We start from the raw sequence: 56,631 nt of genomic DNA, 5'->3' as shown, positions 1-56,631 counted from the left end.
GACGAGCTCCTCCATGACGTCCACGATGCGGTCGTAGAGCGGCGAGGGTTTCATCCTGCCCGCCCCGTCGAACTCCTCGTATGCCTTAGGCACGCTGGACTGGTTTGGAATGGTGAACATCCGCATCCAGCGGCCGAGCAGACGCAGCGTGTTGACGGTGTTGAAGGACTGTGAGCCCGCCGACACCTGCATGACTGCCAGCGTCCGCCCTTGGGTAGGGCGCATTCCCCCGATGCTGAGCGGCAGGTGATCGATCTGGGTCTTCATGATGCCGGTGATCTGGCCGTGCCGCTCCGGGCTGCACCACACCATGCCGTCGGACCAGAAGGCGTGCTCGCGCAGTTCGTGGACGGCAGGATGGTCGTCACCGCCGATCTGGTCAGGCAGCGGCAGATCGGAGGGATCGAAGATGCGCGTCTCAGCGCCAAACAGCTGGAGCAGTCGCGCGGCTTCCTCGACCGCGAGACGCGAATACGAGCGCTCCCGCAGGGAGCCGTAGAGCAGCAGGATTCGCGGCGGCGGCTGGTCGGCGCCAAGACCAACGGCAGGGCGGGCATGGATGAAGGCGGGGTCGAGCGACGGGAAGGTGTCGGGATCGGTGAGTGGGCGTAAACGGGACATGAGCGAGCTCCGTAGATCAGGCCAGCGTCAGGCGAAGAGCTAGCGCGGCCAAGGTCACCAGCAGGATCGGCGTGGTCAGCGTGATGCCGACGCGGAAGTAATAGCCCCAGCCGATTTTCACACCCTTCTGTCCCAGCACATGCAGCCATAGCAGGGTCGCGAGCGAACCGATCGGGGTGATCTTCGGCCCGAGGTCGCAGCCGATTACGTTGGCGTAGATCATCGCGTCGCGAACGGGGCCGGTGGCGCCCGTAGCGTCGATCGACAGCGCGCCGACGAGGACGGTTGGCATGTTGTTCATCCCTGAGGAAAGCACGGCCGCCAGGATGCCCGTCCCGAAGGTAGCGCCCCACACACCGCCCTCTGCCGAGCGTTCGAGCAGTTCCGCTATAGCGGCGGCGAGCCCGGCGTTGCTCATGCCGTAAACGACCAGATACATGCCGAGTGAGAAGATCACGACCTGCCAGGGGGCCTCGCGGATCACCTGGCCGGTCGGAATGACTCGTCCGCGCGCGGCGATCGCGATCAGCGCCAGCGCGCCGACGGCGGCGACCGCGCTGATCGGAACGCCGAGCGGATCGAGGACGAAGAAGCCGACCAGCAGCAATGCCAGCACCACCCATCCGGCGCGGAAGGTCGCTCGGTCGCGGATCGCCTCTGCAGGAAGGCGAAGCTGGGCGACATGGTAGCTGGCGGGAATGTCCTTCCGGAAGAACAGCATCAAAGCCACTAGCGTGGCCGCGATGGCGGCAAGATCGACCGGCACCATGACCAGCGCATACTCGCCGAACCCAATGTCGAAGAAGTCGGCCGACACGATATTGACAAGGTTCGAGACGACCAACGGTAGGCTGGCAGTATCGGAGATGAATCCCGCTGCCATGACGAAGGCCAATGTCGCCTTGGCATTGTAGCCCAGCGCCCGGAGCATCGCGATCACGATGGGGGTTAGAATCAGCGCGGCCCCATCGTTGGCGAAGATGGACGCAACGCCTGCACCGAGCAGCACCACGAGCACGAACAGCATGCGCCCGTTTCCGCGGCCCCATCGTGCGACATGGAGCGCGGCCCACTCGAAGAATCCCGCCCGGTCGAGGATGAGGCTGATGAGGATGATCGCAACGAAGGCGCCGGTCGCATTCCAGATGATGTTCCACACCACTGGAATGTCGGCGAGTGAGATGACGCCGGTGGCAAGCGCCAGCAGTGCTCCGCCGATCGCGCTCCACCCGATGCCGAGCCCACGCGGCTGCCAGATCACCAGCGTGATGGTGGCAATGAAGATCGCGATCGCGAGCAGCATCAGGCGATACGCTTGAGCACGCAGGCCGACGTGATCTTCGTCGACGATGACAAGGACGTGCGCGACACGACGATCGAGAGCCTTCTGCTGGCCGGGCACGAGGTCACCGCCTTCGCCAAGGCGGAGCGCGCGCTGGAGCGCCTCTCCCGCGATTTTCGAGGCGTCATCGTATCCGATATCCGTATGCCGGGCATGGATGGCATCCAGTTCCTGCAAGCGATCCAGGAGATCGACGAGGCGCTGCCCGTGATCCTCGTCACCGGTCATGGCGACGTGCCGCTGGCGGTGGCGGCCATGCAGAAGGGCGCGTTCGACTTTCTCGAAAAGCCTTTCTCCAATCAGGCCTTGCGGGAACGCGTCGCGCGCGCCCTGCAATTTCGCAAGCTGCGGCTGGAAAACCGCGAATTGCATGGCACGCTTCACGGAAGCGGAGATGCGATCGACCGGATGTTGGTCGGATCCTCTGCGGCGATGCAGCAGGCACGCGAACGCATTAGGATGCTCGCGGCAACCGATCTGGATGTGCTGCTGACCGGAGAGACCGGGACCGGCAAGGATCTCGTGGCGCGGCTGTTGCACGACATGTCGGCGCGCGCAGGCCAGCCTTTCGTCGCGATCAATCTGGCGGTTCTTCCCGAAGAGAATATCGAGCATCTGCTGTTCGGTCACGAGGCCGACGCGTTTCCCGGTGCGAGCCGGGCACGGTTCGGCAAGCTGGAACATGCGCGCGGCGGGACCTTGTATCTCGACGAGGTCGGCTCTCTTTCCCCGGCCTTGCAGACCAAACTGCTGAGGCTGGTCGATACCCGCATGTTCGAGCGCGTGGGTTCGAACGAGTCCATCGATCTCAACGCCCGGATCATAACTTCGACCAACCGCTCGCTGACCGCTTTGGCGCAGGCCGGCGCGTTTCGGACCGACCTGATGTACCGATTTGCCGTGGCGACCGTGGAGCTGCCAGCGCTGCGAGACCATGCCGAAGACGTCCCCATCCTGTTCCAGCACCTGCTTCGTCTGACGGCGGCCCGGCACGGCATGGACGATTACCGCCGCCCATCCGCCGACTACCTCGGAACACTCGCAAAGCGCGAATGGCCCGGTAATGTGCGCGAGCTGCGCAATCTGGCCGAACTCTATCTTGTCGGCATCGAAAAACCTGACGACGACGAGGGCGTAAGCCCGCAGCGCGATAGCCTGCACGCGCGCATGGAGGCGGCAGAACGCGATGCCATCGTGGACACGCTGATCCGCCATCGCGGGAACCTGAAGGCCAGTTACGAGGAGCTCGGGATCTCCCGGAAAACGCTTTACGAGAAGATGATTCGCCACAAGCTCAACCGGGTCGATTTCACCGATGAGGCTGAGTGAGCGGGCAGCGTTACGTTTTTCGCCCCTGTCGATGCGCGGCATGGGAAGCTGTCGACACATCGCGACGATAATCGACGAAAATATCGTGCTTGAGGTGCACTGCGCCGATTGCCCGAACGGTTCCACGGTTCTTGATGAGCGCACGCATTACGATGCGAGAAGATAAAGCGACTGGGAGAATCTGAAATGCGCAAAATCCTTTCCATGCCGATGGTCGGCCTCGCCGCGCTCGCGCTTGCCGCGTGCAGCGCCTCGTCGAACGAGCCCGCGGCCTCCGAAACCGCCGGTGGAGAACAGCTCGCCACCAATACCGGATGCGATGCTGGCGAGCAGGTCATCAAGTTCAGCCATGTCACCAACACTGACAAGCATCCCAAGGGCATTGCCGCAAACCTGCTTCAGGAGCGGATCAATACCGAGATGAACGGGCGGATGTGCATGGAAGTCTATCCGAACTCCATGCTGTATGACGACGACAAGGTGCTCGAAGCGATGCTGCTGGGCGACGTCCAGATGGCGGCACCGTCCCTGTCGAAGTTCGAAAACTACACGACCAAGCTTCGTCTGTTCAACTTCCCGTTCCTGTTCGACGACATCGACGCCGTCGACCGCTTCCAGGCTTCCCCTTCCGGCCAGGCCTTGCTGAGTTCGATGACCGGCAAGGGCCTGCAGGGACTGGCGTTCTGGCATTCGGGGATGAAGCAGCTTTCGGCCGACCGCCCGCTGCTCGTTCCGGCCGATGCGCGCGGCCTGAAGTTCCGCGTGGAAAACTCGGACGTGCTCGTCGCGGTCTTCGACCAGCTCGGCGCCAATCCCCAGAAGATGTCCTTCAGCGAAGTCTACGGCGCGTTGCAGACCGGCGTCGTGGATGGGCAGGAAAACAGCTGGTCCAACATCTACGGCCAGAAGTTCTACGAAGTGCAGGACGGGATCACCAATACCGACCACGGCGTGCTCGACTACATGGTGGTCACCAGTTCGCGGTGGTGGGACGGCCTGAAGGAAGAAGATCGCCGCGATCTGACCCGGATCCTGAGCGAGGTCACGGCCGAGCGTAACCAGGCCGTGAACCAGCTGGAGCAGGAAGCCCGCGAGGCCATCGCCGCTACCGGTGCCGAAATTCGCGAACTGACGCCCGAACAGCGAGAGCAATGGGTCAACGCCCTGCGCCCTGTGTGGCAGAAGTTCACACCGGATGTCGGTGCCGAAACGCTGAAGGCGGCGCAGGCAGCGAACCAGAAATAAGCAACCGCCGGCTTTCGCCAGCGCGCAATCTGCCAGGGCGGCGATCGATCGCCGCCCTGGTCCGCCGCCAGCTCGCGTCCCGACAAGAGGATAATCCGCTATGTTTTACGAGATGGGTGAATCACCCAGCCTGATTGGACGCATCGAGCGTCTCTTCATCGCTGTGGTCCTCGGCCTGATGACGATCATTACCTTCGTCAACGTGATCGCCAGGTATGTATTCAATTCCAACGTCCTGTGGGCGGTGGAAGGTACGGTCTACCTCTTCGCCTGGTTGGTGCTGATCGGCGCCTCCCACTGCGTCGCGATCACCGCTCATCTCGGCGTCGACGCGGCTGTGAACCTTCTGGGCCCGGTCACCAAGCGCATCGCCGCTCTGTTGGCCGTGGGAGCGTGCCTCGCCTATTCGATCCTGCTGCTGATCGGATCATGGGATTACTGGTATCCCTTCGCCTCTGACCTGTCGTTCCTGACGACGGAGGACGTGCCGATGGTGCCCGGTTTCGGCTGGCTGGCATTCATGAATGGCGGCGAACCCTATGACAAGCTGCCGCGCTTCGTCCCCTATTTCGTGCTTCCCCTGTCGATGCTGCTGCTGACCATCCGCTGGTCGATCTCGGCGATCGAGATCCTGAAGGGCAAGCGCGATTCCATCATCGCAAGTCACGAAGTCGTCGAGGAACTCGAAGACCGCGACGCGCATGTCGAAAAGGCCGCAACTCCGGCCAAGGAGGCCACCCATGGCTGAAGTCCTCATCCTGTTTGTCATGGTCATCGCTTTGCTGATGATCGGCGCGCCGGTCGGTGTCTCGATCGGCCTGAGCTCGATCGTCTTCCTGCTGATCTATTCCGACGGTTCGCTGATTTCGGTGGCCAATACGCTCTTCAATGCCTTTCACGGGCACTACACGCTTCTCGCCATCCCGTTCTTCATCCTGGCAGCAGCCTTCATGTCGACCGGGGGTGTGGCGCAGAGGATCATCCGCTTCGCGGTCGCCTGCGTCGGACATTTGCCCGGCGGCCTCGCTATCGCGGGCGTCTTCGCCTGTATGCTGTTCGCCGCCCTCTCCGGCTCCTCTCCCGCAACCGTGGTCGCCGTCGGGTCGATCGTGATCGCGGGCATGACGCAGGTCGGCTATCCGAAGGAATTCGGCGCCGGTGTCGTCTGCAACGCGGGCACGCTGGGCATCCTGCTGCCGCCCTCCATCGTGATGGTCGTCTATGCCGCCACGGTCGACGTTTCGGTGGGCCGCATGTTCCTGGCGGGTGTCATCCCCGGCATCATCGCGGGACTGATGCTGATGATCGCCATCTACGGCTATGCCCGCTGGAAGAAGCTCGCGCGCGGGGAATGGGCCGGCTGGCGCGAGATTGCTCGGTCGGGCGCGGATGCGTTCTGGGGGCTGATGCTGGTCGTCGTCGTGCTCGGCGGTATCTGGGGCGGCGTGTTCACCCCGACCGAAGCTGCCGCCATGGCTGCGGTCTACGCCTTCGTCGTGGCCAATTTCATCTATCGCGACATGGGGCCGCTCAAGGCGCGCAATCGGGAAGGCCAGCCGGTCATGCTGACCGAGAAGACGGCCGAAACCGACATCCTCGCCATGAACGGCGGTGCAGCGGTCCTTGGCGGAAACGGCCCGGTCGCGGGTTCGGCTCCTGATCGCGCCGACGACCCGTCGCGTCCGACTTCGCTCCTTCGCAAGCCGCAGGCGCTCCTTACCGCGTGGTTCCACAAGGACACGCAGGAAGTGCTCTACGATGCCGGGAAGATCACCATCACCCTGATGTTCATCATCGCTAACGCGCTGATCCTGAAGCATGTGCTGACCGAAGAACAGCTTCCCCAGCACATCACGCAGGCGATGCTCAGCTGGGGCCTCGGCCCGGTGATGTTCCTGGTGGTGGTCAACCTTATCCTGCTGATCGGCGGACAGTTCATGGAGCCTTCGGGACTGATCGTCATCGTCGCCCCGCTGGTGTTCCCGATCGCCATGGAACTGGGCATCGATCCCATCCACCTCGGCATCATCATGGTCGTGAACATGGAGATCGGGATGATCACACCCCCGGTCGGGCTGAATCTGTTCGTCACCTCCGGGGTCGCGAACATGTCGATGCTGGCGGTGGTCCGGGCTTCGCTGCCCTGGCTGGGCGTGCTGGTGATCTTCCTGATCATGGTCACCTACATCCCGATCCTGTCGACATGGCTGCCGACCCTTATGATGGGACCGGAAACCGTCATACGGTGACGCCGCCATAGGTCCCGACGACTGGCCGGGGGCGGCGTTCTCCATCCGACCGCCCCCGGTCCCTTTGTTTGCAATTTGGATGACGGGTCTATGAAGCAGCCGAGGCAAAACGGTATCGGATCGGACGCCAAGGCGATCCTGTCCGATCCCCTGCGCAACAAGGGCACCGCCTTCACCGAGGAGGAGCGCGACCGGCTGGGACTTCACGGCCTGCTGCCGAACCATGTCTCGACCATGGACGGCCAGATAAAGCGGCGCATCGCCGTGCTTCGCGCGTTCTCGACTCCGTTCGAGAAATACGCCTTCCTGCGCGACCTGCAGGACACGAACGAAACGCTCTTCTACGCGCTGCTCGCGCGCCACCGCTCCGAACTCCTGCCGCTCGTCTACACGCCCACCGTCGGCGAGGCCTGCGTGCGGTTCAGCGAAATCTACCGCAGGGCCCGCGGCCTGTTCCTGTCCTATCCCTTGAAGGGACGCCTTTTCGAAATTCTCGCCGCTCTGCCGAATGACGATGTCGAGGTCATCTGCGTGACCGATGGAGAGCGCATTCTGGGTCTCGGCGACCAGGGTGCGGGCGGCATGGGCATCCCGATCGGCAAGCTATCCCTCTACACCGATTGCGCGGGCATCGATCCCGCGCGAACCATGCCGATCCTGCTGGACACCGGCACCGACAACGAAGAACTGCTCGACAATCCGCTCTATGTGGGATGGCGGCACCACCGCGTGCGCGGGGCCGAATACGATGCTTTCGTCGAAGAATTCGTCGAAGCGGTCCGCAAGCGCTGGCCCAGGGCGTTGCTGCAATGGGAAGACTTCGCCGGCCCAAATGCCGTCACGCTGCTGGGGCGCTATCGCTGTCGCCTGCCTACGTTCAATGACGACATACAAGGCACCGCCGCCACCGCCCTCGCGGCCATCCTCGCGGCCGAGCGATTGGCCGGGATCGACCTGATCGAGCGCAATATAGTGGTGTTCGGCGCCGGGGCCGCGGGCTGCGGGATCGCCGAGCTCATACTGGGCGAACTGGTAAGCCGAGGCCTGACCCGCGAGGCTGCGCTCGCTCGCATCCATGCAGTGGATCGCGATGGCCTTCTCATCGAACACGTCAATGTGGTCACTGCGAGCCAGGCGCGGATCGCGAGACCGCATACGGAGGCAGATGCCTGGCTGACGCAGCAGCAGGCTCCGTCGTTGATCGAAACGATCGAGCGGGCCCGACCTGCCGTTCTGATCGGCACGTCCGGCCAGTTCGAAGCCTTTGACAAGCCGGTCATCGAAGCCATGACGCGACATAACGACCGTCCCATCATCCTGCCCCTGTCGAACCCGGCAATCCGGGCCGAAGCAAGCGCGGCGGACGTGCAGACATGGTCGAACGGGCGCGCGATCATCGGCACCGGCAGTCCCTCGCACGGGAGCAACGGCGCGGTAACGCAGGTCAATAACGTCTACATCTTCCCCGGCATCGGATTGGGAGCAGTCGTCTCAGGGGCGGAAACCATCACCGAAGCGATGTTCGCTGAAGCTGCGAAATGCCTGGCATCGCTGGTTCCGGACGAGGATGGGGACCGCCTTTTCCCATCGACGGATCACCTTGCCGAAATCGCCGACAGCATCGCGCTCGCCGTTTGCCGCGTCGCGGAACGCGACCTCGGCGCAATTCCGCCCGCGGGCGGTTGGGAAGACGCGATCGCCGGGCACCGCTGGGCTCCGGTCTATCGCGATCCCGTGTCCCCCTGACATCGACAAAGGAAAGACCATGCCTCTCGTAAAGATCGACATGATAAAAGGCCGCTCGGACGAAGAGATCCGGACGTTTCTCGGCACCGTGCAGGACACCATCGTTGATGCCTTCGGTGTGCCGGAAAGCGATCGCTATCAGATCGTGACGGAGCACAAACCGGGCCGGATGATCATGCTCGACACCGGCCTCGGGCTGGATCGCAGCGACAAGGTCGTCGCGATCCACATTTTCACTTCGCCCCGCACGCCGGACATGCTGAAGGCCCTCTACAAAGGCTTGGCGACGAACCTGAAGGACACATGCGGCCTCGATCCGCAGGACCTGTTCATCGCAGTCACCCCCAACGGCGTATCGGATTGGAGCTTCGGCTGCGGCGAGGCGCAATATATGACGGGTGCGCTTTGACGATGCGATCTCGGCGCTGACGAATATAATTGAATATGCGCGCGGGAACCAGTCGGGGTGATAGCCCCGGTCGGCGAGCAGCGCATTGGCCTTGGAGAATGCATCGCGCGTAGTCTCCACGCCCGATCGGCGTCAGAAGCCGATCCCGATCCTCAGGCCCAACCGCGCGTCCGGCGCGTCGCCGGACACGCCTGCACGCGCATCCGCGCCCAGCCGCAGGCGGGGGGAGAGATCCGTTTCAAGGCCCAGTCCTATCGATTGCTGGTTGGCGAGCGCGGCGCTCGCCGCTTCTTCATAGGCGTAGCTGACCGTCACCGAACTCGCATCGCTCACCAGCAGCTGCGTGCCGATATTCCCGGCCAGCGTGTTGCGGACATCGAAGCCGTCGGGTTCGCCGATCACGGTGTAGGTTGCGGATGCGAAGGGGATGGCGCGCCCGAACTGGCGCGAGACCTGTCCGGTCACGCCGTAATCGAATTCGCCCGTGCCCAGCGCCTTTTCGCGTGATGCGGTGGGCACTTTGACAGTACCCGCGACGAAGGCGTTCACGCTCCCGATCGGCACCGAATATCCCGCCTGGACCACGACATCGCCTATCCCGTCGCGGGTCACCTCACGGCGCTCGGTCGATGGGCGCGCGAGGAGCGGCAGGCCGAGCACGCCGCCATTGCCGACGATCAGATCCTCGGGCGCCGTCGTGGAGACGTAGGGTACCGAAGCAGTCAGCGAGAACCGCCCGGAGCGGACGGAGAGACCCGCGCTGGCAGCGTAGGTCTCGTAGTTTCGGTCGTCCAAATCGCCCGAGATATAATCCGCCCCTGCGAGGAGCGAGACAGAGGTATCAGAACCGTTGTCCTGTTGAGGGGTACCATCCGCCTCCTGAGCCATCGCTGGCGCGCCGGTGACGAGCAGCAGGGCGGTTAGTGTCGCGATCCGCATGATGAATTCCCTGTATCTGGCCCGCCGAAACGTCGAGATCGATCGGGTAAAGGCCGGGCCGCCCCTTCGAGCGGCCCGGCCACCTTAGAGTCGGTCAGTCAGACAGACGGCTTATTCGCCCGTCGCGGCGCCCGAGGCCGAGCCTTCCGCTGCGATCAGGACCGAACCGCTGCCCGAAAGGCTGCCCGAGGGGATGGTCGCGAGGCCGTCCCGGGTCTGGACGACCAGCTGGCGGATCTCGCCGGCGCGTGTCGCCACGATATCGCGGACCGTCCCGAGCTGCTCGCCCGAGGGAAGCTCAACCGGCATTCCCGGAGCGACGGCAAAGGCGCCCTGGCCCTCGGCTGCGCCGCTGCCAGCAAGAGCGAGCATCCCGCCACCGATCATGCCGCTCCCATTCGCCGCGCCGCTGGCCGCACCATTGGCCGACCCGGCAACGTTGCCAATCTGGCCTGCGGTCCCGGACAGACGGTCACGCGCGGCGCCGACCGCCGGGGTGGCGACATTGCGAACGGTGGAGGTGGCTCCACGAACCGCTCCGGTCACGGCATCGGTCCCGATCAGCTGCGCATTGGCGCTGCCCGATCCCGAGGCACTGGCCGAACCCGCGCCATTGGCCGAGGCGTTGCCCGCCTGGCTGCCCAGCACTTGGCTGGTCGCGCCTTCTACGCTGGTATCAACGCTGCGATCGACGGCGACACTGCCGCTGCGGCGGTCGACCGACTGGTTGCCGCGGGTCGAGGCTTCGCCGCGCAGCGTACCGCGCGTGCTCGAACGCAGCGTCTCGGTCGAACCGCGCAGGGTCGAGTTGACCGAACCGCCGAGCGTACCGGTGACGGACTGGCCGACACCACCCAGAAGCTGGGCGTGAGCAGGCGCGGTGAACATTGCGAGGGCCGATGCGGCAAGCAAGAGGGTCTTCATGATGATTTCCTTTCGTCTGCGGATGCGCAAGGAGGGGGATGCATCCGCTTGAAAGGAAAACGGGTGGGCCAACGCGCTTAATCCATCGCTGCCGAAATTTTTTTCCGCGCGCCCGCTCAGCGCCCTAAGTCAGCGTCCCGTGCAGGTCGCGCAGACGAGGCCGCGACCGAAGACATCGTCCGGCCCCTTGCGCCCCAGATCGATCGCTTCCCGGTCGAGCGCGCTGCGCCAGTCGCCGCCCTGCCCCATCGCTCTCGCCACCCGCGCGGCGACGAGCGGCGTGGCGAAGGAGGTTCCGCGCAGCTTGATCCGATTGCCCTTCGCATTGCGCCCGTAAATATCCGCTCCCGGCGCCGCATAGTCGAGATTGAGAGCCCGCCCCGCCTCGATCAGGGCGCGACGCTTGCCATCGACGGCGGTGACCGCGACGACGCCGGGATAGGATGCGGGATAGGCCGGTGGGGCGGCGGGGCCGTCATTGCCGACCGCCGCCACGACGACCACGCCCCGGCGCTGCGCGGCGCGCACCGCTCTTTCGAGCAAGGCGTTGCGCGGCCCGACCAGGCTGATCGTGACAACCTTGCTGCCCCGCTCCACCAGCCAGCCGAGGCCCTTCGCCATGGCGAGCGCATTCCCGCCCGCTTTGTCGGTCCCGTAAACATCGGCGACCCGGATCGTGCCCGCGCCTGCATGGGAGAGCAGGAAGGCGACCGAGCTGCCGTGATGGCTGGGATAGGGCGCCCCCTTGGCGAAACCGCGCGTTTCCGCGACCGCGATCGAAGGCCCGGTCGCGCCGTCGATCATGCCGACCGGCGCGGACCGCCCCGTCGAGGCCGAGGAGGCGGCGGATGCGAGCGCACTGTCGGCGACCCCGGCCTGGAAATGGAGATTGTCGGCCACGATCTCGGCATCGGGCAGGAGGAGCGCCAGCGCGCTCTGCGCTTCGGCGAGGGACAGACCGGCAGGGACGCGCACGCGCACTAGCGAAATACCGAGTCCTTCGACCTCCTCGCGCGAAAGCACGGTGAAACCGGCCTGGAGCGCGGGAGCCAAAGCAGCGGCGGGCACATCCATGACGATCAGTTCGCCGCGGCGCGCGGGCGCGCCGAGAGCGTCCAGTTCGATGATGTCGGGATTGGACCGCACCAATCGTTCGACCGTGCGAAGGCGGTCGCGGGCGAGTTTCTCGACCGTCCGCTGCAAATCCGCGCCCGTTTCTCCCAGCGCGCCGAGACTGTCCCCCACCACGCTCCCGACCGGCGGCAGGGGCAGGCGCGGCAGGGCGATCTGCGCGGCGAGAGGGGCCGCGATAAGAGCCAGAGCGGCACACAGAAGAGGGAAAATTCGCATCAGGGCCTCAATATTCGAATAAAACGCATTAAGCATGGATGAAACGAGCGTCCCCGTCCGTTTAATCCGTGGAAGGCAGAGACACTGAACACCGCTTTCGAGACAGACTTGCTGGCCCTGCTGCCCCGATTGCGTCGGTTCGCGATCGGGCTGTCCGGCAATCCGTCCGACGGTGACGATCTCTGCCAGATGACGATCGAGCGCGCGCTGGCCAATCGCTCCCGCTGGGAGGAAGGCACGCGGCTCGACAGCTGGATGTATCGGATCATGCGCAATATCTGGATCGACGAGGGCCGCCGGACGACCCGCAGCCTGCAAACCTTCGTGGACGAGGAAGCGGGCACCGCCATCGGCGGCGACGGGGCGCAGGAAGCCGTGGTCGAACTCGGCAATGTGGATCGCGCGATGCAGTCGCTGCCGCCCGACCAGCGCGAGGCCGTCCTGCTCGTGATGGTCGAAGGCTATGCCTACAAGGAAGCCGCGGAGATCGTGGGCTGTCCGGTCGGTACGCTCAACTCGCGGCTCGTTAGGGGCCGCGATGCCCTGATGCAGATGCTGGGAGACGAAGCATGAGCAGCCGCGTGACGCCCGAAGAGATCGCCGCCTTCGCGGATGGCGAATTGCCGGCCGAGCGGCAGGCCGCGATGCAGGACGCGATAGCCGCCGATCCCGAACTGGCGAAGCAGGTGGAGCGGCATCGCGCCCTCGCAGCGCGATTGTCGAAGCATTATGCGCCGGTGCTGGACGAACGCGTGCCGGATCGCCTGGCGGATCTGCTGACAGCGCGCAGCGACGAAACGGTGGTCGATTTCGCCGCCGCCCGCCAGAAGCAGGAGGCCCGGAAACAACAGGCCGAACAACGCGAGGTCTCGTCGAGGCGACCGCATTGGGGGTGGTTCGCGGGACCCGCGCTGGCCGCATCGCTCGCTATTGCCGTCATTCTGGGTGATACCAATTCCACGCCGGGTGCCGGATATGCCGGTCCTCAGCTTGCCGCCGTGTTGGACGACCAGCTCGTTGCCGAGCAGCCTCCGGCGGCTGAAACCCGCGTGTTGCTGTCGTTCGAGGATGAAACCGGCCAATTCTGCCGCGCCTTTAGCGGCGTCTCAGGTGGCGGCATCGCCTGCCGCGACCAGGACGGCTGGAAGATCGAACGCCAATCCGAGGGAGCCGAAGCAGCCTCGACCGATTTCCGCATGGCGGGCGCCGATGACGGCGCGATCCTGGCGGAAGCGCAGGAGATGGCGGCGGGTCCCGCTCTCGACGCAGGGGCCGAGCAGGCCGCTCGCGAACGCGGGTGGCGCTGAGCCGCGCACGCTTCCCTTTCCAATTGTCGCTTACCGCCCGGCCTCTGCCCTGTCCTGAACGCGAAAAAGGAAGGATCGGGGGCTGGTCCGATCCTTCCTTCAGGGGTGGCCGCATCCGATCAGGGATGCGGCCGGGGGGCTTGTAAACTCGTTTCGCGGTTCCAGTGTCAGTCGACGATGATGACCCGGCCCATGCGATAGCCACGCTCGGCCATTTCCTCGATATAGTGGACACGCTCGTGCTTCAGTTCGTGCGCATATTCTTCCCAGGCATCGCGACGGTCTTCCAGGTCGCTCGCGCGGCGCAGATCACTCGACAGTTCCTTCTGCGCTTCGGTCACGTCGATGCGGTAATCGAACCAGAACCGGTTCTCGATACCCGCGATCGGAGAGGTGATGATCAGGGCCTCTTCCGCACGCGCCATCTGCTCTTCGTAAAGCATCGGGATGGCGGCGCTCACGGCAGTCGCCCCGATCGCTCCGGACAGGGCAAGGGCGAGGAACGGGATTGCAGCGGGTTTGGTCATCGATCGTTTTCCTTTCATGTGCGGCCGGATCGATCCGGTCGTCTGAGAGGGAAACGAACCGTCTGACGGTTTTAATCCACGCGGTTTCCGATCTTCGGCGAGACGACCCAAGGTTCTCAATCCTGGGAGAGGGAATTCCCGATAGATCGATAAGACGGTCGCCAGTCGATCGCGTGGCTCTCCAGCCAGTCGTCGTCGTAATAGGTGCAGCTGTACCGCTCTCCTCCATCGCACAGGACGGTGACGATCGAGCCTTTCGCACCGGCCGCCTCCATCTCGGCGATCAGTTTCGCGCAGGCGACGAGGTTGGTCCCCGTGGACCCGCCGACGCGGCGGCCCAAGCGGTCCGATAGAGCGCGCATGGCGCCGATGCTGTCGGCATCCTCCACCGGGATCATCCGGTCGATCACCGAGGGCACGAAGCTCGGCTCCAGCCGGGGGCGGCCGATCCCCTCGATCCGGCTCGCGCAGCCCGGCGGCAGCGATGTCGCCGTCCGGTCGTGATAATGCCGGTGGAAGATCGAATGCACCGGGTCGGCCACGCAGAGCCGCGTCGCGTGGCGCTGATAGGCGATGTAGCGCCCGATCGTGGCCGACGTGCCGCCGGTGCCCGCCCCGCACACGACCCATTCGGGCACCGGATATTCTTCCTCCGCCATCTGCGCGAAGATGCTTTCGGCGATGTTGTTGTTGCCGCGCCAGTCGGTCGCGCGCTCGGCGAAGGTGAACTGGTCGAGATAATGGCCGCCCGTCTCGTCCGCGAGGCGCTGCGAGACCTCGTAGACGGTACGCGGATCGTCCACCGGATGAATCTCGCCGCCATGGAAGCGGATCGCATCGAGCTTGGGCGCGGCGGTGCTGGCGGGCACGACAGCGATGAAGCGCAGCCCCAGCATCCGCGCGAAATAGGCCTCGCTCACCGCCGTCGAACCGGAGGAGGATTCGATCACGCAGGTGTCCGGCCCGATCCAGCCATTGCACAGCGCATAGAGGAACAGCGAGCGCGCCAGGCGGTGCTTCAGGCTGCCGGTGGGATGGCTGCTCTCGTCCTTGAGGTAGAGCGTGATGCCGGGATGGCGCGGCAGATCGACGCGGATCAGGTGGGTGTCGGCCGAGCGGTTGTAATCGGCCTCGATCCGGCGGATCGCTTCGGCGCGCCATGTCCGCACGACGCTGTTTGCGGGATCAGTGGGCATCGGCGGTCAGTCCATGGCGAACGAGCATCGCGGCAGGGTCGGCATCGCGCCCGCGAAAGGCGCGGAAGCTGTCGGCGGCGGGGCGGCTGGCACCGCGCGCCAGCACCTCGTCGCGGAATTTGCCCGCGACCGACCGGTCGATCAGCCCCGCTTCGGCGAAATGCTGGAAGCCGTCGGCGGCCAGCACCTCGGCCCAGAGATAGCTGTAATAGCCCGAGGCATAGCCGCCCGCGAAGATGTGGCTGAATGCGTGCGGGAAGCGGTGCCATGATGGCGGACGGATCACGGCGACCTCGTCGCGCACCGCCTCGATCACCTCCATCGGGTCGCTGCCCATCGTGCCCATATGCAGGAGCAGATCGAACAGCGCGAATTCGACCTGGCGCACGATGAAGAGGCCCGACAGGAAATGCCGCGCGGCGATCAGCTTGTCGTACAATGCGTCCGGCAACGCCGCGCCCGTCTCGTGATGGCCCGACATCGCCTGCAAGACCCCCCGGTCCCAGGCGAAGTCCTCCATCAGCTGGCTGGGCAGTTCGATCGCATCCCATTCGAACCCGTTGGTCCCCGCGATATTGGGCCGGTCGACCCGCGTGAACAGGTGATGCAGGCAATGGCCGGTCTCGTGCAGGAAGGTCACCACCTCGCGATGGCTGAGCAGCGAGGGATGGTCTTGCGTCTTCGGTGCGAAATTGCAGACGAGATAGGCGACGGGCACGCGGTGGATGGTATCGTCGTTGAGCCGGGACCGCGCCTGCGCCATCCACGCCCCGCTGCGCTTGCCCGAGCGCGCGTGAAGATCGAGATAGACGCCCGCGAAGATCTCGCCCGCTTCGTCCGCCACGTCGTAATAGCAGGCGTCGGGATGATAGACGGCGACATCGGGCCGCGCGATCAGCTGGATGCCGAACAGGCGGTCCAGCAGGCTCTGCCATCCGGCCAGCACGCGCTCGACCGGGAAATAGGCGCGCACCTCCTGCTCGTCGACTTCATAGCGCGCCTGGCGCAGCCGCTCCGAGACATAGGTTACGTCCCACGGCTGAAACTCGGCAATCCCGAGATGCTCGGCCGCATACTCGGCGAGCGTCTCTATCTCCTGCTGCGCCGCGGGCTTCGCGCGGGCGGCGAGATCGCGCAGGAACGCCAGCACCTCCGCTCCGTCAGGCGCCATCTTGCTGGCCAGCGACCATTCGACCGGATCGGCAAAGCCCAGCAGATGCGCCGCTTCGCGCCGCCGATCGAGAATGTCGGCGATGCGGCCCGAATTGTCGAACCGGCCCGCATCGGGTCCCTGATCCGAAGCGCGCGTGCCCGACGCGGTGTAGACGCGTTCGCGCAAACCACGGTCCTTGGCGAAGGTCAGCACCGCATTGACGCTGGGCATCTGAAGCGTGACGAGGCAGCCGGACAGCCCCTTCGCCTTCGCATAATCCGCCAGCATCGCCTTGTCCGCATCGGACAGTCCGGCGAGCAGGGTTTCGTCCTCGACATGTTCGGACCAGGCATCGGTCGCGTCGAGCACCGCGTTGCCGAACGCGGTGGACAGCTGCGACAGCTCGACCGAGATCTGCGCGAAGCGTTCGCGGGGCGCATCCTCCAGCCCTACGCCCGCCAGCGTGAAATCGCGCAGCACATGCTCCACCGCCGCACGATCCGCTTCCGGCAGGCGTGCGAATTCCGCCGTTCCGGTCAGCGCGACCAGCACTTCGTAGAGCGCGCGGTTCTGCATCACCTGGAGATCGTTCTCGACCAGCCGCTTCTGCCCGGCGGTATAGGCTTCGCGCAGTTCGGGCGTATCGGCCACGCCGTGGAGGTGGGACACGGTGGACCAGACCGCCGCGATGGCAGTCTCCGCCCGCTCCAGCGGCATCCAGCTCTGCGCAAAGGATGTGGGCCGATCCTCCACGATCCGGGCCACGACCGCCCGGTGATCGCCGATCACACGGTCGAGTGCGGGAGCGATATGTTCGGGCCGGATCTCGCCAAAGCGCGGCAGTGCCAGCGTATCGAGCAAGGGATTGGTCATCTCTGTTTCCATTCAAATCAGCAGAGCGATAGCGGCGCCCACGACAGCGACCGGTGCGAAAGCGCCCTATTTTCCCCGCGGCCATGCAACCCATTCCGGCAGAAGTCACGACCCATGGGAAAATCTTGTCCGGCTCCGATCATCGTCGCCCAGCGGTGGTCGTCGGAGCGCAGGATCCCGCAGCCTAAGCCCGCCGCATCACCGCTGTCAGACATCGGCGCGGCGATCGTCCAATCCCGATTCGACGAAACGGTCCAACAACCACGATGTCGCCGGTCCGGGTGTCGCATCGGAGCGGTGGATCGCCGAAAACCGATACACGCCGCCGGTATCCTCGGGCATGTCCAGCTGAACGAGGCTGCCTGAAACGAGATCGGGCTCGATCATCCCTAAGGGCATATTGCCCCACCCGATCCCTTCGCGCAGCAGCGCGTGTTTCGCGCCGAGATCGGCGAGCCGCCATGTGTGCGGGGACTGAACCGCGAAATCCCGGCCCTGCGTCAGCGGGGAGCGGTCGGTCAGCACCAGCTGGATGTGATCCCGCGCCGAGCCCGGCTTGAGACGATCTGCCTGCGCCAGCGGGTGATCCGGCGCGGCGACCGGGACCAGCGTGACCGCCCCCGCCTCGATCCGATCGAGCCCGTCGATCTCCGAGGCGACAGGACCCGCAATCCCGAGGCCCGCCTGTCCGTCCAGCACCAGGGCGGCAACCGCCCCCATCGCCTCGATATGGAGACGCAAGGGGACGGTCGGGAACTCGCTGGCGAAGGCGCGCAATATGCCCGACAGCCTCTCAGCGGGCAGCATCACGTCGACCACCAGGCTCACCTCCGCCTCCAGCCCCTCGATCAGGCCCTTCGCGCGGGCGTTCAGCGCCGCGATACCCGAGGCCACCACGCGCACATCGGCAAGGATCGCCTCGCCCTCGGTGGTCAGCACGGGCCGCTTCGTCCCCTCGCGTTCGAACAGGGTGAGGCCGAGCTGCGCCTCGAGATTGCCGATCCCGTAGCTGATCGCCGAGACGGCCCGCCCCAATCTGCGTCCAGCGCCTGCGAAGCTGCCTTCCTCGACCACCGCGAGGAAGATGCGCAACTGGTCGATCGTGGGGGATCGGGGATCAGACATTTCTAATATCCTGAATAGTTCGATCGAAACTATCTCACTTATCAGCATGGAGGCGCAAGCCTATTTCGATGGTGCGAGACGGGGCCGGCGATCGTGTCGGACCGTCAAGAAACAGGAGTTTGTCGATGATCGAATTGCGCCCCTTCGAAAGTCTGGGTGGAGCCAATCACGGCTGGCTGGACGCCAAACACCATTTCTCCTTCGCCAGCTATCACGACCCCGCGCGCACCCATTGGGGCGCTCTCAGGGTCTGGAACGACGATACGATCCAGCCCCATACCGGCTTCCCGCCCCACCCCCATCGCGACATGGAGATCGTGACCTATGTCCGTTCCGGCGCGATCACGCACGAGGACAGCCTGGGCAATAAGGGCCGGACCGAGGCGGGCGACGTGCAGGTGATGAGCGCTGGCACCGGCATCCGCCATTCGGAATATAATCGCGAAGACGAGGAAACCCGGATCTTTCAGATCTGGATCATTCCGACCAGCCAGGGCGATGCCCCGCAATGGGGTGCCAAGCCTTTCCCGAAGGGCGAGCGGTCGGGCCAGTTCGTGGTTCTCGCCAGCGGTCACGAGCAGGACGGGGACGCCTTGCCCATTCGAGCCGATGCGCGTGTGGTCGGAGCGACGATCCGGGCGGGCGAGACGGTCGAATACGCGCTTGGCAGCGATCGCAAGGCCTATCTCGTGCCCGCTACCGGCGCGGTCACCGTGGATGGACAGCGCGTCAATGCCCGCGACGGTGCCGCGATCAGCGACCTCGAAACACTCAGCGTAACCGCGATCGAAGACAGCGAGATCGTCCTCGTCGACATCGCCTGACCTCTTTTTTCTACAAGGACCAAGACATGACCAACATCCTCCACGTCACAGCCAGCATCCGCAGCGATGAATCGGTTTCGCGCAAGCTCGGAAACCGGCTGGTCGAACGCTTGCGCGACCGCACCGGCGCGAACGTGACGCTCCGCGATCTGGCCAATAACGACCTCCCCCTGATCGATACGGATCGGTTCGCCGCCAATCTCACGCCCGTCGCGGAGCGTGGCGAGCAGGCGCGGCAGCTTGCAGCGATCGGCGACGATCTGATCGCCGAATTGCACGCCGCCGACACGCTCGTGTTGAGCCTTCCGGTGTATAATTTCACCATGCCCTCCACCCTCAAGGCCTGGGCCGATCTGGTCGCGCGGGCGGGCACCACGTTCCGCTACACCGAAAGCGGTCCGCAGGGTCTCCTGACCGGCAAGAAGGCCTATGCCCTGATCGCCAGCGGCGGAACGCCGATCGGGAGCGAGATCGACTTTCTCACCCCCTGGCTGCGCCATTTCCTAAAGTTTATCGGCATCACCGATCTCGAAATCATCGCCGCGGACGGGATTTCAGGTGTCGATGGCGAGGAGAAGATCGCGGCTGCTTTGAACGCCGTCGACGCGCTCGAACCGCGAGCCGTCGCGGCGTAAACTCGCCGGGTCCGTGTGACGATACAGATTTCCGGTTGCGGTGCTTTGATTGCCCGCACCGGACCCTCGATCCAAACCCGGACCGTCGCGCTCAGGCCACAAGCTTCGCGATCTGCTGGACGGCGAGCACGATGAACAGGATCGCGGACCCGGCGAGCGTCACATTCGCCACCACGCCGTTCCTCGCTTCTGCCGGAAGCCGCTCCGAATTGTTCAGCATCATCAGTGTGATCGCGAGGAAGGGCATGAACAGTGCCCCGAACGCCCCGTAGATGATGACGAGCAGGAAAGGCCTGTCCGCGAACAAGAGCAGCATGGGCGGGAAGGTCAGCCAGGCGAGATAGAAGCGGTAGGCCTTGCTGTTTTCATGCCCGCCTTCCCCGCGCCCCTTGAGCTGATACCACCAGTCGGAAAAGAACAGGCTCATCCCCTGCCACACACCGAGCAGCGAGGAGACCGATGTCGCGGCAAAGCCGATCAGGAACAGCACCGCGATGGTTGGTCCGAAACGCTCAGACAGCACGTCCGACAGGCCGAGCAGCCCCTTGTCGCTATCCTCTAAAGCGATGCCCGCCGAATAGAGCAGTTCCGCCCCGACGATCAGCATCGCGACGACGAATATCCCGGTCACCGCATAGGCCACCGTGTTGTCCACCCGCATCATCGGGAACCAGGGCAACCCCTTCCAGCCCTTTGCCTGGGTCCAGTACCCGTATGCCGCGGTGGTGATCGTGCCGCCGACGCCGCCGATGAGGCCGAGCGTGTAGAGCAGCGAATCCTCCGGCAGCGTGAAGGTCATACCGCCTGCGAGGTCGGGCAGGCTGGGTGCGACCAGGATCGCGAGGCCGACCATGATGACGAACATCGTGCCGACGAGCACTTTCATGACCAGCTCGAAGGTTTCGTATCGGTTGAACCAGACGAACAGGAATCCGAATATCCCGGCAAGAACCGCCCAGACGCGTAGCGAAATCTCGGGGAACAGCGCGGTAAGGGGCAGCGCCGTCGCGCTCATCGCGGTGGCCCCATAGATGAAGCCCCAGATGATGACGTAGACCCCGAAATACCAGCTGGTCCAGCGGCCGAGCGAGCGCCATCCGGCGAGGATCGTCGATCCCGTGGCGAGATGGTAACGGGCCGAGCCTTCCGAAAGCGCGATCTTGACGATGCAACCGACCACCGCCGCCCATAACAGCGCATAGCCGAAACGCGATCCCGCGATCAGCGTCGCGACGAGATCGCCCGCCCCCACGCCCGTCGCCGCGACGACGATTCCGGGGCCGAGATGGCGCCACATTTTCCCGCGAGGCGGCGGCGTCTGTCCGGCATCGGGACCTTCCGGGTCAGTCGGGCTTCCCTGAACAGGGCGCGGCGCACCCGTGTCGTCGTTACTGCTCACGAAATCGTTCTCCCACGCTGTCCCTTGTTTGCGGCACGATGTCAGAAGCGCAAGCCTGAGCGCAAGCGCTATGGCGTCGATTTGCTAATTCCTGCGATCCGCGTATCCTGAGCGGCGATATTCCCGGCCTTTTTCGAAGGCTTCCAGCCCTCAGATCACCGGAGCACACCATGCCCTCCCCCTCCGACAAGCGGATTTCTCCGCCTCTCGTCGACCTGCCCATTCGCACCGCAAGCAAGGGGTTCTACGACGGTTTCAGCCGCGAGGTGACGATCCCCGCCAAGGTCATCGTCTCGCTGCTGATCATGTGGGCGATCTTCTTTCCCGTCAGCGCCAACGAAACGCTGACCGCCGCCAATTCGACCATCATCTCGACGTTTTCCGGGTGGTACGTCTATCTCGTCGCTTTCCTGATGAGTGCCTGCGTCGTGCTCGCCGTGATCCCGCAATCGGGGCGGCTGCGGATCGGCATGGCTGACGAGAAACCGGAATTCGGCCGCCTGTCATGGTTTGCCATGCTGTTCGGGGCGGGGATCGGCATCGGCGTGCTGACCTACTCGACCGGCGAGCCGCTGGCGCATTTCAGCAACAACCCGGATATCATCAGAGGACTCGTCGCGTCGCAATCCGCCGAAGCGGTGCGATCGGCCTATATCTATACCTTCCTCCACTGGGGCTTCGCGGCATGGGGCACCTATGCTCTGGTCGGCCTGTCGATCGGCTATGTCGCCTATCGACGGGGGCTTCCGCTCACCATCCGCTCGGCGCTGGCGCCTTTGTTCGGAAAGGCGATGTCGGGCCCGTTCGGCCATCTCGTCGACATCGTCGCGGTCGTGGCTACGATCCTCGGCGTGGCCGTCACCATGGGCCTCGGCGTCGAACAGTTCGTGGCCGGTCTCGCACGCCTTGGGCTGGGTGACTGGCTGCTCGATCCCGATGGCTCCTCGTCCCTTCCGGCGGTGGTTCTGGCCCTCGTGATCCTGGTCGGCGCCTCGACGCTCAGCGCGCTGTCGGGTGTGGGCAAGGGCCTCAAGTGGCTGTCCAATCTCAATCTCGGCCTGTCCGCGCTTCTCCTGCTGATCTTCGCTATCTTCGGGTCGCTGATTTTCGGCCTGAAGACGCTGGGCCTGGGAATTTTCGATTATATCCGCACGCTCGTCCCCAACACGCTGACGCTGTTTTCGAAAGACGCGCCCTTCGGCGCCGAACTCGTCAAGTGGCAGCTCGACTGGTCGGTCTTCTACTGGGCCTGGTGGATCGCCTTCGCGCCCTTTGTCGGCATGTTCATCGCACGGATTTCGCGCGGACGCACGATCCGCGAATATATCTTCGGCGTGATGCTGGTGCCCTCGCTGGTCTGTTTCGTGTGGATGGCCCTTGTCGGCGGAACCGCGATCGATCTCGAACTGAGCGGCGCGGCTGGCGGCAGCATCGTCAATGCCGAGATGTCCGACCAATTGTTCGCGACCCTGGCGGTGCTCCTGTCCCCCGCCTTCGCCCAGATCGCGGCCGGGCTGATCGTGATCCTGCTGCTGACCTATCTGGTCACCTCCGCCGACAGCGCGATCCTGATCGTCAACACCATCAACGGCGCGGGCGAGACCGAGGGCGACCGCCGTCATCACATCATCTTCTGGGGCGCGGCCCTGGCCTTCGTCGTCGGCAGTATGCTGGTCCTCGGCGGGATCGATGCGATCCGCATCACGATGATCATCGGCGCCCTGCCCTTCTCCTTCGTTCTCGCGGCGATGGGCGTGGGTGTTGTGAAAGCGGTTATGTTCGACCTGATCCGCAAGAAACAGGGGGTTCCGACCACCTCCGCCGCAGTCGCCGATGACGTTACGGCACCGCAGGATACAGCGCGTTAAGCGAGCCACAGCTTGTGACAAAATTGCAACGCGCTTGATTTTGTTCCGGTTTTTGCGCCCGCTGGCTGTGGTCCCAGCAGGATCGGTTTGTTACCCCTAGAGACCTAGCAAAAATCACAATTGACAACCGGCTGACACCCGTCGCGCCGGATTGCGTCAACTCGTCCGCAGAAGACGGCCCGGGAAACCGGGCAGAAACAGAAAGGGGCCAAACCCATGAAAAACCACGCCACCGGCGCGTCGATCGGCGCGCTCGCCATCGCACTCGCCGCGCCAGCCGCTGCGCAGCAGTCCGCCACTCCGCAGACATCCTCCGCTCCATCTCAGGCAGGGGCGCAGACAGGAACTCAGGCTGCGACGCAGCCAGCCGCCCAGCGCCAGGGCGGGCTCCAGACCATCGTCGTGACCGCCCAGCGCCGCAGCGAAAACCTTCAGGACGTGCCGATCTCGGTCCAGGCGCTGGGCGAGGAACAGCTCGACCAGCTGAACATCTCCACCTTCGACGATTATCTCGAGGAACTGCCCACGGTGACCGCCGGGGGCGGCAGCCCGGGCCAGAGCACGATCTACATTCGCGGCCTTGCCTCCACCACGCCGAACCTGACCACGGCGGGCGTGGCGGGTCTCGCACCCAACGTCTCGCTCTATCTCGACGAACAGCCGCTGTCCCAGCCGGGCCGCAATCTCGATGTCTACGCCGCCGATCTCGAACGGATCGAGGTTCTGTCCGGTCCGCAGGGCACGCTGTTCGGCGCGAGTTCGCAGGCGGGCGTCGTGCGCCTCATCACCAACAAGCCCGAACTCGGCGCCTTCGATGCGAAGGTCACGCTGGGCACGGCCTTCACCAAGGGCGGCGAGACCAGCTACAACGCCGAAGCCATGCTGAACGTGCCGATCTTCGACAGCTTGGCGCTGCGCGGTGTGGTCTATCTCGACGATCAGGGCGGCTATGTCGACAATGTCGCCGGTATCCGCACAGCCCGCGAAAGCGCGCGCTTCCGTCCTGCGGGCACGGTGCGTCGCAACGGTGTTCCGGTGGCCCCCAACCGCGCGGGCTTCCAGGCCGGGGCCGATTTCTCCAACGTCACCTTCCTCGAAGCCAACAATGCCGGGCTGGTCGAGGAGGATTTCAACGACACGCAATATTCGGGTTTCCGCGTCACCGCGCTCTACGAAGTCTCGCCCGACTGGCAAATCACGCTGGCGCATAGCCGCCAGAGCCTGGAGAGCGACGGCGTCTTTTTCTCCGACCCCGAACTCGACCTCGACGATCTGGAAATCCAGCGTTTCGAGGACGACCGGCTGGAGGACGATTTCTCCAACACCGCCTGGAGCGTCGAAGGCCGTCTCGGAATGCTCGACGTGATCTACAACGGCGCCTACACCGACCGCGAGACCGAGCAGCGGATCGATTATTCCGATTACCTGTTCGCGGGCCAGTATCTTCCCTATTACATCTGCGACGGTTCGGTCAGCTATCCGGGCGATGCCGCGCCGAGCGGGACCTGCCAACCGCCCAACGCCTTCGTGACGTCGGACACCGATCTGACAAAGTTCACCCAGGAATTGCGCGTCAACACCCCGGAAGAGAACCGCTTCCGCGTCAGCGCCGGGGGCTTCTATTCGCGCCTCGTCCTGAAAGAGCGCAACGATTACAATTATCCGGGTAACATCGCCGCGGCGCCCTTCGGTGCGTTCGCGCCCAATTTCCCGTTCCCCGGCGCGTTCCAGTCCGATCCCGGCCCGCTTCCGGCCACCGCGATCTTCCGCAACGACGTGAAGCGCACCGACGAGCAGATCGGCCTCTTCGGCCAGGCGAGCTTCGACATCGTGCCCGACCTGATCTCGATTACCGGCGGGGCGCGGTATTACGACGTGGCGGTCGATTTCGAAGGCACCGCGAACAGCAGCTTCTGCAATTCGGGCGCGGCACAGGACGCCGACGCCTTCGGCACGAACATCTCCGACCTTTACGATGGCGATGGCCAGTACACCTTCATCGGCTCGTGCAACGCGGATCTCCGCCAGACCTTCGACTTGAACGACAGCCTCGCCGACATTCAGGCAGCCGGGCTCAGTGCGGCGCAGGCGCAGCAGGTGTTCAACGCGGTGCGCGCGCCGGACGAGGCGCGCACCAAGGGCGTGATCTTCAAGGGCACGGTGAACTTCACCCCGACCGAAGATCTTCTGTTCTACGCCACCTATTCCGAAGGCTTCCGTCCGGGCCTGCTCAACCGCCCCGGCGGCGCGCAGGGACCCGGCGGCTTCACCGTTCCCTTCGAGCTGGAATCGGACGAGGTACAGAATTACGAGGTCGGCGCGAAAACGCAGCTCTTCGACCGGCAGCTGCGCATCAATGGCAGCCTGTTCTATGTCGATATCAGCAATCTGCAGACGACGATCTTCGATCCCAGCATCACCAATCTGTTCTTCAGTGACAATGCGGCCAATGCGGAGATCAAGGGGTTAGAGGCGGACTTCACCTTCGCGCCCTATGCGATGCCGGGCCTGACCCTGTCGGGCGCCATCTCGCTGCTCGATACCGAGATCACCGAAGTGCTGACTCCGACCGACGATGTGCAGGAAGGCTCCGACCTCGCTTATGCGCCGTCTTTCCAGGGCAATCTGCGCGTACGCTACGAATGGGATCTGTCGGACCGGCTCGAAGCCTTCGTGCAGCCATCGGTGTCGCATTCGGCGTCGAAGTTCACCGACATCGTCGCAATCAACCGGCTCGAGCTAGACAGCTACACGCTGGTGAACCTGTCGGCCGGCGTTTCCTACGATCAGTGGAAGTTCGAAGTGTACGGGGCGAACCTGTTCGACGAACGCGCCCAGATCGCGGGCGACTTCTACTACGATCGTCCGCGCATCGTCACCAACCGACCGCTGACGGTGGGGCTGAAGGCCAGCTTCAGCTACTGATCGCGATCCTGATCACGCACACACGGCGGGGGCGAACCTTCTTGAAGGTTTGCCCCCGTCCGCCATTTTTGCGAGGTGCCCTGGCATGAGCGATCACAGCGAAAGTCTCGGTCGGGCCCGCTTGGCGTTGCAGCAAGGCGATTTCGCTGCCGGGCTGGCGGAGGCCGAAAAGCTTCTGGCGCGCGAGGCTGCGGATGCGGATGCGCTGTACATGGCAGCCGTCGCGGCCCGCTATCTCGATCGCCATGGCGAGGCCGCAGCCTATCTGGCGCGGCTCCACGCCGAAATGCCCGAATACGGCCGCGCCTGGCAGGAAGCCGGTCATCTCGCCCGCGCGCAGGGACGCGATGCGGAGGCGCTGACCGCCTATGCGCGGGCGGTTCGGTTCAATCCCGCCCTCAGCGCCAGCTGGACCGCCCAGACTGAGCTGTTCGCGGCAGCGGGCCGTGCGGATCAGGCCGCCGCCGCGCGCGAACAGGCGCAGCGCATCGCCGCGCTCCCGCGCGAGCTGGTGGCCGTCACCCATCACCTTCACGAAGGCCGCCCCCTGCGCGCGGAGGAAATCTGCCGCCATTTCCTGCGCCGCAATCCGCGCCATGTCGAAGCGATGCGCCTGCTCGCGCAGATCGGGATGCGGCTCGGCATTCTCGACGATGCGGAATTCCTGCTGAACAGCGCCGTCGCTTTCGAACCCGACAATATCCAGGTCAGGCTCGATTATATCGACGTGCTGCGCAAGCGGCAGAAATTCGAACGCTCGCGCGAGGAGGCGGAGGCGCTGTATGATCGCGATCCCGCCAGCCCCCTGTTCCAGTCGCATCTCGCGATCGAAAGTATGCAGACCGGGGATTACGAGCGGGCCTTCGCCCTGTTCGATACCGTCCTTGAGAGGCTGCCGAGCGATGCGGCGACGCTGACCTCGCGCGGCCATGCGCTCAAGACCACCGGACAGCAGGACGATGCCGTCGCGTCCTATCGCGCCGCCATCGCCGCCAAGCCGGATCATGGCGATGCCTATTACGCGCTCGCCAATCTCAAGACCTACCGCTTCACCGAAGCGGAAATCGCCGCGATGCACGCGCAGCTCCAACGGCCCGAAATCGCCTTCATGGACCGCGTCCACCTTAGCTTCGCGCTCGGCAAGGCGCATGAGGATCGCGAGGAATACGAGGCGTCGTTCGGTTTCTACGAGGCTGGCAATGCGCTGAAACGACGCCAGACCCGCTACGATGCGGACCGGATGAGCGAGGAATTCGCGGCCCAGAAAGAGACCTGCACACGCGACCTGTTCGACGGCAGGCAAGGCGCGGGCGATCCGGCGCGCGATCCGATCTTCATTCTCGGCCTGCCGCGTGCGGGCTCCACCCTGCTCGAACAGATCCTTGCCAGCCATTCGCAGATCGACGGGACGCTGGAACTGCCGAACGTGCTCGCGCTGGCGCACCGCCTGCGGGGTCGCAAAGCGGGTCAGTCACGCTATCCGCAAGTGCTCCACGATCTGACCGACGAACAGCTCACCGGATTCGGCCGGGATTTCCTCATCAACACCCGCATCCATCGCCAGGGCGCGCCGTTCTTCATCGACAAGATGCCGAACAATTTCCGGCATATCGGCCTGATCCAGCTGATCCTGCCGAATGCGACGATCATCGACGCCCGGCGCGATCCGATGGATTGCTGTTTCTCCGGCTTCAAGCAGCTCTTCGCCGAAGGGCAGGACTTCACCTACGGCCTGACCGAGATCGGGCGCTATTATGCGGATTACGTCGACCTGATGGCGCATTGGGACGAGGTTCTGCCCGGCAAGGTCCTGCGCGTTAGGCACGAGGATGTCCTCGATGATCTCGAAGGCCAGACCCGCCGGATGCTCGACCATATCGGCCTGCCGTTCGAGGAGGAGTGCCTGCACTTCCACCGCACCGCCCGCGCCGTCCGCACGGCGAGTTCCGAACAGGTGCGCCGCCCCATAAATCGCTCCGGCCAGGGCGCCTGGAAGCCCTACGAGCCCTGGCTCGGAGACCTGAAGAGCGCGCTCGGCCCGCTCGCCGGTTAGCGCGTGGTGCCGCGGTCGCGGTCGAGCAGGAGCTGGAACAGGATCGCGCGCACCTCGCCATCGATGATCCCGTCGATCCGGCGCGGGCGCCAGCGGCGCTGGAAGGCCTCGACCGCCTTGTGCCCGTCGGTGATATCGTAGCCGAAGCGTTCGAGCGCGAGATAGAACGAGGCGTCATTGTCGAACGGATCGCCGCGTTCGAGCTTTTCGGGGATCGGCAGGCAAAGCCCGTATTCGGCCAGCCGCTCCCACGGAAACAGCTCGCCCGGATCGATCTTGCGCTGCGGCGCGACGTCCGAATGGCCGACCACGTTGGCGCGCGGAATGTCGAACCGCTTGACCATGCGCGCGACCAAGGGGACGAGCGCTTCGAACTGCGCATCGTTGAATCCGCGATAGCCGTATTTGTGGCCCGGATGGTCGAGCTCGATCCCGATACTCGCCGAATTGACGTCCTTGATCCCGCGCCAATAGGACACGCCCGCGTGCCAGGCGCGCTTTTCCTCGGGCACCAGCCGGACGACCTCGCCCTGCTCGCCGATCAGATAGTGGGCCGAAACCTTGGCTTCGGGATCGCACAACCGCTCGATCGCGAAGCCCTTGTCCTCCATTTCGGTGTAATGGATGACGACCATGGTAATCGGCAGGGCACGCTCGTCATGGTTGGGCGAGAGCACTTCGCGATGGACCAGCTCGTCACGGCTGGAGGGCAAACCCTCTCCCGCAGATCCGAAATCCGATCCTTCCGATTGCCCGCTCACCCGATCATGCCTTCGGGTTCGGGAAGAACCGCACCCAGGACCAGCGCATCGTCGCCGCGCGCATATTGCAGGCCGCCGCCACATTCCTGCGCCAGAAGATGGATCATATGGGCAGGCGCGGTGCGACTGGTCAGCTCGTCGCTCGCCAGCTTGCCGTCGAGCGCGCGGCCCAGAACCTCGTCGAAGGCGATCTTGGTGCCCGCGGCGCGGATCACGATCTCGCAGGCGCCGTCCCTGACCTCAGCGCCCACATCGAGCGTACCGCCACGCACCAGCGCATCCAAGGCGATCTGGGCGAAATTCAGCAGCACCTTGACCGCAGGCTTCGCCAGCGTGCCGCTTGCAAGGGCCCAGTTCACCTCGATCCGACCCTTGTCGGCGGCGAGCGACTGGATCAGGTCCTTCGGCTCCTCGATCCCGACCCGGTCCCCGAAACCGCCTGCCGCCCCATAGGCAAGGCGGAAATATTTCAATTTGTTGGTGCTGATCGTCGCGCTCTGTTCGAGCAGTTCCATGCAATTCTGCCGCATCTCGGGGTCGGTTTCGCTGGCGAGCAGTTCCAGCCCGTTCGACATGGCGCCGACCGGCGACAGCATGTCGTGGCAAAGGCGCGAACACAGCAATGCGGCGAGATCGGTGGCAGAGGTGGCGGTCATCGTATTCCTATTCCGGGCATGGCGCGAGCGGCCACACAGCCGCCCTTCGCATCGCAATCACATTCGGCATCCCAATCGCGTCGGCAAGACAGGGCATTCGCGCGGCGTAGGGAGGAACGCCTGCGCGAACAGGCCGATGGCAGGATGCGCGGACCCGTCTAGCCATGGTGGACGCTGTAGGAAAGTGGTTCGAAACCATCTTTCGCATCGCGCCAGATCGCGATTTTCCCTTCGCCGACGATCGCCCACACTCTGCCGTCCCCCGTGCCCTGCGCGCGGTCGGTCGCCGAAGGTTCGGGCGGACCGAGGGGATGCGAGTGGTAGTAGCCGACGAGGACCGGGCCTCCCGACCGTGCATCCCGGTGCGCGTCGATCAGGGTCTGCGGGTCGATCTCGAAGAACCGCGCCGGGTCGGGATGGACGTTGGCCGCAGGTCGCGCTTCGTGGATATGATCGTCCTCGCCCAGCAGCAATCCGCAGCATTCCAGGGGGTGCGAGGCTTCGGCCTCTGCAAACATGCGGTCGATCGCCTGCCTTGTCACCACGAGAGCCATGGCGCATGGCTATAACGATGTCCGGCCCCGAATGCATCACTGGCACGCTTCCCGCCGCGAACCGCCTCGACAAGGCCATCGCCGAGGCAACGGACCTTTCGCGCGAACGGATCAAGGGGCTGATCGCGGACGGGGCCGTCACCTTGGGGGGCGCGGTTGCAACCTCCGCCAGCGCCAGAGTGGCAGAGGGCGTGACTTTCACCGTCGCGCTCCCCCCGCTCGCTCCCCTCGACCTCGAGCCGCAGGACATTCCGCTCGAAATCGTGTTCGAGGACGAGCATCTGATCGTCGTCAACAAGCCTGCGGGGATGGTGGTCCACCCGGCGGCGGGAAACCGCGACGGTACGCTGGTCAATGCGCTGCTCCACCATTGCCGGGGCCGGTTGTCGGGGATCAACGGGGTGGAGCGGCCCGGTATCGTCCATCGGATCGACAAGGACACGTCCGGGCTGCTGGTGGTCGCCAAGACCGATGCGGCGCATGAGGGGCTGGCGCGCCAATTCGCCGACCATTCGATCCATCGCCGCTATCTGGCGGTTTGCGCGGGCCATCCGAACCCGCCTGTCGGGACGATCGACGCGCGCCTCGGACGCTCGGATCGGGACCGCAAGAAAATGGCCGTGCTCGCGAAGGATTCCTCACGCGGGAAACATGCGGTCACGCATTATACGCTCGTCCAGCGACTCGCCCATGCCGCGCTGATCGAATGCCGGCTGGAAACGGGCCGCACCCACCAGGTGCGCGTTCACTGCGCATCAATCGGTCATCCGCTATTGGGAGACCCAGTCTATGGACGCACGCCGAAACCGCTTCGCAGCCTTCTCGACAGCCTCGCTTTCAGGCGTCAGGCACTTCACGCGGCGGAGCTGGGCTTCATCCATCCGGCGACCGGCAAAACGGTGGAATTCCGCGCCGAACTGCCCCGCGACATGCGGGAACTTATCGACGAAACCGCACGTTGAAATCGATGAAGAGCGCTTCACGCGCACCGATCCGAAGACTATATATCCAACCAGCGGCCCACAGCCGCGGATGCCCATCAGGGGTCCGCGCACAGAGGCTGGCTAGAGAAAGGTCAGGGTACCATGAGCAAGTCCAAATCCTTGAGCGTTCCGGCGCTCGGCGGCGAAAAGAGCCTCAATCGCTATCTCGCCGAAATCAAGAAATTCCCCATCCTCACCGCCGAGCAGGAATATATGCTCGCCAAGCGGTATGAAGAGCACGAGGACAGCGAGGCCGCGGCCCAGCTCGTCACCTCGCACCTGCGCCTCGTGGCGAAGATCGCCATGGGCTATCGCGGCTACGGCCTGCCGGTGTCGGACCTGATCTCGGAAGGCAATGTCGGCCTGATGCAGGGCGTCAAGAAGTTCGAGGCCGATCGCGGCTTCCGTCTGGCGACCTATGCGATGTGGTGGATCAAGGCTTCGATCCAGGAATTCATCCTGCGCAGCTGGAGCCTCGTGAAGATGGGCACCACCGCCGCGCAGAAGAAACTGTTCTTCAACCTGCGCCGGATGAAGAAGCAGCTCGAAGCCTACGAGGACAGCGATCTCCATCCCGATGACGTGACCAAGATCGCGACCGATCTCGGCGTGCCCGAGCAGGAAGTCATCAACATGAACCGCCGCATGATGATGGGGGGCGACGGATCGCTCAACGTCTCCATGCGCAATGGCGAGGAAGGCTCGGGCGAATGGCTCGACTGGCTGACCGACGATCGCCCCTTGCAGGACGAGACCGTCGCCGACGCCGAAGAGGCCGAGGTGCGGCATGACATGCTGCTGGAAGCGATGGACAGCCTGAACGATCGCGAAAAGCACATCCTCACCGAACGGCGCCTGACGGAAAACCCGCAGACGCTGGAGGAATTGAGCCAGGTCTACGACGTCAGCCGCGAACGCATCCGCCAGATCGAGGTGCGGGCGTTCGAGAAATTGCAGAAGTCGATGAAGACGATCGCGGGTGACCGGCTGCTGCCGGGTATGGCCTGATCCCTCGCCGGCGGATCACGCGCGTCCAATGACACGAAAGGGGCGTTGGCTGCTATATGCGGCCATCGCCCTTTTCGCTTTCTGGCCGCGTTTGATCGATCTGAGTGCCTGGCCAGACGACCCGCTCGCCCGCGCCTACGAGGCCGAGGCACGTGATACGCTCGCCCTGATGCGCGACAATCCCATCCAGCAGGCGTTCGACGCGATCTTCTTGCAGCAATGGCGTTTCTCCGACTGGCGCGAAGTGCCGGGAAGCGGCGAAGGCAGCACCTCGCTACCGAGCCTGATGGATGTGCAGGTCACGGCGACCGCGCTTGGCCCTTGGGGCATCCCCTATGCGCGCTACACCATCGGATGCGGGGGCGCCTGCTCGCAATTGCGGTAAAGCGCCTCAGCGTTTAGACGCCTGCTCCATGCTGTGGCTGATGAAATTCCTCGCCAAGATCGTGTTCGGCTTCGTCGCGCTGAGCCTGTTTTTCGTCGTCCTCTACAAATTCGTGCCCGTGCCCGTCACCGCGACCATGCTGATGGACGAGAACGGCATCACCAAGGATTGGGAGCCGCTCTCCGATATCGACCGCAATCTGGTGCGCGCGGCGATCGCTGCGGAGGATGGCAAATTCTGTTCGCATAACGGCTTCGACCAGGAAGCGATCGAGAACGCGATCCGGCGGAACCGGGAAGGCGGGCGCATCCGCGGCGGCTCCACGATCAGCCAGCAGACCGCAAAGAATGTGTTTCTCTGGCAGGGCGGCGGCTATTTCAGGAAGGGGCTGGAAGCCTGGTTCACCTTCCTGATCGAGAATATCTGGGGCAAGCGCCGGACCATGGAGGTCTATCTCAACGTCGCGGAGACCGGGATCGGGACTTACGGAGCGGAGGCAGGCGCACAGCGCTATTTCAACAAATCCGCCGCCAGCCTCGCGCCGATCGAGGCGGCGCGCATGGCCGCCGCGCTGCCCCTGCCCAAGGAACGTTCGGTGGTGAATCCGGGCGGCTGGCTGCGCCGTCACGGCAATACGATTTCCGCCCGGATCGGCGTGGTGGGGCGTGACGGGTTGGACGCCTGCGTCTACGAATAAAGGATGGGGTCGCATCACGAACATTCGCATGAGCGCGGGCACGGGCACGACCATGCTCACGGACACGACCATGCTCACGGACACGGACACTCCCATGCCCCGAAGGATTTCGGCCGCGCCTTCCTGATCGGCATCGTGCTCAACACCGGCTTCGTCGTGGTCGAGGCGGTGTATGGCTGGCTGTCGGGCTCGATGGCGCTGATCGCGGATGCGGGCCATAATCTGTCCGACGTGCTGGCCCTGCTGCTCGCCTGGGGCGCCAGCGCGGCGGCCAAGCGACCGGCGACCCAACGTTTCACCTACGGGTTCAAATCCTCGACCATCCTTGCCGCGCTCGCCAATGCAGGCCTTTTGCTGATCGCGATCGGCGCGATCCTGTTCGAGACGCTGCGCCGCGTCGCCGAACCTGCGCCTGTACAGGGCGAGACGATGGCGGTGGTGGCGGGCATCGGCATCCTCGTGAATGCGGGCACCGCCGCACTGTTCCTGAAAGGTCAGGACGACATCAACATTCGCGGCGCCTTCCTCCACATGGCGGCGGACGCGCTGGTGAGCCTCGGTGTGGTAATTGCGGGACTGGCGATCCTGTGGACCGGCGAACGCTGGATCGACCCTGCCGTCAGCATCGCGATCGTGCTGGTGATCGCCTGGGGCACCTGGGGCCTTCTGAAGGACAGCGTCGCGATGAGCCTTCTGGCCGTGCCCAAGACCGTTTCGCAAAGCGGTGTGCGCGCCTATCTCGCCGGATTACCGGGCGTCGAGGTGGTGCACGATCTTCATATCTGGCCGATGAGCACCACCGAAACCGCCCTCACCGCACATCTGGTGATGCCGGGCGGCCATCCGGGCGACGATTTCCTGCGCGAGGTGGCGGAAGAACTCGCGCACCATCACCGGATCGGCCACACGACGATCCAGATCGAGCGCGACCGGGTCTGCGTCGGAGGCTGCTGAGGGGGTTAAACCGCTCGACAAGGCGGAATTGTCGGACGCGAAAAAGAGAAACCCCTCCCCTGCAAACGCAAGGGAGGGGTCAATCCTGTTTCTTTTCCAAGAGAGCGTTAAGCCGCCTCTTCCTTATCCTTCTTGCCGCCATGGACCTGGATCGGTTCCTTGCGGCCTTCGACCACGTCCTTGTCGACCACGATCTCGCTCACCCCGTCCATGTCCGGCAGGTCGAACATCGTGTCGAGCAGGATGCCTTCCACGATCGAGCGCAGGCCGCGCGCGCCGGTCTTGCGGGCGATGGCGCGGTCGGCGATGGCCTTCAGCGCATCGTCCTTGAAGGTCAGCTCGACATCCTCGAGCTCGAACATCTTGGCGTATTGCTTGACCAGCGCGTTGCGCGGTTCGGTGAGGATCGTCACCAGCGCATCGACGTCGAGATCGCGCAGAGTGGCGATCACCGGCAGACGACCGACGAATTCGGGGATCAGGCCGAATTTGAGCAGATCTTCCGGTTCGCTCTTTTCGAGCAGTTCGCCCACGCGGCGCTTGTCCGGGTCGGCGACATGGGCGCCGAAGCCGATCGAACGCTTCTGCAAGCGGTCCGCGATGATCTTGTCGAGCCCCGCGAACGCACCCCCGCAGATGAACAGGATGTTGGTCGTATCGACCTGGAGGAATTCCTGCTGCGGATGCTTGCGCCCGCCCTGCGGCGGAACCGAGGCGGTGGTGCCTTCCATTAGCTTCAACAGCGCCTGCTGCACGCCCTCGCCCGACACGTCGCGCGTGATCGAGGGATTTTCCGCCTTGCGCGTGATCTTGTCGATCTCGTCGATATAGACGATGCCGTGCTGGGCCTTCTCGACATTGTAGTCGGAGGCCTGGAGCAGCTTCAGGATGATGTTCTCGACATCCTCGCCGACATAGCCCGCTTCGGTCAGCGTGGTCGCATCGGCCATGGTGAAGGGCACGTCGAAAGTGCGCGCCAGCGTCTGGGCGAGCAGCGTCTTGCCGCAGCCGGTCGGGCCGACGAGCAGGATGTTCGACTTGGCGAGTTCGACGTCGCCCGCCTTGCCCGCATGCTTCAGCCGCTTGTAGTGATTATGCACCGCGACCGAGAGCACGCGCTTGGCGCGATCCTGCCCGATCACGTAATCATTGAGCGTCGCAAAGATTTCCGAAGGCGTGGGGATGTCCCCTTCCTTCTTGCCGGCGATGCCAGCCTTGGTCTCTTCGCGGATGATGTCGTTGCACAGTTCGACGCATTCGTCACAGATGAATACGGTCGGCCCGGCGATGAGCTTCCTCACCTCGTGCTGGGACTTGCCGCAGAAGCTGCAATACAGCGTCGATTTGCTATCGGTTCCGGTCAACTCGGTCATATCCTGTCTTCGCCCCGCTACGCCTTCGGCGAACAGCCGTTTGTAGGCGCCAGCGGAGCAGGGTCAACACTGTAGCGGAGACACGGCGCCCGCTCCGGGATGGGCCGTGCCTTTCCAGCGCCATAGAAATCCTGCCACAGCCGGTCGGGTATACGCCCAACCGGCTGTCCAAAGCGTTAATCGCTTGTCGGGCAAATGCTTATCCGGCGCGTTCGCTCGGGGTCTTACTCGGGCGCGCCGCCCGACCCTTCGCCTTCGCCGCCTTCGCTCTCGGGCCGGGTCTCGAACACCTTGTCGACGATTCCGAATTCCATCGCTTCCTCGGCTTCGAGGAAGGTGTCACGGTCCATCGCCTTCTCGATCGCGGTCAGGCTCTGGCCGGTATATTTGACGTAGAGATCGTTCATCCGCTTGCGGATGCGCAGAATCTCGCGGGCCTGGATCTCGATGTCGCTCGCCATGCCGCGCGCGCCGCCCGAAGGCTGGTGGACCATGATTCGCGCGTTCGGCAGTGCGATTCGCATCCCCGGCTCGCCTGCCGCGAGGAGGAAGCTGCCCATCGAGGCGGCCTGCCCCATGCAGACGGTCGACACGCGCGGCTTGATATACTGCATCGTGTCGTGGATCGCCATGCCGGCCGTCACGACGCCGCCGGGCGAGTTGATGTACATGCTGATCGGCTTCGAGGGATTTTCGCTTTCGAGGAACAGCAGCTGCGCGGTGATGAGCGAGGCCATCCCGTCTTCCACCTGCCCGGTCACGAACACGATGCGTTCGCGCAGCAGGCGGCTGAAGATATCGAAGCTGCGCTCGCCCCGGCTGGTCTGTTCGACGACCACGGGCACGAGTGCGCCGGTGTTGGGATCGCGAGTGAACTGGCCCTGCGTTCCGTAAGTGTCGCCGAGTGCTGCGCTGAGATCGATCATAGTGATGGAGTGTCCTTGCCGTCCGTTTCGCCCCGCTATGTCGCTATCATAGGGGCGTTTTCAAGGGTGTTTACCCTATCGCGCAACACGGTGTGCGGTTCGACGCGCCACATCGGCGTCGGCAGACCGTTCATCGGGCGAGGATTGCACCCGGTCGATGGCGGATATTCGCGCCGACAAAAGCGATTACAGCTGTGGGCAATGAGGGAGGATATCTTCGCCAGTTACCGTTTCTGTCCGGCGTTGCGCTGGTGCGCCGCACTGCTGCTCGCAGGGACGGCCACCGCAGGGATAGCCCAGGATGGCGAGCCGCTTCAGGGCGAAGGCGCGCCGACCGCGAATGTCGCGGATGGCACCGAGAAGGGCCGGGGCACCGTCTACGAACCGGCGTATTTCGCCCAGTTCGCGCCGCGCAATGCGCTCGACATGGTCACGCGCATCCCCGGTTTCGTGATTACGGAACAGCGCGGTTCGGCACGCGGCCTCGGCCAGGCGAGCCAGAACGTCCTGATCAATGGCGAGCGGCTATCGAGCAAATCCGACGGCGCGCGCGACCAGTTGCAGCGCATCCCCGCAAGCGACGTGGTCCGGATCGAGATCGTGGATGGAACGGTCCTCGACATCCCCGGCCTCACCGGGCAGGTCGCCAATGTGGTCATCGCGCGCAGCGGCAGTTCGGGCCAGTTCCGCTACACGGCGGGCTTTCGCGCCTATAACGCGCAGCCGCAATTATACGGCGGTCAAATCTCGTTGACCGGCAAGAGCGGCGCGCTCGAATACACCGTCGCGCTCAGCAACGGCAATCAGCGCTTCGGCGCGGATGGCGACATCATCATCACCGATGGTCGCGGCGATCTCATCGAGACACAGGCGACCAAATTTTCCGGCGGGTTCGACAATCCTGAGCTTTCGACCCGCTTCACCTACAAATTCTCCGACAGCGTGCTTGCCAATCTGAATCTCAAATATGGCGAGGATTTCTTTTTCGAGGAGACGCCTGAAACCGCCACATCGCTGCTCCGCCCCCGGCGCGATCGCATCGCCGATGCGCGCGAGCGCGGGCCGGAATACGAGATCGGCGGCGATATAGAATTTCCCCTCGGCCCCGGCCGGATGAAACTGATCGGCTTGGAACGCTACGAGCGCGACGAGTTCGAAAGCCGCGTCATCGACAGCTTCGACGACGGCTCGCTGCCGCGCGGCAACCGCTTTACCCAGACCAACCGTATTGGCGAACGCATCGGACGATTCGAATATGGCTGGCGGATGCTCTCCGCCGACTGGCAGCTGGCTGGCGAGGCCGCGTTCAATCGCCTCGACCGCGCGTCAGGTCTGTTCCGCCTGTCTCCCGAAGGAGAGTTCGTCGCCATCCCCTTCCCCGCCGGGACGGGCGGCGTGACCGAGGATCGCTATGAGGCGATCCTGTCCTTCAGCAAGCAGGTCACGCGGACCATCGCCGTGCAGGCGACGGCGGGCGGTGAATATTCGCGCATCGAACAGACCGGCTCGGCGGCCAATTCGCGCAGCTTCCAGCGGCCCAAGGGATCGCTCTCGCTCGCCTGGACACCGGGCGGGAATTTCGACGCTTCGGTCAAGGTGACGCGCAAGGTCGGCCAGTTGTCGTTCGGCGATTTTCTCGCCAGCGTGGCGCTCGACGACGACAATCAGAACGCGGGCAACAATGCGCTGCGCCCGGTGCAGAGCTGGGATTTCAATATCGAGGCCAATCGCCGCTTCGGTCCGTGGGGGTCGCTCAAGCTCGAATATTCCTACCGCCGATTCGAGGATTTCATCGATTTCTTCCCGCTCGACAATGGCGGCGAGGCGCGGGGGAATATCGGCGATGCGCGATCCAGCCGGATCACCGCAACTGGTACGCTCAAGCTCGATCCGATCGGCGCGAAGGGCGTGCGTTTCGACGTCACCGCGGCGAGCGCGTCGCAGAACGTCACTGATCCGTTCACCGGGCTGGAGCGTCCGTTCTCCAACAGCACCATCGACTATATCGAGGCGAATTTTCGCCACGACATCGCGGAGTCCGATTGGGCCTATGGCGCCGGATTGTTCAGCAACGACAATGCGCCCTATTCGCGCCGCTTCGAGATCGGGCGCGGCGGCGAAGGCCCGACCTTCGTGGATGTGTTCGTGGAGAACAAGGATGTGTTCGGCCTGACGTTCAACGCCTCGGCGTCGAACATCCTTGGCGCGACGCAGAATTTCGAGCGCACGGTCTTCGCCGCGCCGCGTCCGACCGACGAGATCCTGTTCCGCGAGACCTCGCGCCGCCGGATCGGTCCGATCTTCCGCCTGACCGTCAGCGGGAATTTCTGATTTAGGCTTTGCTGCAAGGGCTTGGCGGTGGCAGTGCTGCCGCATGACCCGTCGCATCCTGCCCCTGCTCGCTCTCGCCTCGTCGCTTACCGCATGTGCCACCCAGGCTCAGGAGACCCCGCCTCCGATCGTTCGGATCGACATTCCACGCGTGGAGCTTCCTGCTGGCGTCGATCCCCTCGGTCCGAACAGCGGCATTCGCGAGGGAGAGGCAGTAGGCCAGGCAGTCAGGACGCTGAAATATGATGATGGTCCGAATGGTCTCAACGCCATCATCGCACTCGCGCCAGACATAACCGCACAGGTCCGCGCAGCACGGCGCCTTCCGCTCGCCGGGCGAACGGTGCTTGTGAAGGACAATATCGAAACCCGCGAATTGCCGACCACCGCCGGATCGCTCGCTCTCGCCAACAATCGCACCGGGCGCGACGCGCCGATGATCGCCAATCTGCGCCGCGCAGGCGGCGTGGTGATGGGCAAGACCAATCTCAGCGAATGGGCCAATATCCGCGACAGCAACTCGACCAGCGGGTGGAGCGCGGTGGGTGGGCTCGTCCGCAATCCTCACGCGATCGATCGCAACAGCTGCGGCTCGTCCTCGGGCAGCGGCGCGGCGGTGGCGGCGGGCTTCGCCTGGGCTGCGATCGGAACGGAGACCAACGGATCGATCACCTGCCCCGCCTCGATCAACGGCGTGGTCGGCTTCAAGCCCAGCGTCGGCGTGGTCAGCCGCACGCATGTCGTGCCCATTTCCAGCACGCAGGACACGGCCGGGCCGATGGCGCGCAGCGTCAAGGATGCCGCCATGCTCCTGACCGCCATTGCGGGTGCGGACCCGGCGGATGCCGTGACGACCACGGTGCCGAACCGTCCCGCCGATTACGCCGCCGGGCTGGCCGAGGCCTCGCTCGCGGGCGTGCGTATCGGCGTGATGCGCGGCCAGGTCGGCGATCGACAGGATTTGACCGCGACCTTCGATGCCGCGCTGGCCGATATGGAGCGGGCGGGCGCCGAGCTGGTCGAGATCGAGTTCGAACCCGACACCGCGATGTATCGCGACAGCTTCCAGGTGCTGATGTTCGAACTGCGCGAGGAGATGGGAAAATACCTGTCCTCCCTACCGGGGGAGGATATGCCCCGCAGCCTGGCCGACCTGATCGCCTTCAACGAAGCCAATAAAGAGACCGAAATGCGCTGGTTCGGGCAGGACCTGTTCGTCCAGGCGGAAGGCACCACCGACCGCGAGGCGTATGAAAAGGCGCGCGCCAATGCGGTGCGGATCGCGGGCGTGGAGACGATCGACAAGCTTCTGGCCGACAACAGGGTCAGATTCCTCGTCGCGCCGACGCGCGGCCCCGCCTGGGTCAGCGATCTCGTCAACGGGGACAATTTCAACGGCTCGATCGGCTTCGGCGCCCCCGCCGCGATCGCGGGCTATCCCCACCTGACCGTGCCGATGGGCGCGGTCGAGGGCCTGCCGGTCGGGATTTCGATCATCGGCGCGAAGTGGGACGATCACGCCGTTCTGAAGGCGGGCGCGGCCTATGAACGCGCACGCAGCGCCGTGTTGCCGCAGCCGCGTTTCGAACGCTGGAGCCCTCCCCTGCGCCCGTCCGCCCCCAGAATCGCCGACTAGGCGACCGCACGGGATGGAATTCGATCCGCGCATCTTCCTGTTCGTGATCTTCGGCCTCGGGCTGATGCTCGCGGTCAGCCTCGAAAAGCACCTCTCGCGCTTCTGGCTGTCGCTGCCGATCGTCTATGTCGCGGCGGGCTTCGCGATCTTCTCGCTGCCGATCGGCCTGCCGCATTTCAATCCGGCGCGCGATGGGTTCGATGCGCTGACATTGGAATACGTCACCGAATTCATCGTCATCGCCAGCCTCGCGGCGGCGGGTATCGCGATCGATCGCCCGGTGAGCTGGAAGAATTGGCGCCAGATCTGGCCGCTGCTCGTGATCGCCATGCCGCTGACCGTGGCGGCGGTCGCGCTGCTCGGCTGGTGGGCGCTCGGCCTCGCGCCCGCTAGCGCGATCCTTCTCGGCGCGGCGATGGCACCGACCGATCCGGTGCTCGCACGCAGCGTCCAGGTCGGCCCTCCCGGCGAGGCGAAGCGCCATGACGTGCGCTTCAGCCTGACGGTCGAAGCGGGGCTGAATGACGGGCTGGCCTTTCCCTTCACCTATCTCGCGATCGCTGCCGTCGGCATGACCTCGCTCGGCTGGTGGACCGCCGAATGGGCGGCTTTCGATCTCGTCTTCCGCATCGCGATGGGTTGCCTCGTCGGCTGGGGGATAGGCCGCGCAGGCGCGTGGTACGTGTTCGAGCGCGAGGCCGATGCCCCGCTCGACGATGTCGACAGCGATCGCCCCCGCTATTCCACCAGCGAAGGGCTGGTCGTTCTGGGCACGCTGCTGTTGGCCTATGGCTGCGCCGAAATGGTCGAGGGCTATGGCTTCCTCGCCGTATTCGTCGCCGCGGTGACGGCCCGCCAGCGTGAGAATGCCAGCCGCTATCACAAGATCAGCCACCATTTCATCGACCAGATCGAGCAGATCGTCCTCGTCGCGGTGCTGTTCGGGTTCGGGGCGATGCTGGCGAGCGGCGTGCTGTCGAGCCTCACCTGGGCAGGGGCGGCGGTCGGCCTGGCGCTGGTGTTCGTGATCCGGCCGATCTCGGGCCTGATCGCCGAATCCTTTTGCGGCCTCCCTCTGCCCGGAAAGCTCGCAGTCGCGTTCCTCGGCGTGCGCGGGATGGGATCGATCTATTACCTCTCCTACGGCCAGAACAATGCGGCCTTCGGCCAGCTCGACGTGCTGTGGGCGACGACGAGCTTCGCCATCCTGCTCTCGATCCTCGTCCATGGCATCTTCGCCGGGCCGGCGGTCGGCTTCGTCGAGAAACGCCGTGCGCATATCCATGTCGGCGAGGAGGACAGCATGGCTTCGCTCGTTCCGCCCGACCATGAGGACCGCGAGGAATTGCACGCGGAGCTGAAAGAGGCCGAAGCCGAGCAGATGCGCGCCGAGGAAGAAGAAGATCGGGCGGATTTGGGCGGAGGTAGAGACCCTCACGAGAGGTAAAGCGCCCGCAATCGCGCATTCTTGGAGACCGCGACGCGGCCTCACCTTAGCGTCCACATGCAACCACGCAAAAGCAAACCCCGCCATGCAAAACGCATGACGGGGTCTGAAAGACGGCGGGCGCAGGCCTGATGCCCTCGCCCGCCTGAACTAGGCTTACTTCTTAGCGGCTTTCTTGGCCGGAGCCTTCTTGGCCGCAGGCTTCTTGGCGGCAGGCTTGTCGTCGGCCTTAGCCTCATCCTTCTTGGCTGTGGCTTTCTTCGCCGGGGCCTTCTTGGCGGCAGGCTTCTTGGCGGGCGCCTTGTCGTCGGCGTCGTCCTTCTTCGCAGCGGCCTTCTTGGCGGGCGCCTTCTTCTTGGCCGGAGCCTTTTCGCCTGCTTCGTCATCAGAATCCTTGGCGCCATCCTTGGCGGCAGTCTTCTTCTTCGGCGCGGCCTTCTTCTTGGCCGGGGCCTTCGCCTTGGCGGCTTCTTCGCCCTCATCCGCCTCGATCGCGGCTTCCAGCTCCTCGCGCGTCACTTCGCGGTCGGTGATGTCGGCCTTGTCGAAGAGGAAATCGACGACCTTGTCCTCATAGAGCGGCGCGCGCAGCTGGGCGGCGGCCATCGGCTCCTGCTGGATATACTGCATGAACCGTTCGCGGTCCTCGGCGCGATATTGCTGGGCGGCCTGCTGGATCAGCATGGACATTTCCTGCCCGGTCACCTCGACGCCATTGGCCTGGCCGATCTCGGAGAGCAGCAGGCCCAGACGCACGCGGCGCTCGGCGATGCGGCGATAATCCTCGCGCTCGTCCTCGACTTCCTTCATCGCGGCTTCGGGATCGTCGGCCTGCGCGGCTTCCTGCTGAAGCTGGGCCCAGATCTGTTCGAACTCAGCCTCCACCATGGTCTGGGGAACGGCGAAATCGTGGCCCGCGGCGAGCTGGTCGAGCAGCTGGCGCTTCATCTGGGTGCGCGTGAGGCCATTGGTCTCCTGCTCGATCTGGGCGCGCAGCAGTTCCTTCAACTTGTCCAGCCCGTCGAGGCCGAAATTCTTGGCGAAATCGTCGTCGATCTCGGTTTCCGTCTCGACCTTGACCTGCTGGACGGTGATGTCGAATTCCGCGTCCTTGCCGGCGAGATGCGCGGCCTGGTAATCTTCGGGGAAGGTGACGGTGATGGTCTTCTCGTCACCCGTCTTCACGCCCGTAAGCTGTTCTTCGAAGCCGGGGATGAACTGGCCCGAACCAAGGACCAGCGGCGTGTTCTGCGCCGCGCCGCCTTCGAATTCCTCGCCATCGACACGGCCGACGAAATCGATGATCAGCTGGTCGCCGTCGCTCGCCTTCTTGCTCTTCGCCGCGTCCTTGTAGCTCTTATTGTTGCCAGCGAGCTGACCCAGCATCTCGTCGACCTGCTCGTCCGCCACCGGAACCGTCAGGCGCTCCAGCTTCAGGCCTTCGACATCGGGCGCGTCGACCTTGGGGAGGACTTCCAGTTCCACCGACAATTCGGCGTCCTTGCCCTGATCGTAGCCCTGGTTGAGCTCGATCTTCGGCTGCATCGCCGGGCGCAATTCCTTGTCCTTCATCAGCGTGTCGACCGATTCGCGGATCATATCGTTGATCGCCTGGGCGTGGAGCTGTTCGCCATGCATCTTGCGCACCAGATTGGCGGGCACCTTGCCGGGGCGGAAACCGGGCATGCGGATCTGCGGGGCGAGCTTCTTGATCTCGCCACCGATGCGCGCATCGATGTCCTTGGCAGGGATCGTCAGCGTGTAAGCGCGCTTGAGGCCTTCATTGGTCGTCTCGGTAATCTGCATGGGAACGGATACTCTCGAATCTTGTCTATCGGGCTGCGCGAGGGATGGCCGGTTGGCGGCGGCTGGTGCGGGCGAAGGGACTCGAACCCCCACATCTTTCGATACTGGTACCTAAAACCAGCGCGTCTACCAATTCCGCCACGCCCGCAATCCGCCCGCATTACGAACGAAGCCGCGCGCCAGCAGCCGCCAGCGCGCGTGTAGCCGCGTGCCTCTAATGCGCTGCGCCGAAAAGGGCAAGCGCGGCGGTGAAGCGCCGATGACGCGAGGAACGGGGCAGACCCGTCATCGGTTGATGCTGGTGAAAGGATCCCCTCGATGACCGACACGCCCGATCCCGACTACGAAACCCCGCGCACGCCGCCAGCGACCCCGCCGACCATCGATCCCAACGTGAATCCCTAGACCGCCGCCGAGATGGAGGATGAGGGCGAAACGGAGGGCGAGGTGCTCGGCCATCGAAGCGATCCCGACGAGATCGATACCGAACTGTCCGACAAATTGGTGGAGCGCGACAAGCGCGATGGGATCGGGGAGCCGACCATCAACCTTCCGCCCGACTGATCGTTTTCCCCATTTACCGCGTAAGGAGCCTCAATCATGGCCACGCAGCCCGATCCCAATGCCGACACTATCGATCCCGGCGCGCCCAGCGAGGTCCCGGCCGAAAGCCCGCCTTCGGAAACCCCGTTCGACGAACCGGACGAGATCGAGCCGGTCCAGCCCGATTACGACCAGCCCGATCGTGCGCCGCTGGAAACGCCACCGCCGCCTGATTGATCTCGGCGAGCTGGCTGAAGTCGTGTAATGCGCGGACGCAAATGATCTTGCCGCCCGAACCCTTGGGAATTAGGGGCGCGGCATGACCGACGAAACCGAGAACACGCCAACCGATACGATTGGCGCCGAAACCACCTCCGACACCGGCACCGCCGCAAAGGCCACCGACGCCAGCGACGTTCCGCCCGATCGCCTGTCCGTCAATCCGCGCAACGCCCATTTCAATCAGGAGGTCTTGCAGCGCGGAGTCGGGATTCGTTTCAAGGGCAATCAGCGCCGCGATATCGAGGAATATTCGATTTCCGAAGGCTGGGTGCGCGTCCAGGCGGGCAAGACCATGGATCGCAAGGGCAATCCGCTGACCATCAAGCTGAACGGCCCGGTCGAAGCCTGGTACGAGGATCTGGGTGACGACGCGCCGGTCGCGAAGGCCTGATCTTCAGCCGCGCCTGACAATCAATCGAGATTGCTGAACGCGGCGAGGAACTGGCGCGAGCTCTTGAGCCGCGTCGGCCCGCTCGGAATGGCGGGCGCCTCTGCCACTCGCGTCGGTGCTGCAGCCGGACTGGCGGCGCGGCCCGGATAGATGAATCCTTCTACCGGCCATTCGGTGGTACCGAGCGCGCCCAGCGGGTGATACCACACGCGCACCGCGCTCCAGTCATTGGCGGGGGACACGTCGACCGCCATGACGTCGCGCTCGATCTGCCCGCGCCGCCCGTCGATCGGTGACCAGTTCGCATGGTCGAGCAACACGGTGCGGCTGTCGATTACACGGCTGACCGCCGCGACATGGCCCAGTTCCATCGAGCGATGCGGGCGGAAGGTCATCACCGCGCCCTTCTTCGGCACGGTGCCGGTGGCGTATCGGCCCTGCGCCTGATCCCACCATGTGCGGGCATCGCCATAGATTTGGATGCCCGACACCTGACGGGCATAGGGCACGCATTGGAGATAGGGCGCCAGTTCATCCTGAGCGCCGATCGCTGGCGACACGGTGCGCGCTTCGAAACCAGGCGCATCGCGCGCGGCGAGCGACGGAGCGAAGGCGGTGGAACCGGCGAGGAGCGCGATGGCGAGCGAGCGGTGAGAAGGCTTGTACATGCCTACCGTAATGGCGGCAAAAATTTGCCGCACCCCTGTCAGTCAGGGTAAACAGAATTTAACCGTAAGGCTGCCGGGCGCGGATCGCGTGCTTGCCAAAAGCCGCCCCAGGGGCCACCTGCCCGCGCGAAACGAAAGCCGCTTTTCATGAAACCCACCGTCATCATCATCGGACGTCCGAATGTGGGCAAGTCCACTCTGTTCAACCGGCTGATCGGCAAGAAGCTGGCGCTGGTGGACGATCAGCCCGGCGTCACGCGCGACCGGCGGATGGGCGATGCCGAGATCGCGGGCCTGCAATTCACCGTGGTCGACACCGCCGGATGGGAGGATGAAGACGCGGACACGCTCCCCGGGCGGATGCGCGCCCAGACCGAAGTCAGCATCGAAGGCGCCGATGCGGCCCTGTTCGTGATCGATGCACGAGCGGGGCTGACCCCGCTCGACGAGGAGATCGGGCGCTGGCTGCGGCAGCAGAGCGTTCCGGTCGTGCTCGTTGCCAACAAGGCCGAAGGGCGCGCGGGCGAAGCGGGCGTGTTCGAAAGCTATGGCCTCGGCCTCGGCGAGCCGGTGCCGCTGTCCGCCGAACATGGCGAAGGCGTGGCGGATCTCTTCGGCGCCTTGTGGCCGGTGATCGGCGAGAAGGCGGAGGCTGCTGACGAGGGCGAACCGGTCGAGGATGACGACGAGGACGGGGAGCGCCCGCGCGGCCCCCTCAAGCTCGCCATCGTGGGGCGCCCAAATGCGGGCAAGTCCACGCTGATCAACCGGCTTCTAGGCGAGAATCGCCTGCTGACCGGCCCCGAAGCCGGGATCACCCGCGATTCGATCGCTGTCGACTGGAGCTGGACCAATCCACGCGATGGGGAGACACGCGAAATCCGCCTGATCGACACGGCGGGGATGCGCAAGAAGGCGCGCGTGGTCGAAAAGCTCGAGAAACTGTCGGTCGCCGATGCGCGCCGCGCGGTGGATTTCGCCGAGGTCGTCGTCCTGCTGCTCGATGCCACCAAGGGCCTCGAACATCAGGACCTCAAGATCGCCGACATGGTCCTGCAGGAAGGTCGCGCGCTGATGATCGCGATCAACAAATGGGACGTTGCCGGACAGGAACCGGGCGGCAATGCCAGCGCGTTGTTCAACGGGATCAAGGGCGCGCTCGACGATGGGCTGGCGCAAGTACGCGGCCTCCCCGTGCTCGCAGTCAGCGCGAAGACCGGCAAGGGTCTCGACACCATGCTGAACGCCGCCTTCGAATTGCGCGAGACCTGGTCGAAGCGCGTCTCCACCGCCGCGCTCAACCGCTGGTTCGACGATGCGCTGGAAGCCAATCCCCCACCCGCCCCCGGCGGCAAGCGGATCAAGCTGCGCTACATCACCCAGGCCGGAACCCGCCCGCCGCGATTCGTCGTGTTCGGCACCCGATTGGATATGTTGCCCAAAAGCTACGAACGCTATCTCGTCAACGGGATCCGCGCGAAGCTCGGCTTCGACGCCGTGCCCGTGCGCGTCGTGCTCAAGAGCGCCAAGAACCCCTACGCGTCCGAATGATCGTCGACCTCTTAAGCTCCGCCGTCCCGGTTGCGTCCGATATCCTCCAGCGCACGGCAAGCACGCCGCGCGTGCAGCAGATCGTTTCGCTAAGCCTCGCGCCCGCCTTCCTGCTGGCCGCGATCGGGGCGATCATGAATGTGCTGGTCAGCCGCATGATCTGGATCGCGAACCGGATCGAGCGCATCGACGACCGAATCGAGGATGGAAGGACCGACCCGCAGGACGAGGAACGCGTCTGGCTAGAAAAAAGGCGCGCGCTGGCGCAGGTCGCGGTCATGTTCGGCACCGGCGCCGCATCGGTCATCAGCCTGGTGATCGCGTTGCTGTTCATCAGCGCATGGATCGAGGCGCAGATCGGCACGCTGATCGCGACCTGCTGGATCCTGACCATGGTGCTGCTGATTATCGGCCTGATCTATTTCTTCCGCGAGACCCGCCTCGCCGCGGTCGGGATCAAACCCCCGCGCTCGTCCCGCAAGCGTCTTTGGCGACGCCGCGAGCGCAATCGCGACTGACCCGGCATATTCGCAAGGGGCACGTAAAATCACTTTTGCGCCAAGACGTTATGGATTTGCGGGCGGACGAGCGGTCGCTCCAGTTTCCGTTCAGAAGCGCAGCCCCATATCTCTTTCCGCCACACGCGAAGGAGAGGAATGTGGGCAGAGTTCAGATCGTGATCCGGCCCCTCGACAACGCGGGCGCGCACTCGAACGGCAGCGATACCGAGCTGGACAGCGACAGCATCGAATCCGCCCTGCTCGTTTCCGATATCAACCTCGTACACGGAACCGCCGAACTGTTCGCCGACGGCAAACGGATCGCGCGCCTCATCAAGCGCGGTACCGGCCATGCCCCCTTCTGGGAGCTAGGCTGACCACCTAGGCTGACAAAACGGTGCGGCGAGTGGGGGCCCGACGCATGTCAGGCCGCAAACTCAATTGCCGTTGCCGTCTCCGCCCCCGAGGCCCCAGGCGCCGCCTTCATTGCCGTCTTCCCCGGCAGCCGCGCTCTGAAGCTGGATGTAGTTCTGCTCGCCCATGCGCACGATCATGTCGAACTGCTTTTCGAGGAAATCGACATGCTCTTCCTCGTTGCGCAGGATCTTCTCGAACAGCTGGCCGGAGGTGAAATCCTTGACTTGCTGGCAGTATTCGGCAGCTTCGCGCAGCAGCGGGATGGCCTCCATCTCCAGCGCGAGATCGGCTTCCAGCACTTCCTTGACCGATTCGCCGACCTTCAATTTGTGCAGCGCCTGGAAATTGGGCAGCCCGTCGAGAAACAGGATGCGGTCCGCCAGCCAGTCGGCGTGCTCCATCTCCTCGATCGATTCCTTGCGCTCGTAAGCGGCGAGCTTGAACACGCCCCAATTGTCCAGCACGCGGTAATGCAGCCAATACTGGTTGATCGCGGTCAGCTCGTTGGTGAGCGCCTTGTTGAGATATTCGATGACCTTTTCGTCGCCCTTCACCGGGGGTCTCCTACACGAGGGAAGTTACCGCTGCGGTATGGGGGACAGGGCATCGGCTGACAAGCCCGCTAGCCCTTAAAAATGGCGGAATTCCGCCATTGCGAGCGCGTTTCAATAGCGCGGGATCAGGCCGCGACGTGTTCGGGAACGAAGGCCATTTCGCGTTCCTCGTCCACGATCTCGTCCGCTTCGCACAGGCACGCGCCGCAATTGGGCGTTTTGCCGAGGGCGGCATAGCAGGCCTCCGCATCGCCCGGACAATGGCGGGCCATGCGGCGCAGATCGTTTTCGCGGATGGCGTTGCAGATACAGACGTACACGCGCGCTACTCTCCCGTTGCGATCGATTCGCATTCACAGGAATAGTGAGAGTTATTCGCAATAGCAAGGGTTGCAGAGCTATTTTAACGCCGGAGCGCGAAGATGCGGCCATAAGTGAGGCACCGCCAGAGCCATTCGAGCGGGCCGTAGCGATACCGGTCCAGCCACGGTTTCGACCAGAGCAGCATCACGCCCCAGGCGATCACCACGACTCCATACAGCGCGCCGCGCGTCAACTCGCCGAACAGGCCCCCCGCCCAGCCATGGAAGACGAGCATCATCACGATCGAGGTCCCGAGATAATTGGTGAAGGCCGCCCGGCCCGCCGCCGATACGCGCACCGCCAGCCAGCCGCGCGCGGTTTCGCCCCACAGCGCTAGCAGCGCGAGCAGGCCCAGCCCCATGAACAGACGCGGGAAATGCGACCAGCCGATGAAGGCGGCCAGCGTGTCCCAATACCCGAATCCACTGGCGCGAACCGCGAGTGCGATCCAGAGCGTCAGCGCCCCGCCGACCAGCACGCCGGCCCAGCCCCAGAGCTTCTGCTTGCGGCGATCCACCGCGCCCGAGAACAATCCCTTGCGATACAGCGCCATGCCCATCAGCATTAGCGGAAGGGTTTCGAGCCAGAACAGCAGCAGCATGGATAGCGGCTCGGTCGCGTTGACAGTGACATTGCGCGCGACCAGCCCGCCATAATCGCCGCTCGCGATCAGATCGGCGTCGATCATGTCCTCGGCGATCGCCTCGTCCTGCGCGTCGACCATAACGCCCTGGACTTCGGCCCGCGTCTCGGCATTGCCGGGAATGGTCCCGTTTGCGCTCATCACCATCGAGGCTGCCATCGCGGCATAGACCACCCCGCCGACACAATATCCCAGCACGCCGAGGATGAACTGGTTGCGGCGCGCCATCTTCGCGAAGGGCAGCACGGCGAGACCGGAGACCGCGTAAAGGAACAGGATGTCGCCGGTCCAGATCAGGAAGAAATGGAGGAGGCCGAACAGGCCCAGCCACAACAGGCGGCGCACCTGAAGCCAGCGGCCCTGCCCGCGCGCCCAAGCCTTTTCGAGAAACAGATAGAGCCCCGCACCGAACAGGAGCGAGAACAGCGCGCGCATCTTGCCGTCGACGAGGACGAACTGCGCCACCCACATCCAGTTCTCCGCCTCGCCATGCGGCGTCAGGAAGGCGTCGGGATACATATAGGCGGCGAACGGCTGGCCGAAGGCGACGATATTCGCCGCGAGGATGCCCATCACCGCGATGCCGCGGATGAAATCGAGGCTGGCGATCCGATCGGGCGAGGCGCCGAGCGGTGCTGCACGCGCTTGCGGCTGGTCGGGTGATGCGGCAGCTATTGCGTGCGTTTCAGTCATTTTGTCCCCCAATCGTCCCAGCAAGGCGTCCGTCCCTTGCGCCCGATACGTTATCTATCGTCGTACAGTTTGACCGCCAAGCTGCCCAGCGCGCCCACCAGCATCAGCACCGACCCGACGATGAAGAGCCAAACGGCAAGTTTCTGCAAATTGTCGAATTGCGGGAGAAAGAGGACGCTTCCGACCACGAATGTGGCATTGCCGGTCACGCCGAGCGAGGTGTGTATCCAGCCGTAATCCTTGACCAGCGTCTTCAGCATATTCGCCATGCCATCATCCCCCTTCGCGCGTCCCTAGACGATCAGGGCGGGCTCCGTAACCGACGAGTTTTATGGGGGTTCTCTCCAGATGCGAGCGCCGCTGCATGGGACGTGCGCTCGCGATCGGGCGACGCGGCTCGATTGAGCAGGCGTTACGCGATCAGCGGGTAACGAGGCAGTCCTGTCCGCCGCGTTTCAGCGCCGAACACGCAGCCTCGGCAGCATCGCGGCTGGGATAGCCGACCGCCATCACTTTGGTGAGGCGCCCGGCGGCTTCCTGCTCGACACGCGCACCGCCGAGAGCGGCATTGCCTGTCAGACGGCTTGTCAGGCGATCGGCATTGCCGGAATTGCCGAAAGCGCCGAGCTGCAATTTCCATTCGCCCGACATCCGCGCGCTCGCACTTGCCGGAATGCTTGCGGTGACAGGGGCGGCCTGCGCTGCGGGCTTGCCTGGAACCGGCGTCGCTCGCGTGGCGGCGGGGACCGGTTGGCCACGACCTTCGGGCAGCGTGTAATCGGCCCCGGCACTATCCGCCCGCGCCACTTCGACCGGGCGCGTTGCAGCAGGAACAGGAGCGGCAGCGCGCGCCGGGGCGGTCGCGGTCGGCACTGCCACCGGCGCGCCGCCGAGATCGATCGCGGCGAGCTGACGCGCACGATTGGCGTCAGCCTCGCTCTTGATCTGCTGGGCGAGGACCTGCGCCTGCTGGCGATCGGCGAGAGGCACGAATTCGTCCATCTGCGCCATCGCCGCGCGGGCCTGCGGCAGGCCGCTATTATTGGCGAGCGTCAACAGCGCATAGGCGCGCGGCCAGTCCTTTTCCGCCAGATCGCCGTTGAAATGCGCCACACCGAGGAGATATTGCGCGCGCGGATCGCCCCGGCCGGCAGCCGCCTCGATATAGGGCATGGCCGCCTCGCGCCGCCCATCCTCGAACAGCATAAGCCCGTAATTGTCCGATGCCTGGACATGGCCCTGCGCGGCGGCGGCGGCATAGAGCGCTTCGGCCTGCGCCTTGTCCGCATCCACCCCGCGCCCCAGCCTGTAGGCCTGCGCCAGATTGAACTGCGCATCGGCATCGCCCGCCTGCGCGGGCCCCGACCATTCGCGCACCGCCGTGGCGTAGTCGCCCGCCGACCAGGCATCGACCCCGGCCTTCACATCCGCGAGCGCGGGTGCGCCCATGGCAAGGAGGCAGGCGGCCATGGCGCTGCCGCCAAGAGTGCGAATAAGGGAAGAAGATGCCATCGTAAGTCTCCGCCGATCCATGGCCCCGTATCGATCCTGCGTCGATCCAGCGGGGCGCTTTCCCCCACTCTATAGTAAACCGGGCGTTAGCAAAACGTTGCCGCGCCTGTTTCGATTAAGCTCGGGTCGAAAGCGATCGAAAGCGGTCGAAACGGCGCCCCGCCTTAACTTAAAATTTAGGGTAGTCTGCGATTCCCCGGATCGAACGTTCGCGCATCGCGGACGAGATCGATCGGACGACATGGTCCGTGCGATCGAGGAATTTTCGGGGGACCAGGCTTTGCGTGTACTGGCATTGGCATCGCAAAAGGGCGGATCGGGCAAGACGACCCTGTCCGGCCACCTAGCCGTGCAGGCGCAGCGTGCGGGCGCGGGGCCCGTGGTGCTGATCGACATCGACCCGCAGGGCTCGCTGGCCGATTGGTGGAACGAGCGCGAGGCGGAATATCCCGCCTTCGCCCAGACCACCGTGGCCCGGCTCGCCGGCGATCTCGTGATGCTGCGCCAGCAGGGCTTCAAGCTCGCCGTGATCGACACGCCGCCCGCCATCACCATGGCCATCCAGTCCGTGATCTCGGTCGCCGAACTGATCGTCGTGCCCACCCGGCCTTCTCCCCACGATCTGCGCGCCGTGGGCGCGACGGTCGATCTGTGCGAACGCGCAGGCAAGCCGCTGGTCTTCGTGGTCAACGGCGCGACGCCCAAGGCGCGCATCACCTCCGAAGCCGCTGTCGCTCTGTCGCAGCACGGGACGGTCGCACCGATCACGCTCCACCATCGCACCGATTTCGCGGCCTCGATGATCGACGGGCGCACGGTCATGGAAGTCGACCCCGAAAGCCGCAGCGCCGCCGAAGTCACCGCGCTGTGGAAATATGTCTCCGACCGGCTCGAAAAGAATTTCCGCCGCACCGTCTTCGCCGCGCCGAACATGCAGAGCGCGATGCCCAGCGCTCATCGCCCCCAGGGTGGCTTCGGCCGCCGGGTGGCGCAGTAAGGAAGGGGCCCGGACGGGATCAGGATCATGAGCGACGCCAGCTTCGCCTCCCTTTCGCCGACGCTGCTAGCCCGCAAGGGCGGCGCGCGCCCGGCCATGCGCCCGCAGCACGGCATGGCGGGCAAGATCGATCCCGCCGATGCCGCCGCCGAACTGGAAGATCTCGGCTGGAACGACATGGGCGATCACGACCCCATCCCCGGTGCGCGGATCGTGCGCTTCGGCGGCGAATCGGATGCGCGTGCTTCCGATGTCGGCCAAGCCGAAGCCGCGCCCGACATCGAGCCCGTCATCGAGCCCAGGCCTGCCCCCAGCCCCGTGCGCGAGACCATCGAGCGGATCGCGAGAAAGCTCGACGAGAATCGCCAGGACGCCGTCGAGGCTGCGATCAAGCCCGCTGCGAAGCTGGTCGCCAAGGCCGCATCGTCGGGCAATCGCCGCGCCGCCTTCACCTTGCGGCTCGACCCCGAACGCCATCTGCGCCTCCGCCTCGCCTCCACGATCAGCGGGTCGAGCGCCCAGGTCCTGGTGACGCAGGCGCTCGACGCGATGCTCGCCAGAATGCCCGAAATCGAAACTCTGGCCACGCAGGTGAAACGCCCGTGACGAGGTTCGCAGAATCGAATGCCCGACCGCTGAGGGAGAGGGAAATGCGCCGCATGACTATCGATCGGACCGCCCGCATGGTGGGCCTGACGCTGACCACCGCACTTGCAAGCGCCACGCTGATGGGATGCAGCGCCAAGGTCGCGCCGCCCGCTTCCGTTTCGGCGGTCAAGGCCGAAGACGCGCTCGCCAAGGGCAAGAGCGACAAGGCGGTCAGCTTCGCGGAAAGCGCCGTGCTGGCATCGCCACGCGATGCAGGTCTGCGCGAATTGCTCGGCGCCGCCTATATCGAGGCCGGACGGTTCGAATCGGCCGCCGCGACGCTCGACGAAGCGCTGCAACTGGGCGCGGCATCCCCGCGCACGATCGTCTCGCTCGCCCTCGCCCAGATCGCCAGCGGACAGCAGGCCGCCGCCCTCGCCACGCTGGATACGCACGAGACGGATCTCGATCCGGCGGATTTCGGCCTCGCCATCGCTTTGGCGGGCCAGCCGCAGCGCGGCGTCCTCGTGCTCGCCAACCAGCTTCGCTTCGGCGAAAACTCCGCCAAGGTGCGCCAGAACCTCGCTTACGCCTATGCGCTACAGGGCGATTGGCGCGCGGCGCGGCTGATGGCGGCAGAAGACGTCCCCGCCGACAAGGTGGGCGAACGCATGGCGCATTGGGGCCAGATGGCGAACCCCGTCTATTTCCGCCATCGCGTCGCCGACCTGCTCGGCGTCGACATGGTGCAGGACCCCGGCCAGCCGGCGCGCCTCGCCCTCGCCAACCATCCCAGCGTCAACCAGCTGGCAGCGGAATCTGCCACGTCTGCTCCGGCGCCGAAGCCAGCTTTTGCCGCGAACGGTGAATTGCCGCCGCTGAATGCGGCTGAGGCGGTGCCCGCTGCGCCGAAGTCCGCACCCAAAGCCGCACCCGGCACGATCGCGCGCCCCGTCGCGCATTCGGTGGCCGCGGCCTTCGAAGCCCCGCAAGCCCGCCCGGTCGAGCGCGTTTCCGCGCCCGCTCCGGCGCGCGTCGCAACGTCGGCCCCGGCCGTCGCTCGCACCGCTGCGCCGAGCGCTCCGAGCACCGGCTTCGTGGCCGAGCGCGGCGATTATCGCGTCCAACTCGGCAGCTATTTCTCGATGTCGGATGCGCAGCAGGCCTGGAAGATCTTCCAGCAGCGCCATCCCGAACTGGCAGGCGCGGAGAAGGTCATCACCAAGGCCAAGGTCAAGGGTAAGATGTATTACCGCGTCGCCGCCTCGGGCTATGCCGAAGCGAGCGCGCGCAACCTGTGTTCGCTGGTCAAGAAGGGTGGCGGCGGCTGCATCGCCTATGCGGCCAACAATCCGCTGCCCGGCGCACTCGAAACCAATGTGCGGATGGCGTCCCGGTAACGCCACCACGCGGATGGCGTTGTTTTAAGGCCAAAATGCGGTTGGCCGCGCGCTAGAGCTTTACCGCGACACCGCCTTTGAACAGAGCGGTCACCCGGCCCTGCGTCGGCTGACCGTCGAAGGGCGTGTTGCCCGCGCTCGCTTCCATCTTGCGCCGATCGACGATCCAGGGCTTCTCGGGATCGATCAGCGCGATATCCGCCTCGTATCCCTGGGCCAGCACCCCGGCCTCGACACCCAGCAGGCGCGCGGGCGCAGTGGCGCAGAGGTCGAAGACGCGCGCCATGTCGATCCGTCCGTCCCGCTCCAGCGTCAAAAGCATGGCGAGCAGGGTCTCGGCCCCCGCCATCCCCGGTTCGGCGTCGGCGAAGGGGAGGCGCTTGTCCTCCGCGCCGCGTGGATCGTGGCCGCTGGAGACGATATCGATCGTCCCGTCCGCAATCCCCTCGATCACCGCCTCGCGATCGTCCTCGGGCCTCAGCGGCGGAGACAGGCGCATGAAGCTGCGGAAATCCGCGATGGCGAGATCGGACAGCATGAAATGGGCGGGCGTCACCCCCGCGGTCACCTTCGCGCCGCGCGCCTTCGCTTCGCGGATCAGGGCGATCCCCGCGCGCGTCGTCACCTGGCGGAAATGGATGCGCGCGCCCGCGATCTCGGCGAGCGCCAGATCGCGCGCGATCGCCAGAGTCTCGGCTTCGGCAGGCGCGCTCGGCAATCCCAGTCGGGTCGCCATCTCGCCTGCGGTCGCCACCGCATCAGCGGCCAGCGCGCCGTCTTCGGCATGGGCCACCACGGGCAGGTCCAGCATGGCGGCATAGCGCAGGAGCCGCAGCATCACGCCCGAATCGCCGATCCAGCGCCGCCCGGTCGCAATCCCGCGCGCGCCCGCCGCGCGCATCAGCGCCGCTTCGGCGAGCGATTCCCCTTCGAGCCCGCGCGTCGCGGCGGCAAGCGGGTGGACCCAGAAATCGGGCTTCCCGCTTTTCGAGATATGGGCCACCCGGCTCGGCAGATCGAGCGGCGGGGACTGGTCGGGCATCAGCGCGGCGCGCGTGATCCCGCCGAAATGGAAGGCCGGCTTGTCGACCGCGAACACGCCGTAATCGACCAGACCCGGCGCGACGAGACTTCCGCGCGCCTGCACCACCTCGTAACCGTCCTGCGGCGCGACATCGCCCAGCGCCGCGATCCGCCCGTCGACCAGCCTGATCGTGCCTTCGCGGAGCCCATCGGGCAGGACCAGCCTGCCGCCCGCGATCGTGATCGGCTTGGCCTGCTTCACGCCCATCCCTCCACGCCGCGCGCCTTTCGGGTCAGCACGTCGAGACAGGCCATGCGGATCGCCACGCCCATTTCGACCTGCCGGGTGATGATCGAACGATCGAGCATATCGGCGACGTCGCTGTCGATCTCGACCCCGCGATTCATCGGGCCGGGATGCATGACCAACGCTTCGGGCGCGGCATTGTCGAGCCGCTGCTTCGTCAGCCCGTAAAGGTGATGATATTCGCGCGCGGAGGGGATGAACTGGCCGCTCATCCGCTCGGTCTGGAGGCGCAGCATCATCACCACGTCGGCGCCTTTCAGCGCCCGGTCGAAATCGTGGAATACTTCCGCCCCCATCCGTTCGATCCCCTGCGGCATCAGCGCGGGCGGCGCGCACAGCCGCACGCTCGCGCCCAGAGCCTGAAGGCACAGAAGGTTCGAGCGCGCGACGCGGCTGTGCAGGATGTCGCCGCAGATCGTCACGGTCAGCCCGGTGAAATCCTCGCTCGGCTCGCCCCGGTCGGCCAGCGCCTCGCGCAGGGCCAGAGCGTCGAGCAGGGCCTGGGTCGGATGCTCGTGCTGCCCGTCGCCCGCATTGAGGACCGGACAATCGACCAGCCCCGCGATCAGCTGGGTCGCCCCGCTCGATCCGTGGCGGATCACGATCCCGTCGGCGCGCATGGCGTTAAGCGTGATCGCGGTAT

The 56,631-nt window shown here is 64.8% G+C and carries 54 protein-coding genes and 1 tRNA gene (2 of these 55 running past the window's edge); 30 read left to right on the top strand and 25 right to left on the bottom strand.

All coding sequences use genetic code 11. From position 1 onward, the window contains the following. Both arsH and GRI47_RS01085 read right to left on the bottom strand, forming a co-directional pair. Positions 1-621, bottom strand: partial view of an arsenical resistance protein ArsH gene (gene arsH / locus GRI47_RS01090; RefSeq protein WP_119593915.1) — the 5' portion only. It extends 129 nt beyond the left edge of the window; the window shows 621 of its 750 coding nt (coding positions 1-621); its start codon is at positions 619-621; the stop codon falls past the left edge of the window. Positions 622-637: 16 nt separating this feature from the next. Continuing rightward, positions 638-1,924: an arsenic transporter gene (locus GRI47_RS01085; protein WP_103024576.1), complete on the bottom strand. Its 1,287-nt coding sequence runs from the start codon at positions 1,922-1,924 to the stop codon at positions 638-640. Positions 1,925-1,936: 12 nt separating this feature from the next. Here GRI47_RS01085 and GRI47_RS01080 point away from each other — a divergent pair, with 12 nt between their 5' ends. The 6 genes from GRI47_RS01080 to GRI47_RS01055 all read left to right on the top strand — a co-directional run bounded on the left by GRI47_RS01080 (position 1,937) and on the right by GRI47_RS01055 (position 8,941). Further along, positions 1,937-3,292, top strand: coding sequence for a sigma-54-dependent transcriptional regulator (locus GRI47_RS01080; RefSeq protein WP_160659568.1), 1,356 nt, complete (start codon positions 1,937-1,939; stop codon positions 3,290-3,292). 186 nt (positions 3,293-3,478) lie between these two features. After that, positions 3,479-4,537: a DctP family TRAP transporter solute-binding subunit gene (locus tag GRI47_RS01075; RefSeq protein ID WP_160659567.1), complete on the top strand. Its 1,059-nt coding sequence runs from the start codon at positions 3,479-3,481 to the stop codon at positions 4,535-4,537. A gap of 112 nt (positions 4,538-4,649) precedes the next feature. Next, a complete protein-coding gene (locus GRI47_RS01070; protein WP_202387133.1) occupies positions 4,650-5,285 on the top strand; it encodes a TRAP transporter small permease in 636 nt (211 codons plus the stop codon). After that, positions 5,278-6,786 carry a TRAP transporter large permease gene (locus GRI47_RS01065; protein WP_202387131.1) on the top strand — a complete coding sequence of 503 codons (1,509 nt, stop codon included), beginning with the start codon at positions 5,278-5,280 and terminating at the stop codon, positions 6,784-6,786. The genes GRI47_RS01070 and GRI47_RS01065 overlap by 8 nt, the downstream gene beginning before the upstream one ends. A gap of 90 nt (positions 6,787-6,876) precedes the next feature. Then, the gene (locus tag GRI47_RS01060) at positions 6,877-8,532 is read left to right on the top strand and encodes an NAD-dependent malic enzyme (RefSeq protein ID WP_160659565.1); all 1,656 of its coding nucleotides are present in this window, start codon (positions 6,877-6,879) and stop codon (positions 8,530-8,532) included. 19 nt (positions 8,533-8,551) lie between these two features. Then, complete coding sequence (locus GRI47_RS01055) at positions 8,552-8,941, top strand: tautomerase family protein (protein ID WP_160659564.1); 390 nt, start codon at positions 8,552-8,554, stop codon at positions 8,939-8,941. 132 nt (positions 8,942-9,073) lie between these two features. Here GRI47_RS01055 and GRI47_RS01050 read toward each other — a convergent pair whose 3' ends face one another. The 3 genes from GRI47_RS01050 to GRI47_RS01040 form a co-directional block, all read right to left on the bottom strand. Beyond that, positions 9,074-9,880 (bottom strand): hypothetical protein, encoded by an 807-nt coding sequence (locus GRI47_RS01050; RefSeq protein WP_160659563.1) that lies wholly within the window; start codon positions 9,878-9,880, stop codon positions 9,074-9,076. Positions 9,881-9,991: 111 nt separating this feature from the next. Next, positions 9,992-10,804 (bottom strand): hypothetical protein, encoded by an 813-nt coding sequence (locus tag GRI47_RS01045; protein ID WP_160659562.1) that lies wholly within the window; start codon positions 10,802-10,804, stop codon positions 9,992-9,994. Between the two features lie 129 nt (positions 10,805-10,933). Continuing rightward, on the bottom strand, positions 10,934-12,154 hold the full coding sequence (locus GRI47_RS01040) for a S8 family serine peptidase (RefSeq protein WP_160659561.1): 1,221 nt from the start codon (positions 12,152-12,154) through the stop codon (positions 10,934-10,936). 108 nt (positions 12,155-12,262) lie between these two features. Here GRI47_RS01040 and GRI47_RS01035 point away from each other — a divergent pair, with 108 nt between their 5' ends. After that, the gene (locus GRI47_RS01035) at positions 12,263-12,727 is read left to right on the top strand and encodes an RNA polymerase sigma factor (RefSeq protein WP_337190612.1); all 465 of its coding nucleotides are present in this window, start codon (positions 12,263-12,265) and stop codon (positions 12,725-12,727) included. Then, complete coding sequence (locus GRI47_RS01030; protein ID WP_160659560.1) at positions 12,724-13,461, top strand: anti-sigma factor; 738 nt, start codon at positions 12,724-12,726, stop codon at positions 13,459-13,461. Before GRI47_RS01035 ends, GRI47_RS01030 begins: the two co-directional genes overlap by 4 nt. Positions 13,462-13,628: 167 nt before the next feature. Here GRI47_RS01030 and GRI47_RS01025 read toward each other — a convergent pair whose 3' ends face one another. The 4 genes from GRI47_RS01025 to GRI47_RS01010 form a co-directional block, all read right to left on the bottom strand. Further along, on the bottom strand, positions 13,629-13,988 hold the full coding sequence (locus GRI47_RS01025) for a hypothetical protein (RefSeq protein ID WP_160659559.1): 360 nt from the start codon (positions 13,986-13,988) through the stop codon (positions 13,629-13,631). Between the two features lie 116 nt (positions 13,989-14,104). Then, positions 14,105-15,184, bottom strand: a complete 1,080-nt coding sequence (locus GRI47_RS01020; RefSeq protein WP_160659558.1) for a PLP-dependent cysteine synthase family protein — start codon at positions 15,182-15,184, stop codon at positions 14,105-14,107. Continuing rightward, positions 15,174-17,222, bottom strand: coding sequence for a M3 family metallopeptidase (locus GRI47_RS01015; protein WP_160659557.1), 2,049 nt, complete (start codon positions 17,220-17,222; stop codon positions 15,174-15,176). Before GRI47_RS01015 ends, GRI47_RS01020 begins: the two co-directional genes overlap by 11 nt. 195 nt (positions 17,223-17,417) lie before the next feature. Beyond that, entirely contained in the window at positions 17,418-18,335 is a 918-nt protein-coding gene (locus GRI47_RS01010; RefSeq protein ID WP_160659556.1) for a LysR family transcriptional regulator, read from the bottom strand. Between the two features lie 125 nt (positions 18,336-18,460). Here GRI47_RS01010 and GRI47_RS01005 point away from each other — a divergent pair, with 125 nt between their 5' ends. Then, complete coding sequence (locus tag GRI47_RS01005) at positions 18,461-19,159, top strand: pirin family protein (protein ID WP_160659555.1); 699 nt, start codon at positions 18,461-18,463, stop codon at positions 19,157-19,159. Positions 19,160-19,185: 26 nt separating this feature from the next. Further along, complete coding sequence (locus GRI47_RS01000; RefSeq protein ID WP_160659554.1) at positions 19,186-19,794, top strand: FMN-dependent NADH-azoreductase; 609 nt, start codon at positions 19,186-19,188, stop codon at positions 19,792-19,794. A 91-nt stretch (positions 19,795-19,885) separates the two neighbouring features. On the opposite strand, the gene GRI47_RS00995 is transcribed toward GRI47_RS01000, so the two are convergent. Continuing rightward, positions 19,886-21,193 (bottom strand): Nramp family divalent metal transporter, encoded by a 1,308-nt coding sequence (locus GRI47_RS00995; RefSeq protein WP_337190611.1) that lies wholly within the window; start codon positions 21,191-21,193, stop codon positions 19,886-19,888. A 170-nt stretch (positions 21,194-21,363) separates the two neighbouring features. Here GRI47_RS00995 and GRI47_RS00990 point away from each other — a divergent pair, with 170 nt between their 5' ends. From GRI47_RS00990 to GRI47_RS00980, 3 genes are all read left to right on the top strand, one after another. Continuing rightward, positions 21,364-23,061 carry a BCCT family transporter gene (locus tag GRI47_RS00990; protein WP_160659553.1) on the top strand — a complete coding sequence of 566 codons (1,698 nt, stop codon included), beginning with the start codon at positions 21,364-21,366 and terminating at the stop codon, positions 23,059-23,061. A 216-nt stretch (positions 23,062-23,277) separates the two neighbouring features. Continuing rightward, the gene (locus GRI47_RS00985; RefSeq protein WP_160659552.1) at positions 23,278-25,986 is read left to right on the top strand and encodes a TonB-dependent receptor; all 2,709 of its coding nucleotides are present in this window, start codon (positions 23,278-23,280) and stop codon (positions 25,984-25,986) included. Between the two features lie 85 nt (positions 25,987-26,071). After that, complete coding sequence (locus tag GRI47_RS00980) at positions 26,072-28,039, top strand: tetratricopeptide repeat-containing sulfotransferase family protein (RefSeq protein ID WP_160659551.1); 1,968 nt, start codon at positions 26,072-26,074, stop codon at positions 28,037-28,039. Here the strand turns inward: GRI47_RS00980 and GRI47_RS00975 are convergent. The 3 genes from GRI47_RS00975 to GRI47_RS00965 form a co-directional block, all read right to left on the bottom strand. Beyond that, positions 28,036-28,674, bottom strand: a complete 639-nt coding sequence (locus GRI47_RS00975; RefSeq protein WP_237452684.1) for an N-acetylmuramoyl-L-alanine amidase — start codon at positions 28,672-28,674, stop codon at positions 28,036-28,038. The two genes, GRI47_RS00980 and GRI47_RS00975, sit on opposite strands and share 4 nt — an antisense overlap. Before the next feature lie 122 nt (positions 28,675-28,796). Next, a complete protein-coding gene (locus GRI47_RS00970) occupies positions 28,797-29,456 on the bottom strand; it encodes a histidine phosphotransferase family protein (RefSeq protein WP_160659549.1) in 660 nt (219 codons plus the stop codon). A gap of 158 nt (positions 29,457-29,614) precedes the next feature. Then, positions 29,615-30,010: a M67 family metallopeptidase gene (locus GRI47_RS00965; RefSeq protein WP_160659548.1), complete on the bottom strand. Its 396-nt coding sequence runs from the start codon at positions 30,008-30,010 to the stop codon at positions 29,615-29,617. A gap of 17 nt (positions 30,011-30,027) precedes the next feature. Here GRI47_RS00965 and GRI47_RS00960 point away from each other — a divergent pair, with 17 nt between their 5' ends. From GRI47_RS00960 to GRI47_RS00940, 5 genes are all read left to right on the top strand, one after another. Then, positions 30,028-30,972, top strand: a complete 945-nt coding sequence (locus GRI47_RS00960; protein WP_160659547.1) for an RluA family pseudouridine synthase — start codon at positions 30,028-30,030, stop codon at positions 30,970-30,972. A 123-nt stretch (positions 30,973-31,095) separates the two neighbouring features. Next, complete coding sequence (gene rpoH, locus GRI47_RS00955; protein WP_202387129.1) at positions 31,096-32,001, top strand: RNA polymerase sigma factor RpoH; 906 nt, start codon at positions 31,096-31,098, stop codon at positions 31,999-32,001. A 91-nt stretch (positions 32,002-32,092) separates the two neighbouring features. Then, complete coding sequence (locus GRI47_RS00950; RefSeq protein ID WP_160659546.1) at positions 32,093-32,386, top strand: hypothetical protein; 294 nt, start codon at positions 32,093-32,095, stop codon at positions 32,384-32,386. A gap of 28 nt (positions 32,387-32,414) precedes the next feature. Then, positions 32,415-33,083 (top strand): monofunctional biosynthetic peptidoglycan transglycosylase, encoded by a 669-nt coding sequence (mtgA, locus tag GRI47_RS00945; protein ID WP_160659545.1) that lies wholly within the window; start codon positions 32,415-32,417, stop codon positions 33,081-33,083. Between the two features lie 3 nt (positions 33,084-33,086). Beyond that, the gene (locus tag GRI47_RS00940; protein ID WP_160659544.1) at positions 33,087-34,037 is read left to right on the top strand and encodes a cation diffusion facilitator family transporter; all 951 of its coding nucleotides are present in this window, start codon (positions 33,087-33,089) and stop codon (positions 34,035-34,037) included. Between the two features lie 107 nt (positions 34,038-34,144). Here the strand turns inward: GRI47_RS00940 and clpX are convergent, their stop codons facing one another. Both clpX and GRI47_RS00930 read right to left on the bottom strand, forming a co-directional pair. Continuing rightward, positions 34,145-35,410, bottom strand: a complete 1,266-nt coding sequence (clpX, locus tag GRI47_RS00935; RefSeq protein ID WP_160659543.1) for an ATP-dependent Clp protease ATP-binding subunit ClpX — start codon at positions 35,408-35,410, stop codon at positions 34,145-34,147. A 224-nt stretch (positions 35,411-35,634) separates the two neighbouring features. Continuing rightward, entirely contained in the window at positions 35,635-36,336 is a 702-nt protein-coding gene (locus GRI47_RS00930; protein ID WP_160659542.1) for an ATP-dependent Clp protease proteolytic subunit, read from the bottom strand. A 201-nt stretch (positions 36,337-36,537) separates the two neighbouring features. On the opposite strand from GRI47_RS00930, the gene GRI47_RS00925 reads away from it, so the two are divergent. The 3 genes from GRI47_RS00925 to GRI47_RS00915 are packed head-to-tail and all read left to right on the top strand — an operon-like array spanning position 36,538 to position 41,750. Then, on the top strand, positions 36,538-38,667 hold the full coding sequence (locus GRI47_RS00925; RefSeq protein WP_160659541.1) for a TonB-dependent receptor plug domain-containing protein: 2,130 nt from the start codon (positions 36,538-36,540) through the stop codon (positions 38,665-38,667). 43 nt (positions 38,668-38,710) lie between these two features. Next, positions 38,711-40,303 carry an amidase gene (locus GRI47_RS00920; protein WP_160659540.1) on the top strand — a complete coding sequence of 531 codons (1,593 nt, stop codon included), beginning with the start codon at positions 38,711-38,713 and terminating at the stop codon, positions 40,301-40,303. A gap of 13 nt (positions 40,304-40,316) precedes the next feature. Then, positions 40,317-41,750 carry a cation:proton antiporter gene (locus GRI47_RS00915; protein WP_160659539.1) on the top strand — a complete coding sequence of 478 codons (1,434 nt, stop codon included), beginning with the start codon at positions 40,317-40,319 and terminating at the stop codon, positions 41,748-41,750. 156 nt (positions 41,751-41,906) lie between these two features. Here GRI47_RS00915 and tig read toward each other — a convergent pair whose 3' ends face one another. Together tig and GRI47_RS00905 are read right to left on the bottom strand one after the other, a co-directional pair. Beyond that, the gene (gene tig / locus GRI47_RS00910; RefSeq protein WP_160659538.1) at positions 41,907-43,556 is read right to left on the bottom strand and encodes a trigger factor; all 1,650 of its coding nucleotides are present in this window, start codon (positions 43,554-43,556) and stop codon (positions 41,907-41,909) included. 63 nt (positions 43,557-43,619) lie between these two features. Then, positions 43,620-43,704: transfer RNA gene (locus tag GRI47_RS00905), tRNA-Leu, on the bottom strand. A gap of 269 nt (positions 43,705-43,973) precedes the next feature. On the opposite strand from GRI47_RS00905, the gene GRI47_RS00900 reads away from it, so the two are divergent. The 3 genes from GRI47_RS00900 (at position 43,974) to GRI47_RS00890 (ending at position 44,772) form a co-directional block, all read left to right on the top strand. After that, on the top strand, positions 43,974-44,120 hold the full coding sequence (locus GRI47_RS00900) for a hypothetical protein (RefSeq protein ID WP_160659537.1): 147 nt from the start codon (positions 43,974-43,976) through the stop codon (positions 44,118-44,120). A gap of 36 nt (positions 44,121-44,156) precedes the next feature. Beyond that, positions 44,157-44,336, top strand: a complete 180-nt coding sequence (locus GRI47_RS00895; protein ID WP_160659536.1) for a hypothetical protein — start codon at positions 44,157-44,159, stop codon at positions 44,334-44,336. A gap of 82 nt (positions 44,337-44,418) precedes the next feature. Beyond that, complete coding sequence (locus GRI47_RS00890; protein ID WP_160659535.1) at positions 44,419-44,772, top strand: DUF3297 family protein; 354 nt, start codon at positions 44,419-44,421, stop codon at positions 44,770-44,772. Positions 44,773-44,792: 20 nt separating this feature from the next. Here GRI47_RS00890 and GRI47_RS00885 read toward each other — a convergent pair whose 3' ends face one another. Next, positions 44,793-45,440: a CHAP domain-containing protein gene (locus GRI47_RS00885; RefSeq protein ID WP_160659534.1), complete on the bottom strand. Its 648-nt coding sequence runs from the start codon at positions 45,438-45,440 to the stop codon at positions 44,793-44,795. 147 nt (positions 45,441-45,587) lie between these two features. Here GRI47_RS00885 and der point away from each other — a divergent pair, with 147 nt between their 5' ends. The 3 genes from der to GRI47_RS00870 all read left to right on the top strand — a co-directional run bounded on the left by der (position 45,588) and on the right by GRI47_RS00870 (position 47,868). Next, the gene (der, locus tag GRI47_RS00880; protein WP_160659533.1) at positions 45,588-46,991 is read left to right on the top strand and encodes a ribosome biogenesis GTPase Der; all 1,404 of its coding nucleotides are present in this window, start codon (positions 45,588-45,590) and stop codon (positions 46,989-46,991) included. After that, positions 46,988-47,509 (top strand): DUF2721 domain-containing protein, encoded by a 522-nt coding sequence (locus tag GRI47_RS00875; protein ID WP_160659532.1) that lies wholly within the window; start codon positions 46,988-46,990, stop codon positions 47,507-47,509. The genes der and GRI47_RS00875 overlap by 4 nt, the downstream gene beginning before the upstream one ends. A 140-nt stretch (positions 47,510-47,649) precedes the next feature. Beyond that, positions 47,650-47,868 carry a hypothetical protein gene (locus GRI47_RS00870; RefSeq protein ID WP_160659531.1) on the top strand — a complete coding sequence of 73 codons (219 nt, stop codon included), beginning with the start codon at positions 47,650-47,652 and terminating at the stop codon, positions 47,866-47,868. A gap of 60 nt (positions 47,869-47,928) precedes the next feature. On the opposite strand, the gene bfr is transcribed toward GRI47_RS00870, so the two are convergent. From bfr to GRI47_RS00845, 5 genes are all read right to left on the bottom strand, one after another. Continuing rightward, positions 47,929-48,462 (bottom strand): bacterioferritin, encoded by a 534-nt coding sequence (gene bfr, locus GRI47_RS00865; RefSeq protein ID WP_160659530.1) that lies wholly within the window; start codon positions 48,460-48,462, stop codon positions 47,929-47,931. 125 nt (positions 48,463-48,587) lie between these two features. After that, a complete protein-coding gene (locus GRI47_RS00860; RefSeq protein ID WP_160661227.1) occupies positions 48,588-48,782 on the bottom strand; it encodes a ferredoxin in 195 nt (64 codons plus the stop codon). Between the two features lie 83 nt (positions 48,783-48,865). Continuing rightward, positions 48,866-50,161 (bottom strand): DUF418 domain-containing protein, encoded by a 1,296-nt coding sequence (locus GRI47_RS00855; RefSeq protein ID WP_160659529.1) that lies wholly within the window; start codon positions 50,159-50,161, stop codon positions 48,866-48,868. Between the two features lie 50 nt (positions 50,162-50,211). Continuing rightward, positions 50,212-50,430, bottom strand: coding sequence for a YrhK family protein (locus GRI47_RS00850; RefSeq protein ID WP_160659528.1), 219 nt, complete (start codon positions 50,428-50,430; stop codon positions 50,212-50,214). Between the two features lie 151 nt (positions 50,431-50,581). Further along, positions 50,582-51,673: an SPOR domain-containing protein gene (locus GRI47_RS00845; RefSeq protein ID WP_160659527.1), complete on the bottom strand. Its 1,092-nt coding sequence runs from the start codon at positions 51,671-51,673 to the stop codon at positions 50,582-50,584. A 280-nt stretch (positions 51,674-51,953) separates the two neighbouring features. On the opposite strand from GRI47_RS00845, the gene GRI47_RS00840 reads away from it, so the two are divergent. The 3 genes from GRI47_RS00840 to GRI47_RS00830 are packed head-to-tail and all read left to right on the top strand — an operon-like array spanning position 51,954 to position 54,658. Beyond that, a complete protein-coding gene (locus tag GRI47_RS00840; protein ID WP_160661226.1) occupies positions 51,954-52,670 on the top strand; it encodes a ParA family protein in 717 nt (238 codons plus the stop codon). A 27-nt stretch (positions 52,671-52,697) separates the two neighbouring features. Next, entirely contained in the window at positions 52,698-53,276 is a 579-nt protein-coding gene (locus tag GRI47_RS00835) for a hypothetical protein (protein WP_160659526.1), read from the top strand. Between the two features lie 53 nt (positions 53,277-53,329). Beyond that, entirely contained in the window at positions 53,330-54,658 is a 1,329-nt protein-coding gene (locus tag GRI47_RS00830; protein WP_160659525.1) for an SPOR domain-containing protein, read from the top strand. Positions 54,659-54,710: 52 nt separating this feature from the next. Here the strand turns inward: GRI47_RS00830 and GRI47_RS00825 are convergent, their stop codons facing one another. Next, positions 54,711-55,949 carry a dihydroorotase gene (locus GRI47_RS00825; protein ID WP_160659524.1) on the bottom strand — a complete coding sequence of 413 codons (1,239 nt, stop codon included), beginning with the start codon at positions 55,947-55,949 and terminating at the stop codon, positions 54,711-54,713. Beyond that, positions 55,940-56,631 carry the 3' portion of an aspartate carbamoyltransferase catalytic subunit gene (locus GRI47_RS00820; RefSeq protein WP_160661225.1) on the bottom strand. It continues 325 nt past the right edge of the window, so 692 of the gene's 1,017 nt are visible here — the last part of the coding sequence; the start codon falls outside the window, past its right edge; the stop codon is at positions 55,940-55,942. Before GRI47_RS00820 ends, GRI47_RS00825 begins: the two co-directional genes overlap by 10 nt.

Origin of the sequence: Qipengyuania pelagi, from assembly GCF_009827295.1 — a bacterium.
Taxonomy (GTDB): Bacteria; Pseudomonadota; Alphaproteobacteria; order Sphingomonadales; family Sphingomonadaceae; genus Qipengyuania; species Qipengyuania pelagi.
The sequence above is the reverse complement of the archived record's forward strand: the minus strand, read 5'-3'. Positions and strand labels throughout refer to the sequence as shown.

Coding starts and splice junctions, on each gene's coding strand:
- GRI47_RS00960 (WP_160659547.1), top strand. CDS start 30,028: ATGTCCGGCCCCGAATGCATCACTGGCACGCTTCCCGCCGCGAACCGC.
- mtgA (WP_160659545.1), top strand. CDS start 32,415: ATGCTGTGGCTGATGAAATTCCTCGCCAAGATCGTGTTCGGCTTCGTC.
- GRI47_RS01085 (WP_103024576.1), bottom strand. CDS start 1,924: ATGCTGCTCGCGATCGCGATCTTCATTGCCACCATCACGCTGGTGATC.
- GRI47_RS00930 (WP_160659542.1), bottom strand. CDS start 36,336: ATGATCGATCTCAGCGCAGCACTCGGCGACACTTACGGAACGCAGGGC.
- GRI47_RS01005 (WP_160659555.1), top strand. CDS start 18,461: ATGATCGAATTGCGCCCCTTCGAAAGTCTGGGTGGAGCCAATCACGGC.
- GRI47_RS00990 (WP_160659553.1), top strand. CDS start 21,364: ATGCCCTCCCCCTCCGACAAGCGGATTTCTCCGCCTCTCGTCGACCTG.
- GRI47_RS00925 (WP_160659541.1), top strand. CDS start 36,538: ATGAGGGAGGATATCTTCGCCAGTTACCGTTTCTGTCCGGCGTTGCGC.
- GRI47_RS00895 (WP_160659536.1), top strand. CDS start 44,157: ATGGCCACGCAGCCCGATCCCAATGCCGACACTATCGATCCCGGCGCG.
- GRI47_RS00985 (WP_160659552.1), top strand. CDS start 23,278: ATGAAAAACCACGCCACCGGCGCGTCGATCGGCGCGCTCGCCATCGCA.
- GRI47_RS01045 (WP_160659562.1), bottom strand. CDS start 10,804: ATGAAGACCCTCTTGCTTGCCGCATCGGCCCTCGCAATGTTCACCGCG.
- GRI47_RS01025 (WP_160659559.1), bottom strand. CDS start 13,988: ATGACCAAACCCGCTGCAATCCCGTTCCTCGCCCTTGCCCTGTCCGGA.
- GRI47_RS00900 (WP_160659537.1), top strand. CDS start 43,974: ATGGAGGATGAGGGCGAAACGGAGGGCGAGGTGCTCGGCCATCGAAGC.
- GRI47_RS00915 (WP_160659539.1), top strand. CDS start 40,317: ATGGAATTCGATCCGCGCATCTTCCTGTTCGTGATCTTCGGCCTCGGG.
- GRI47_RS01030 (WP_160659560.1), top strand. CDS start 12,724: ATGAGCAGCCGCGTGACGCCCGAAGAGATCGCCGCCTTCGCGGATGGC.
- GRI47_RS00920 (WP_160659540.1), top strand. CDS start 38,711: ATGACCCGTCGCATCCTGCCCCTGCTCGCTCTCGCCTCGTCGCTTACC.
- GRI47_RS01060 (WP_160659565.1), top strand. CDS start 6,877: ATGAAGCAGCCGAGGCAAAACGGTATCGGATCGGACGCCAAGGCGATC.
- tig (WP_160659538.1), bottom strand. CDS start 43,556: ATGCAGATTACCGAGACGACCAATGAAGGCCTCAAGCGCGCTTACACG.
- GRI47_RS00975 (WP_237452684.1), bottom strand. CDS start 28,674: ATGGTCGTCATCCATTACACCGAAATGGAGGACAAGGGCTTCGCGATC.
- GRI47_RS01055 (WP_160659564.1), top strand. CDS start 8,552: ATGCCTCTCGTAAAGATCGACATGATAAAAGGCCGCTCGGACGAAGAG.
- GRI47_RS00980 (WP_160659551.1), top strand. CDS start 26,072: ATGAGCGATCACAGCGAAAGTCTCGGTCGGGCCCGCTTGGCGTTGCAG.
- GRI47_RS00855 (WP_160659529.1), bottom strand. CDS start 50,161: ATGACTGAAACGCACGCAATAGCTGCCGCATCACCCGACCAGCCGCAA.
- GRI47_RS00845 (WP_160659527.1), bottom strand. CDS start 51,673: ATGGCATCTTCTTCCCTTATTCGCACTCTTGGCGGCAGCGCCATGGCC.
- GRI47_RS01000 (WP_160659554.1), top strand. CDS start 19,186: ATGACCAACATCCTCCACGTCACAGCCAGCATCCGCAGCGATGAATCG.
- GRI47_RS00965 (WP_160659548.1), bottom strand. CDS start 30,010: ATGGCTCTCGTGGTGACAAGGCAGGCGATCGACCGCATGTTTGCAGAG.
- GRI47_RS00850 (WP_160659528.1), bottom strand. CDS start 50,430: ATGGCGAATATGCTGAAGACGCTGGTCAAGGATTACGGCTGGATACAC.
- clpX (WP_160659543.1), bottom strand. CDS start 35,410: ATGACCGAGTTGACCGGAACCGATAGCAAATCGACGCTGTATTGCAGC.
- GRI47_RS00890 (WP_160659535.1), top strand. CDS start 44,419: ATGACCGACGAAACCGAGAACACGCCAACCGATACGATTGGCGCCGAA.
- GRI47_RS01010 (WP_160659556.1), bottom strand. CDS start 18,335: ATGTCTGATCCCCGATCCCCCACGATCGACCAGTTGCGCATCTTCCTC.
- GRI47_RS01015 (WP_160659557.1), bottom strand. CDS start 17,222: ATGGAAACAGAGATGACCAATCCCTTGCTCGATACGCTGGCACTGCCG.
- GRI47_RS00940 (WP_160659544.1), top strand. CDS start 33,087: ATGGGGTCGCATCACGAACATTCGCATGAGCGCGGGCACGGGCACGAC.
- GRI47_RS01065 (WP_202387131.1), top strand. CDS start 5,278: ATGGCTGAAGTCCTCATCCTGTTTGTCATGGTCATCGCTTTGCTGATG.
- rpoH (WP_202387129.1), top strand. CDS start 31,096: ATGAGCAAGTCCAAATCCTTGAGCGTTCCGGCGCTCGGCGGCGAAAAG.
- GRI47_RS00970 (WP_160659549.1), bottom strand. CDS start 29,456: ATGACCGCCACCTCTGCCACCGATCTCGCCGCATTGCTGTGTTCGCGC.
- GRI47_RS00885 (WP_160659534.1), bottom strand. CDS start 45,440: ATGTACAAGCCTTCTCACCGCTCGCTCGCCATCGCGCTCCTCGCCGGT.
- GRI47_RS01075 (WP_160659567.1), top strand. CDS start 3,479: ATGCGCAAAATCCTTTCCATGCCGATGGTCGGCCTCGCCGCGCTCGCG.
- GRI47_RS01070 (WP_202387133.1), top strand. CDS start 4,650: ATGGGTGAATCACCCAGCCTGATTGGACGCATCGAGCGTCTCTTCATC.
- GRI47_RS01020 (WP_160659558.1), bottom strand. CDS start 15,184: ATGCCCACTGATCCCGCAAACAGCGTCGTGCGGACATGGCGCGCCGAA.
- GRI47_RS01040 (WP_160659561.1), bottom strand. CDS start 12,154: ATGCGAATTTTCCCTCTTCTGTGTGCCGCTCTGGCTCTTATCGCGGCC.
- GRI47_RS01050 (WP_160659563.1), bottom strand. CDS start 9,880: ATGCGGATCGCGACACTAACCGCCCTGCTGCTCGTCACCGGCGCGCCA.
- GRI47_RS00830 (WP_160659525.1), top strand. CDS start 53,330: ATGACTATCGATCGGACCGCCCGCATGGTGGGCCTGACGCTGACCACC.
- GRI47_RS00875 (WP_160659532.1), top strand. CDS start 46,988: ATGATCGTCGACCTCTTAAGCTCCGCCGTCCCGGTTGCGTCCGATATC.
- der (WP_160659533.1), top strand. CDS start 45,588: ATGAAACCCACCGTCATCATCATCGGACGTCCGAATGTGGGCAAGTCC.
- GRI47_RS00835 (WP_160659526.1), top strand. CDS start 52,698: ATGAGCGACGCCAGCTTCGCCTCCCTTTCGCCGACGCTGCTAGCCCGC.
- GRI47_RS00825 (WP_160659524.1), bottom strand. CDS start 55,949: ATGGGCGTGAAGCAGGCCAAGCCGATCACGATCGCGGGCGGCAGGCTG.